The organism is Robiginitalea sediminis (assembly GCF_002198115.1).
Classification (GTDB): Bacteria; Bacteroidota; Bacteroidia; order Flavobacteriales; family Flavobacteriaceae; genus Robiginitalea; species Robiginitalea sediminis.
In genome coordinates, this window is sequence record NZ_NGNR01000004.1 from 122,556 (window position 1) to 180,226 (window position 57,671).

The 57,671-nt window shown below is 57.3% G+C and carries 49 protein-coding genes and 1 tRNA gene (1 of these 50 only partly in view); 34 read left to right on the top strand and 16 right to left on the bottom strand.

What is annotated here, in order from left to right:
• Positions 1-209 precede the first annotated feature (209 nt).
• A tRNA-Pro gene (locus CA832_RS13055) sits at positions 210-286 on the bottom strand.
• 261 nt (positions 287-547) lie between these two features.
• Here CA832_RS13055 and CA832_RS13060 point away from each other — a divergent pair.
• The 10 genes from CA832_RS13060 to CA832_RS13105 all read left to right on the top strand — a co-directional run bounded on the left by CA832_RS13060 (position 548) and on the right by CA832_RS13105 (position 8,914).
• A complete protein-coding gene (locus tag CA832_RS13060; protein ID WP_143542394.1) occupies positions 548-1,681 on the top strand; it encodes a multiheme c-type cytochrome in 1,134 nt (377 codons plus the stop codon).
• 99 nt (positions 1,682-1,780) lie between these two features.
• Positions 1,781-2,158, top strand: coding sequence for a hypothetical protein (locus tag CA832_RS13065; protein ID WP_143542395.1), 378 nt, complete (start codon positions 1,781-1,783; stop codon positions 2,156-2,158).
• A 17-nt stretch (positions 2,159-2,175) separates the two neighbouring features.
• Positions 2,176-3,030, top strand: coding sequence for a DUF5777 family beta-barrel protein (locus tag CA832_RS13070; RefSeq protein WP_233131812.1), 855 nt, complete (start codon positions 2,176-2,178; stop codon positions 3,028-3,030).
• 18 nt (positions 3,031-3,048) lie between these two features.
• The gene (locus CA832_RS13075) at positions 3,049-3,318 is read left to right on the top strand and encodes a hypothetical protein (RefSeq protein ID WP_088342089.1); all 270 of its coding nucleotides are present in this window, start codon (positions 3,049-3,051) and stop codon (positions 3,316-3,318) included.
• Between the two features lie 12 nt (positions 3,319-3,330).
• Positions 3,331-4,299 carry a 4Fe-4S dicluster domain-containing protein gene (locus CA832_RS13080; RefSeq protein ID WP_088342090.1) on the top strand — a complete coding sequence of 323 codons (969 nt, stop codon included), beginning with the start codon at positions 3,331-3,333 and terminating at the stop codon, positions 4,297-4,299.
• Entirely contained in the window at positions 4,296-5,612 is a 1,317-nt protein-coding gene (gene nrfD / locus CA832_RS13085; RefSeq protein WP_088342091.1) for an NrfD/PsrC family molybdoenzyme membrane anchor subunit, read from the top strand. Before CA832_RS13080 ends, nrfD begins: the two co-directional genes overlap by 4 nt.
• Positions 5,609-6,481: a hypothetical protein gene (locus CA832_RS13090; protein WP_088342092.1), complete on the top strand. Its 873-nt coding sequence runs from the start codon at positions 5,609-5,611 to the stop codon at positions 6,479-6,481. Before nrfD ends, CA832_RS13090 begins: the two co-directional genes overlap by 4 nt.
• Before the next feature lie 4 nt (positions 6,482-6,485).
• Positions 6,486-6,884, top strand: coding sequence for a c-type cytochrome (locus CA832_RS13095; protein WP_233131814.1), 399 nt, complete (start codon positions 6,486-6,488; stop codon positions 6,882-6,884).
• A 42-nt stretch (positions 6,885-6,926) separates the two neighbouring features.
• Positions 6,927-8,156 carry a glutamyl-tRNA reductase gene (locus CA832_RS13100; protein ID WP_088342093.1) on the top strand — a complete coding sequence of 410 codons (1,230 nt, stop codon included), beginning with the start codon at positions 6,927-6,929 and terminating at the stop codon, positions 8,154-8,156.
• Positions 8,157-8,170: 14 nt separating this feature from the next.
• Positions 8,171-8,914, top strand: a complete 744-nt coding sequence (locus CA832_RS13105) for a hypothetical protein (protein ID WP_143542396.1) — start codon at positions 8,171-8,173, stop codon at positions 8,912-8,914.
• A 67-nt stretch (positions 8,915-8,981) separates the two neighbouring features.
• Here the strand turns inward: CA832_RS13105 and CA832_RS13110 are convergent, their stop codons facing one another.
• Positions 8,982-17,471: a T9SS type B sorting domain-containing protein gene (locus tag CA832_RS13110; protein ID WP_233131816.1), complete on the bottom strand. Its 8,490-nt coding sequence runs from the start codon at positions 17,469-17,471 to the stop codon at positions 8,982-8,984.
• Between the two features lie 180 nt (positions 17,472-17,651).
• Between CA832_RS13110 and CA832_RS13115 the strand changes: the two genes are divergently transcribed.
• Positions 17,652-18,773 (top strand): PQQ-dependent sugar dehydrogenase, encoded by a 1,122-nt coding sequence (locus tag CA832_RS13115; RefSeq protein ID WP_088342096.1) that lies wholly within the window; start codon positions 17,652-17,654, stop codon positions 18,771-18,773.
• A gap of 8 nt (positions 18,774-18,781) precedes the next feature.
• Here CA832_RS13115 and CA832_RS13120 read toward each other — a convergent pair whose 3' ends face one another.
• Together CA832_RS13120 and CA832_RS13125 are read right to left on the bottom strand one after the other, a co-directional pair.
• Entirely contained in the window at positions 18,782-19,600 is an 819-nt protein-coding gene (locus CA832_RS13120) for an N-acetylmuramic acid 6-phosphate etherase (RefSeq protein WP_088342097.1), read from the bottom strand.
• 1 nt (position 19,601) lies between these two features.
• The gene (locus CA832_RS13125; protein ID WP_088342098.1) at positions 19,602-20,351 is read right to left on the bottom strand and encodes a DeoR/GlpR family DNA-binding transcription regulator; all 750 of its coding nucleotides are present in this window, start codon (positions 20,349-20,351) and stop codon (positions 19,602-19,604) included.
• Positions 20,352-20,511: 160 nt separating this feature from the next.
• Between CA832_RS13125 and nagB the strand changes: the two genes are divergently transcribed.
• From nagB to CA832_RS13145, 4 genes are all read left to right on the top strand, one after another.
• Positions 20,512-22,452 carry a glucosamine-6-phosphate deaminase gene (gene nagB, locus CA832_RS13130; RefSeq protein ID WP_088342099.1) on the top strand — a complete coding sequence of 647 codons (1,941 nt, stop codon included), beginning with the start codon at positions 20,512-20,514 and terminating at the stop codon, positions 22,450-22,452.
• Positions 22,453-22,530: 78 nt separating this feature from the next.
• The gene (locus CA832_RS13135) at positions 22,531-23,796 is read left to right on the top strand and encodes an MFS transporter (protein ID WP_088342100.1); all 1,266 of its coding nucleotides are present in this window, start codon (positions 22,531-22,533) and stop codon (positions 23,794-23,796) included.
• Entirely contained in the window at positions 23,768-25,375 is a 1,608-nt protein-coding gene (locus tag CA832_RS13140) for a glycoside hydrolase family 3 protein (protein ID WP_088342101.1), read from the top strand. Before CA832_RS13135 ends, CA832_RS13140 begins: the two co-directional genes overlap by 29 nt.
• Positions 25,372-26,445, top strand: a complete 1,074-nt coding sequence (locus CA832_RS13145) for an anhydro-N-acetylmuramic acid kinase (RefSeq protein WP_088342102.1) — start codon at positions 25,372-25,374, stop codon at positions 26,443-26,445. Before CA832_RS13140 ends, CA832_RS13145 begins: the two co-directional genes overlap by 4 nt.
• A 371-nt stretch (positions 26,446-26,816) precedes the next feature.
• Here CA832_RS13145 and CA832_RS13150 read toward each other — a convergent pair whose 3' ends face one another.
• Genes CA832_RS13150 through CA832_RS13160 form a run of 3 tightly spaced genes read right to left on the bottom strand, consistent with a single transcriptional unit; the run spans position 26,817 to position 30,298 of the window.
• Positions 26,817-28,358 (bottom strand): acyl-CoA carboxylase subunit beta, encoded by a 1,542-nt coding sequence (locus CA832_RS13150; protein WP_088342103.1) that lies wholly within the window; start codon positions 28,356-28,358, stop codon positions 26,817-26,819.
• A gap of 4 nt (positions 28,359-28,362) precedes the next feature.
• On the bottom strand, positions 28,363-29,805 hold the full coding sequence (locus tag CA832_RS13155; protein WP_088342104.1) for an acetyl-CoA carboxylase biotin carboxylase subunit: 1,443 nt from the start codon (positions 29,803-29,805) through the stop codon (positions 28,363-28,365).
• Positions 29,806-29,812: 7 nt separating this feature from the next.
• Positions 29,813-30,298 carry a biotin/lipoyl-containing protein gene (locus CA832_RS13160; RefSeq protein ID WP_088342105.1) on the bottom strand — a complete coding sequence of 162 codons (486 nt, stop codon included), beginning with the start codon at positions 30,296-30,298 and terminating at the stop codon, positions 29,813-29,815.
• 199 nt (positions 30,299-30,497) lie between these two features.
• Here CA832_RS13160 and udk point away from each other — a divergent pair, with 199 nt between their 5' ends.
• The 11 genes from udk to CA832_RS13215 all read left to right on the top strand — a co-directional run bounded on the left by udk (position 30,498) and on the right by CA832_RS13215 (position 40,760).
• Positions 30,498-31,106: a uridine kinase gene (gene udk, locus CA832_RS13165; RefSeq protein ID WP_088342106.1), complete on the top strand. Its 609-nt coding sequence runs from the start codon at positions 30,498-30,500 to the stop codon at positions 31,104-31,106.
• Between the two features lie 3 nt (positions 31,107-31,109).
• The gene (locus CA832_RS13170) at positions 31,110-31,445 is read left to right on the top strand and encodes an FtsB family cell division protein (RefSeq protein WP_088342107.1); all 336 of its coding nucleotides are present in this window, start codon (positions 31,110-31,112) and stop codon (positions 31,443-31,445) included.
• Positions 31,435-32,784 carry a methylmalonyl-CoA mutase family protein gene (locus CA832_RS13175; protein ID WP_158211936.1) on the top strand — a complete coding sequence of 450 codons (1,350 nt, stop codon included), beginning with the start codon at positions 31,435-31,437 and terminating at the stop codon, positions 32,782-32,784. Before CA832_RS13170 ends, CA832_RS13175 begins: the two co-directional genes overlap by 11 nt.
• Positions 32,771-34,924 (top strand): methylmalonyl-CoA mutase, encoded by a 2,154-nt coding sequence (gene scpA, locus CA832_RS13180; RefSeq protein ID WP_088342109.1) that lies wholly within the window; start codon positions 32,771-32,773, stop codon positions 34,922-34,924. The genes CA832_RS13175 and scpA overlap by 14 nt, the downstream gene beginning before the upstream one ends.
• 125 nt (positions 34,925-35,049) lie before the next feature.
• Entirely contained in the window at positions 35,050-35,823 is a 774-nt protein-coding gene (locus tag CA832_RS13185) for a ParA family protein (protein ID WP_088342110.1), read from the top strand.
• Positions 35,824-36,729, top strand: a complete 906-nt coding sequence (locus tag CA832_RS13190) for a ParB/RepB/Spo0J family partition protein (RefSeq protein ID WP_088342111.1) — start codon at positions 35,824-35,826, stop codon at positions 36,727-36,729. It begins immediately after the preceding gene.
• Positions 36,722-37,354 (top strand): DUF5683 domain-containing protein, encoded by a 633-nt coding sequence (locus CA832_RS13195; protein ID WP_088342112.1) that lies wholly within the window; start codon positions 36,722-36,724, stop codon positions 37,352-37,354. The genes CA832_RS13190 and CA832_RS13195 overlap by 8 nt, the downstream gene beginning before the upstream one ends.
• 3 nt (positions 37,355-37,357) lie before the next feature.
• Positions 37,358-38,059 carry a 4-hydroxy-tetrahydrodipicolinate reductase gene (dapB, locus tag CA832_RS13200; protein WP_088342113.1) on the top strand — a complete coding sequence of 234 codons (702 nt, stop codon included), beginning with the start codon at positions 37,358-37,360 and terminating at the stop codon, positions 38,057-38,059.
• Positions 38,060-38,110: 51 nt separating this feature from the next.
• Positions 38,111-39,820, top strand: a complete 1,710-nt coding sequence (gene lepB / locus CA832_RS13205) for a signal peptidase I (protein ID WP_088342114.1) — start codon at positions 38,111-38,113, stop codon at positions 39,818-39,820.
• Between the two features lie 3 nt (positions 39,821-39,823).
• A complete protein-coding gene (locus CA832_RS13210; RefSeq protein ID WP_233131818.1) occupies positions 39,824-40,456 on the top strand; it encodes a WbqC family protein in 633 nt (210 codons plus the stop codon).
• Positions 40,449-40,760, top strand: a complete 312-nt coding sequence (locus tag CA832_RS13215) for a DUF6122 family protein (protein ID WP_088342116.1) — start codon at positions 40,449-40,451, stop codon at positions 40,758-40,760. The genes CA832_RS13210 and CA832_RS13215 overlap by 8 nt, the downstream gene beginning before the upstream one ends.
• Here CA832_RS13215 and CA832_RS13220 read toward each other — a convergent pair.
• The 6 genes from CA832_RS13220 to CA832_RS13245 form a co-directional block, all read right to left on the bottom strand.
• Positions 40,757-41,629: a rhomboid family protein gene (locus CA832_RS13220; protein WP_088342117.1), complete on the bottom strand. Its 873-nt coding sequence runs from the start codon at positions 41,627-41,629 to the stop codon at positions 40,757-40,759. The two genes, CA832_RS13215 and CA832_RS13220, sit on opposite strands and share 4 nt — an antisense overlap.
• Positions 41,630-42,376: a rhomboid family intramembrane serine protease gene (locus CA832_RS13225; RefSeq protein ID WP_088342118.1), complete on the bottom strand. Its 747-nt coding sequence runs from the start codon at positions 42,374-42,376 to the stop codon at positions 41,630-41,632.
• Positions 42,369-44,225 carry a DNA mismatch repair endonuclease MutL gene (gene mutL / locus CA832_RS13230; RefSeq protein ID WP_088342119.1) on the bottom strand — a complete coding sequence of 619 codons (1,857 nt, stop codon included), beginning with the start codon at positions 44,223-44,225 and terminating at the stop codon, positions 42,369-42,371. The genes CA832_RS13225 and mutL overlap by 8 nt, the downstream gene beginning before the upstream one ends.
• Entirely contained in the window at positions 44,225-44,515 is a 291-nt protein-coding gene (locus tag CA832_RS13235) for a riboflavin synthase subunit beta (protein WP_088342120.1), read from the bottom strand. Before CA832_RS13235 ends, mutL begins: the two co-directional genes overlap by 1 nt.
• 87 nt (positions 44,516-44,602) lie before the next feature.
• Entirely contained in the window at positions 44,603-45,079 is a 477-nt protein-coding gene (gene ribH / locus CA832_RS13240) for a 6,7-dimethyl-8-ribityllumazine synthase (RefSeq protein ID WP_088342121.1), read from the bottom strand.
• On the bottom strand, positions 45,079-45,846 hold the full coding sequence (locus CA832_RS13245) for a tetratricopeptide repeat protein (protein WP_088342122.1): 768 nt from the start codon (positions 45,844-45,846) through the stop codon (positions 45,079-45,081). The genes ribH and CA832_RS13245 overlap by 1 nt, the downstream gene beginning before the upstream one ends.
• Before the next feature lie 106 nt (positions 45,847-45,952).
• On the opposite strand from CA832_RS13245, the gene recF reads away from it, so the two are divergent.
• Genes recF through CA832_RS13260 form a run of 3 tightly spaced genes read left to right on the top strand, consistent with a single transcriptional unit; the run spans position 45,953 to position 47,734 of the window.
• Positions 45,953-47,032: a DNA replication/repair protein RecF gene (gene recF / locus CA832_RS13250; protein WP_088342123.1), complete on the top strand. Its 1,080-nt coding sequence runs from the start codon at positions 45,953-45,955 to the stop codon at positions 47,030-47,032.
• Between the two features lie 13 nt (positions 47,033-47,045).
• Entirely contained in the window at positions 47,046-47,441 is a 396-nt protein-coding gene (locus CA832_RS13255; RefSeq protein ID WP_143542397.1) for a hypothetical protein, read from the top strand.
• Complete coding sequence (locus CA832_RS13260; protein ID WP_088342125.1) at positions 47,441-47,734, top strand: DUF721 domain-containing protein; 294 nt, start codon at positions 47,441-47,443, stop codon at positions 47,732-47,734. The genes CA832_RS13255 and CA832_RS13260 overlap by 1 nt, the downstream gene beginning before the upstream one ends.
• A gap of 52 nt (positions 47,735-47,786) precedes the next feature.
• Here the strand turns inward: CA832_RS13260 and CA832_RS13265 are convergent, their stop codons facing one another.
• Together CA832_RS13265 and CA832_RS13270 are read right to left on the bottom strand one after the other, a co-directional pair.
• Positions 47,787-48,209: a nucleoside-diphosphate kinase gene (locus CA832_RS13265; protein ID WP_088342126.1), complete on the bottom strand. Its 423-nt coding sequence runs from the start codon at positions 48,207-48,209 to the stop codon at positions 47,787-47,789.
• A 47-nt stretch (positions 48,210-48,256) separates the two neighbouring features.
• Positions 48,257-49,282, bottom strand: coding sequence for an alkaline phosphatase D family protein (locus CA832_RS13270; protein ID WP_088342127.1), 1,026 nt, complete (start codon positions 49,280-49,282; stop codon positions 48,257-48,259).
• Between the two features lie 73 nt (positions 49,283-49,355).
• Here CA832_RS13270 and CA832_RS13275 point away from each other — a divergent pair, with 73 nt between their 5' ends.
• From CA832_RS13275 to CA832_RS13285, 3 genes are read left to right on the top strand one after another with little or no spacing between them, the layout of a single operon-like run.
• Complete coding sequence (locus tag CA832_RS13275; RefSeq protein ID WP_088342128.1) at positions 49,356-50,375, top strand: DHH family phosphoesterase; 1,020 nt, start codon at positions 49,356-49,358, stop codon at positions 50,373-50,375.
• Positions 50,372-50,929, top strand: coding sequence for a gliding motility-associated peptidyl-prolyl isomerase GldI (gene gldI, locus CA832_RS13280; RefSeq protein WP_088342129.1), 558 nt, complete (start codon positions 50,372-50,374; stop codon positions 50,927-50,929). The genes CA832_RS13275 and gldI overlap by 4 nt, the downstream gene beginning before the upstream one ends.
• Positions 50,930-50,933: 4 nt before the next feature.
• Positions 50,934-52,049 carry a peptidylprolyl isomerase gene (locus CA832_RS13285; protein ID WP_088342130.1) on the top strand — a complete coding sequence of 372 codons (1,116 nt, stop codon included), beginning with the start codon at positions 50,934-50,936 and terminating at the stop codon, positions 52,047-52,049.
• A 53-nt stretch (positions 52,050-52,102) separates the two neighbouring features.
• On the opposite strand, the gene CA832_RS13290 is transcribed toward CA832_RS13285, so the two are convergent.
• Positions 52,103-53,560 (bottom strand): aminoacyl-histidine dipeptidase, encoded by a 1,458-nt coding sequence (locus tag CA832_RS13290; RefSeq protein ID WP_088342131.1) that lies wholly within the window; start codon positions 53,558-53,560, stop codon positions 52,103-52,105.
• Between the two features lie 72 nt (positions 53,561-53,632).
• Here CA832_RS13290 and CA832_RS13295 point away from each other — a divergent pair, with 72 nt between their 5' ends.
• Together CA832_RS13295 and CA832_RS13300 are read left to right on the top strand one after the other, a co-directional pair.
• Complete coding sequence (locus CA832_RS13295; protein WP_088342132.1) at positions 53,633-54,709, top strand: DUF3810 domain-containing protein; 1,077 nt, start codon at positions 53,633-53,635, stop codon at positions 54,707-54,709.
• A gap of 86 nt (positions 54,710-54,795) precedes the next feature.
• On the top strand, positions 54,796-57,671 hold the 5' portion of the coding sequence (locus tag CA832_RS13300) for an amidohydrolase family protein (RefSeq protein ID WP_088342133.1). Its footprint extends 70 nt past the window's final position; the window shows 2,876 of its 2,946 coding nt (coding positions 1-2,876); its start codon is at positions 54,796-54,798; its stop codon lies beyond the right edge, outside the window.

The window sequence follows — 57,671 nt, forward strand, 5'->3', positions numbered from 1 at the left end:
AAACAAATTTCCTGGAATTTGGACTTTAGCGGTTGGAATTTCCTGGATTACGCCTGCGGCGTGATCCAGAACGGGGGGTGGCCTCAAGCAAAGCCAGGCCGGCCCTAAAGGCCGGGGGTCTTTTTTCATTTCCGCTTCCACTTACAAAAACAAGTTTTTGACGTGCGCGGAAATGAAAAAAGCCAAGCGATAAATCGCTTGGCTTTGCTTGGTCGGGATGACTGGATTCGAACCAGCGACCACACGCACCCCATGCGTGTATTCTACCAGGCTGAACTACATCCCGATGGAAGCGTGCTTCCGGCCCCGAACGCGAGGGTAGAATTTCGTTCGGGCTGCAAATATATAACAATCCTGTTTTTTCATCTGCACCCCCCGGGAAATTATTTCCGGGTATTTCCCCAATGTTAAGGTTTGGCCTGGGGCTTGTCTTTTTCCTACGATTTTAATAGTTTTTTAAGGAACATGATTTTTATCATAAGAATCCTATGTAACATAGGATACTTTCGAACCATCAACCGTATGTCCATTATTAAAACAAACATTTATGAAAACGCACAGGTTTCTCGGGCTTCTGATGCTGATGGCATCTGCCTTTTTCCTATTTCAATGTACCAGTGACCCCATACCCGGCCCTCCTGGAGAAGACGGGATTGACGGCGTAGACGGGGTCGACGGCCAGGACGGTGTCGACGGCACCGCCTCCTGTGTATCCTGCCACTCGAATACCAATAGAGATGCGGTATTCGCGTCATTTGAATTCTCCGCCCACGGATCCGGATCTGTAGGATTCGCAGAAGGACGTGGTGGCAGCGACCCTACCAACCGTTGTGCCCAGTGCCACGGGGAAGAAGGTTTTATCGATTTCTGGGAAAATGGCGCAGCACTTGAAGAAGGATATTCCAATCCTACCACAATCTTCTGCAGCACCTGTCACACAGATCACGACACATTCGATTTCGAAAATGACGGACCGGATTATGCCCTGCGGAACGACGAGCCAACGCCCCTTGTTCTCGACCCGTCTTATACTATCGATTTTGACGGATCCAGCAACAACTGTATCAGCTGCCACCAGCCGCGGAGCAGTTATGTAATCCCGGCGGAAAACGGCTCAGGTAAATACGTGATTACCAGCTCCCGTTTCGGCCCGCACCACGGCCCGCAATCGACCATGCTGGAAGGTATTCTCGGTGCTAACATCGCAGGATCTACCGGATATCCCGGCGTGGCCTCTGCCACCCACCGTACCGGCTCTTCCTGTGTGGCCTGCCACATGACCGAATCTTCCAACCCGGAAATCGGCGGCCACTCCTGGGTACCCTCAGAAAGTGCCTGTGTACAGTGCCACACCAATGGCGCACCTTCTGAGCTAAATGGTTATACTGATGGTATGGCCACCCTGGCTGCACTGCTGGCACAGGTTGTGGGGGAAGAATATGCCGAGGATGCAGAAGGCAACCCGGTATTCGACGCCGACGGCAACCCGGTGGGAACCGGCGTACCGGTTAACGGTATAATCGTAGATGGCAGTGCCAATTCGGGAATCTTCACCGTAGAAGAAGCCCAGGCTGCCTGGAACTACAAAACCCTCGAAGAAGACCAGAGCCGGGGTATCCACAACCCGGGGTACTCCCGCGCGTTGCTGAACAACTCCATCGAAGCCCTGCAGAATAATTAATACCGGACAGACGGAACGGCACCCCGCACCCACCTGTGGTGCGGGGTTTGCCCAAACCAGAAGTACCGGATTCCCATGGCGCACCCTAAAAAGCACATTATGAGAACCAGCGTATCCAAATTACTGGCCGGATTACTGTTGCTCCTGCTCGGCTCCTGTTACTACGACGAGTTGATCGAGGAAGAAGTTCCGGACATTCCGGATACGGAGGAGATTTCCTTCGCAACCGACATCGAACCCCTGTTCACCGCCTGTACCGCCTGTCATGACGGTTCAGTAGCCAACCCCGACCTGCGGGCCGGGAATGCCTATGACGCCCTTGTTCCCGGATACGTGGTACCCGGGGATGCCGAAGGCAGTGAATTCTACCAGAAATTACCAGGTGTAGGCCACCCCTTCGACCCGGGTGTTGTGCTTACCTCCAGTGAAATTGCCCTGATTAAAGCCTGGATCGACAGGGGCGCAGAAGACAACTAACCTAAAGAACTTTCATTATGAGATCGCTTATTCCGTTATTCGTCTTTTTATGCCTCCCCTTACTGACGTGGGCACAGGAAGCCGATACCACCAAGGTGGTAGACAAGCCGCAGCGTCCGGCCTTTGAGAGTTCGTTTATCATAGACAACCCAACAGACCGGCTCTTCCCGAAAAACACCCTGGAGGTGGTGATGAACCACCGCTTCGGGCTCATTAACGGGGGGACCAACGACCTGGCCGGGATCTGGGCGCCTGCCAACATCCGGATCGGGATCAATTATTCCATCCACGACCGGCTCACCATTGGGTTCGGGACTACTAAATTCGACCGACTGCAGGACTTCAACTGGAAAGTAGGTATCCTGCAGCAGACCCGTTCGGACCGGATTCCGGTGAACGTTTCCTATTATGGAAACTTTGTCATCGATGCGCGCCGCAAGGAGAATTTTGCCCTGGACCAGCATCGGTACTCCTTCTTTAACCAACTTATCGTTTCGCGCCGGTTCAACTCCAAGTTGTCCCTTCAGGTAACCGGTAGTGTTTCCCACTACAACCTGGTGCCCGAGCGTATGCGCAACGATGTGATCGGAGTATCAGCCGGCGGTCGCTATAAGATCAGCCCGCAGACCGCCATTATGATGGAGTACAGCCACCCGTTTGTACACCACCTCAATGGAGAGGAGCTCGACATGGACCCGGAACCGGGGTTCAGCATAGGAGTGGAATTCGCCACTTCGGCCCACGCCTTCCAGATTTACGTGTCCAGCCTCAATGGCATCGTTCCGCAAAAGAACTACATGTTTAACCAAAATAACTTCTTCGACGGGGACTTCCTGATAGGATTTACCATTACCCGTATCTATAGTTTCTAACCGATTGTTTATCTGCCCATGAAACGCGACAAAAACAACAGTCCCAAAAAGCTGGGAAGACGGGCCTTTCTGCCGCTGCTGGGCGGAGGGTTGTTGCTTCCCATGCTCCCGGCCCAGGCCCAGACCGCCTACGGACCCGAGGACGACGAGGAGTACCAGACCCTGCTGCGCCCCGACGGCACCACCGTTAGGGTTAAGGCCAGTAATGTAAAACAGTCCCGTGTGGTTAACCCCAATGTGGACAACAAGACCTTGCTGACCTGGCTGGGTAAGGACCAACACAAGTAGAATCGTACCGACATGGACAAGAAAGAACCCGATAACAAGAGAAGAGAATTTCTGGGGGAAGGTTGGAAACTGGGCCTGGCTGCCGCCCTCGGCGGTGCTGCCCTTTCGAACCTGAAGTGTACCCCCGCCTCCGGTAAGACCGAAACCCTGATGACCACCGATGGTCAGATGGTAGAGGTCGATACCGGCCAGGTAGAGGAAATGCACCATATGGAGCCCGGCCACAATGTCCGCAAAGGCATCCCGGGGCGCAAATTCGTCATGGTCATTGACCTGGCCAAATGCGAGAACGCCCTGGCCTGCCAGCGCTCCTGCAACAAACACCACTTTGTAACCGGAGACAATGCCTGGCTGAAGATCTATAATATGCAGGACAGTCCGGATGCACCCCCCTACTGGATGCCCACCCTGTGTATGCACTGCGACAAACCTGCATGTGTTACGGTTTGCCCGGTAGATGCCACCTTTAAAAGGGAGGACGGGCTGGTGCTCATAGACAACGACCGCTGCATTGGCTGTCGTTTCTGTATGGCGGCCTGCCCCTACTCCACCCGCGTCTTCAACTGGAACGAGCCCAAACAGGAGTTCGAGATGGATATAGACATGGTCCACGCCATGCACAGCCCGGAACACGCCGGGATGCCCAGCGTGAAAGGCACGGTGGATAAGTGCGATTTCTGCCCGCACCAGGCTGTGAAAGGGGAACTCCCCCACTGTGTGACGGCCTGCCCCAACGGCGTCTTCTATTTTGGCGACAAAAACGAGGATACCGTAACCAACGGGGATGAAACCGTACGCCTGAGCGAACTGCTCGAGAAAAAGGCGGGCTACCGACTCTTCGAAGACCTGGGTACCGACCCGAGCGTGTATTACCTGCCGCCCAAGGACCGGATTGCTCCCTTCGAGGAAGGCCTGGAAAGCTACAACGAATTCCAGTCTGTGGAGAAACCCGAGGAACCAACCGCTGAAGATGCACAATGAAAACCCGCGAACAACTCATAGAAGACCTTGGCCCCCGGAAATTCAACCGGGGTGGTATGGTGTGGGTAGGCTTCCTGCTGGTACTGATCGTAGCCGGCCTGATCGCCTACATTGACCAACTCATTCAGGGCCAGGTCGTGACCAATATGAGAGACTACGTCCTTTGGGGCGTGTATATCTCCAACTTCGTGTTCTTTGTGGCCACGAGTTTTGTAAGTGCCATTGCGGTGGCGGCCCTTCGCCTGACCAACAGCCAGTGGCGCCGGCCCTTTGTGCGCCTGGCCGAAATCGTATCCCTGGCCTGTATCATCATGGCGGGGCTGACCATTATGATCGACATGGCGCGGCCGGACCGCATCCTGAACCTGTTTATCCACGCCAGGCTGCAATCGCCCATTACCTGGGATGTGATCATCATCCCCACCTTTATGGCGGTAAGTTTACTGCTGCTGTATTTCCCATTGTTGCCGGACCTGGCCATCCTCCGCGACCACTATGCCAAGGCCAAACCGCGCCTGCGCAAAATCTATGGGGCCCTGGCCCTGAAATGGCAATGGACCGAGAAACAGTTGCGCCTGCAGGGGCGTTCAGTCCACCTGCTGGCCCTGATGATTATCCCCCTGGGACTTATCCTGGAATCCATCGACGCCTACCTGTTCTCCACCACCTACCGCGTGGGTTGGGACAGCTCCAACTTTGCGCCCTACTTTATCTCCGGGGCCATGGTTGCGGGCCTGGGGGCGCTTATCAGCGTGGTCTATGTCGTAAGGCGCTACCGCAAACTCACCGAATACATCACCGAATACCACTTCGACAAGCTCGGCAAGCTCTTTAACCTGGCCCTGCTGGTCTATGTGTATTTCAATGTAAACGAATATGTCATTCCGCTGTTCACCTCCAAAAAAGGTGAAAGCGAGCACCTGGAAACCCTTTTGGAGGGTGAATTTGCCCCGGCGTTCTGGGCGGTTACCCTTGTGGGACTGCTGCTCCCGGCCATCCTGACTATCTTCAAACGCTACCGCAAGCCAAAGGCGCTTTTTACCATCGCGGTTATCGTGGTGATAGGATCCTGGTGGAAACGGTACCTGATCGTAACCCCCACCTTGCTGCACCCCTACCTGCCTATTCAGGGTGTTCCGGAATCTTGGCGCCATTATTTTCCCAGCATGCACGAGTGGCTCATTACCTCGGCCACCCTGGCCATGGCCCTGCTGATCATTACCCTGCTGGTGCGGTATTTGCCGGTGATTTCCATCGACAAACTCCTGGAAGACCAGAAGGCAGCTGTACAACCTAAAACCCAGGAGTCATGAAAAATGCATCTACATTACTCCGGAAAACAGGTAGTACCGGACTGCTGATCCTCATGATGCTGGGCGTCTGGTCCGCGTTTGGACAGTCGGAAAAAGTCCGCCTGCGCATGCGTACTACCTACACGAAAATCATAGATGGTCCGGTTTATCTGGACCTGCAGACCTCCGCCCGGATAGACCGCTCCAACGTAGACGTACCGGGCATAGGCCTGGAGGTATATTACGAGGTGGACGGGGAGGAATTCCCCCTGGAAACCGTAACCACCGATGCCAGCGGGAAGGCACGGGTAACCCTTGACAAGGGCCTCGCCCAGATCCAACCCGATTCCACAGGCCTTTACATCCTGGGCGCCTCTTTCGGCGGGAACGATCAGTTCCGGCGGGGCAGCAGCTCCGTGGAATTCCGGGATGCCGCCCTTTCAGCCAGCCTGCAACAACGCGACAGCCTCTATTTTGTGGAAGCCACCCTATCTGATAAAATGCTGGACAGCGTTGTGGATGGGGCCCTGGTTAAAGTACAGGTACGCCGGATGTTCCGGCCCCTGCGCATCAGTAAAGACCTGCTGATGACGGACGATGACGGTTCCATCAGCGTGGAGGTACCCCAGGACATCCCTGCCCCAGAAGGCATGCTGGACCTGGAAGTAGTACTGGACGACCACAGTACCTACGGCACGGTAATTGCTCATATACCAGCACCCATTGGGGTGCCTGTAGCCGAGGATACCCAGGCCGGAGCGCGGACCCTCTGGGCACCCAGCAGCCGGACCCCTTTATTTATAATCCTGTTTACCGGCCTGCTGGTATTCGGTTCCTGGGGCCTTATTTTGTACCTTATTCGAAACCTATATAAAATTGCTAAATCCTAACATGATGAAAACAATCCGATTCATTCTCCCAATGGCCGCCCTGGCCCTGCTCTTTATCGCTTTCAATACCCCTCCGCAGGATGTATGGGAAGTACCGGCAGAATATGAAAACATGAAAAACCCGACCAACCCGTCCGAGGACCTGGACATCGGCAAGGCGCTCTACGCCAAGCACTGCCAGTCCTGCCACGGGAAGGAAGGCTACGGAGACGGCCCCAAGGCAGACGGCCTTGAAGGCGACCTGGGCGACTTTTCCTCAGCGGAATTCCAGGCCCAGTCCGACGGGGCGCTTTTCTACAAGACCTCCATTGGCCGCGGCGACATGCCCGAGTACACCAAGAAAATGCCGGACGACGAAGATCGCTGGCTTATTGTGAACTATATGCGTACCCTGGGCGAATAAGCCCCGGGGAAACCCCTTAGGTACCCTTACAAGGCACACCACATGGAATATCACTTGCGCTATATCAGCATTTCGCATGGTACGGCACCGGTATCGGCACGCCAGGCTTTCCATTTCCCGGAAGAGGAACGCGATCGTTTTCTCGGGGAAATGACCCGTGCCTTCCCGGACATCAAAGGGTTGATGCTCCTAGTTACCTGCAACCGTACCGAATTGTATGCGGAAAGCTCCATAACGCCCGCCAAAGCCCTGCTCCGGTTCCTGCTTAAGGACCGGACAGGCCAGGCGGAAGAAGCGGTTTCAGATCTGTTCCAATGCGGGGACGAAACCCAGGAGAGCCTGCGCCACCTGTTGCGCGTTTCGGCAGGCCTGGAGTCCGCCGTTCTGGGCGATGCCGAAATCATCCACCAGATCAAAAAGGCCTATCACCGGTCTTTGGATTCCCACCTGCAGGGCTCCCTGCTGGAGCGGACCATGCAAACCGTATTCCGTTTCCACAAGCGGATCAGCAATGAGACAGCCTTCCGGGACGGGACCACCTCCACGGCCTACCAGGCCCTGAAACTGGTGCGCCAGACCTTTGAGGGCGCTGCCGGCGAGAAACGAATCCTGGTGGTAGGTGCCGGAGACATCGTCAAACAATTACTGAAATACAACGGAAAATTCGGCTACCGCAACCTGTACCTGACCAATCGGACGGCTTCCCGTGCAGAGGAGTTGGCAGAAGCCTACGGCCTGCATACCTGGTCCTGGGAACGCCTTCTGCAAGGCGACCTGGATAGCTTCGACGTTATTATCGGGGCAGCCAGTCACTGCCCGGCCCTGGTTAGCGGAGGGTGGAACACCCAGAAACGCGTTTTGCTGATAGACCTGGCAGTACCACACAACATCTGCCTGCCCGAAGAAAACCGGCCTGGAAAGGCAATCCTGTACGATCTGGACTCTATATCCCGGAGGTTGCAGGAAAACAAAGTCCAGCGCCACGCCGCTATAGAAGCGGTAGGCCATATCCTGGAGGAAGCCATGGAAGATTTTTCCGCCTGGCATGCCGATGCCCCCAGGAGGGCCCTGCTTTCCGACCGCAAACGAAAAATCTTAAACGGGGTTCGCTCCTATTACCAAAACCAGGGCATGGCCCCCGGGCCGGAGACCCTGACTGTTGCCACAGACCGCTTGCTGCGGAAATGGCGCCATAAACCGGAGCAGCTCCGCAGTGGATCGGGATTAGACACCCTGATCCGGGAACACGAGTCCCTACTGCAATGCTCCTAAACACCCGAATGAAAATGAAAAAACAACCAACCCTGCCCGCAATGGGCCTGCTTTTCCTTTTGCTTATAATCACCTCCTGTAAAGGAGATCCCTCCCAGCGAACCATAGAACTGGAGCCCCGCAAGGATATGCATTCCGTTCACAGCAACGTGCGCAACGACCTGCACCGGGTACAGGTAACAGAAATCCGCAAAGGCGATAAATATATGTATCTCAAGGTTCGCGAGGGGGACGAAACCTATTGGGTAGCCACCGCCCCCGGCGATATTGTGGAAGGGAACACCTATATGTACAATGAAGCCCTGAGACGAACCGATTTCAGGAGTGAGACCCTGCAGGAAGTGTTTGATACGCTCTACCTGGTCACCCGTCTGGTTCCCGAGTCTGAAGCCGGGGATATGAAACCTTCCACCCTTAAGGAACCGCGGGAAATGGAAGAGGCCGAAGTGGAAACAGACTCGGAATCCGCAACCGAAATAACCCTGTCTGAACTGCTGGACAACCCGGAGGCTTACCGGGATTCCTGGGTGCGGTTTACAGCAGCCTGTACCAAGGTCAACGAAGGTATTATGAACCGTAACTGGGTGCACCTGACCACCGACCAGGCCAACGGCCGTTCTGTAGTTGCCACCACTAAGGCAGACGCCTCCCCGGGTGAGACCCTCATCGTTACAGCAGTGGTCCGCCAGGACCGCGATTTCGGTTCCGGGTACCGGTACGATATCCTGCTGGAAGAAGCGGAATTCCAACGCCAGTAAGTAAGAAAGCCGGCCCCCCGAAAATTCGGGAAAGCCGGCTGACCGCTTGCTCCAACTTGTAAATGCGTTATCGGTACAGGGTAAAGTGCCCTACGTACTGTTGTTTTTCGTTGTCGTTGGCATTGACCACGTACCAGTAGTCCCCGGTGGGAACTTCCTTGCCTTCATAGGTTCCGTCCCAGTTCTTGACCTGGTCCAGGATGGCCACCACCCGCCCGTAACGGTCGTAAATCTTGATCTCGATATTCGGGAAGAACTCCCGGTTCATGGGAGACCATGTGTCGTTCATCCCATCCCCGTCCGGGGTAAAGTAGTTCGGGAATTCCACCATGCCCTCGAAGTCGAAGGGGAAGACCACCTCCACCTCGCACCCGCCCGCGTCGATTACGCGGATATTGACATTGGCGTCGAAGTTGATGTTGAATACATTCTCGGTTCCCGTGGATTCTCCCTGGAAGAAGAATTCATACCCGCCAAAACCGCCGCTTGCCGTGGCTGTAATCTCATTAGGACCGGTTTGCAAAGCCTCCAGGACCAGGGGCTGGTAGTCGTCTACGGTAAATTCCACAAAGGTGGTACACCCGTTCTCGTGGTAGATGTACACGGTATGGTCGCCCGCCGGCAGGTCTCCCCAGCTGCGGGTGTCGTCGGCCAGGGCCGTTACGGCGTCGGTAGGGTCCACCGGGTCGAGCGCGAAGAGCACATCCGGCAGCACACTGCTGTCCTGCAGGGTAACCGCCACAGTATTGAAGGGGAAGATCCCGTCACACCCGTACTGCACCACCGGTTCGGCCGTAAGGTCCACCCCGATTTCGATAGGAACCACAATATTGGCCGTACATCCGTTGGCATCCCGTACAAAGACCACATAGGACGTACCGCCGGAGAGGTTGTCGAAATACAAGGCATCGTTGCGCTGGTAGTCCACATCTGCCGAGGAATTCAGGCTGGCTTCGTAATAGCTGACCCCCATGGCATCCACAAAGGGAGTCCCCCCGGAAATGGTGATCTGGGCCGTACCATCGGCAAACCCGATACAGGTTTCATCGGTGGCCGAAAAACTCAGGTCTATGGGCTCCGGTTCGATTACCGAAACGGTAGTGAGCTCGGAACAGCCCTGCTCGTCCTGGATGAGGATGTCGTATTCGCGGCCCGGGAAGGGAGCACCTTCCAGGTCCGTAAAGGTATAAACCCCCGGGGTGGCCGGGTCTGAGAAGAACTCGTTGAAGTTCGGCTCAATGGCAAACTGGATCAGGCCTTCGCCCCCGCCTACCACTTCTATGGTAATGCTGCCGTCTGCCTCCCCGCTACAGGATACCGGGCTGGCCGTGGCATTGAACAGGATCGGGTCGGGGCGTACAATCGTAAACGGACCTTCCACGTCCCCGCAGGTAGTACCGGAGGTTACCGCAACATAGTATTCTGTACCGGCATCCAGGCCCTCGAAGGTGCCGTCTGCCTGGGGCCCACGGATTACCATAGCCGAGGGGTTCGGGTTAAACGGATCGGCACCCGGGTCGCCGCTGTAGAGGATAAAGCTGTTACCCCCTACCCCTCCGGAAGCGAAAGATTCAATCCGCCCGTCTATCTCATTGGCACAGGAAATATCGTCCGGCAGGTTAACCACCAGGTCCAGGTCCTGGGCGTCTATCAGGGTAAGCCCGTTGGAACGCACCACGTCGCAGGTATTGCCGGCGTTCACTTTGCGCACATCGAACTGGTAGAAGCCAGGGCCTCCGCCAATAAGGACCGAAGTCTGTCCGATTCCCATGGAAATAAAGGGGTCCGTAGCCGCAGCCGTAGCGGCGCGGTACTCGTACTCGAAGCCCGGTTCCGGGTTCTGGATACTCAGGCGCATCTCGCCCATACCACCGCAACCCGGGGCCCTGACCTGTACCAGGTTAGGGATAATGGGGGGTGGCGGGTCCACATAATAGGGCTGGGTGACGCCAACGCAGTCGTAGGTTGAGGAAACCTCAATGGCGTACCACCCGGCACTCAGGTAGCCTTCCCCGGACGTTCCGGCAAAGGTGGGGTTGGCCTGCAAACCGCTACGGGAGAGTTCGTCGGCAATATTATTGCTGCCCAGGTAGATGAGCTGGTACAGGTATCCGGATCCGGGTACCCCGCCGGAGGCACCGGGCAAGGCGGTAGTGGCATCGCCGGTGGCCGGGTCGAAAGCTTCCAGGATGGCGTTGTTGCCTCCCGGACAAACCAGGGCCTGGGGTTCACGGATTCCCACCAGGATGGGGTCTATGGGGCTTAGGGAAATATCCACGGATTCTGTACACCCTTCAATATCCCGTACCTCCACGCGATAATCGCCGCTGCTGAGGTTCTCAAAACGGTCCGAAGGGCCAAAGGCTACCTCTTCCAGGTAGGTACCGCTGCCATTGTCCCGCAGCAATCGGTACTCATAGGGGGAGGTATCCCAGCCGCCGGTGGCGGAGGCTACGATAACCCCCTGGTTGTCGTTACAGCTTACATTGCCCTCCTCTACGGCCAGGGGCGCCAGAGGTCCGTTGGGGGCCCGAACGGTTGCCACATTCGATTCTGCGGGGCAACCCGGGGTATCCTGGGAAACGATATCCACCACAAAATTACCGCCGGGCAGGCCGGTGATCCGGGCCGGGTCCCCGTTTACATCGGGGAAATTGGCCGTATCGAAGCTGCCGCTGGTAAGGGCCGGGAGGATGCGGTTTCCGCCGGAGTCTATCTGGTATACCTGGTAGTCGTACACCCCGGTATAGTCTGTAACTTCTATAAAGAGGGCCCCGTCATTGCCCGGGACTGCACAGCGTACCGGGTTGGCTTCGGTAATGGTGGCCGTCGGGTACTGGGGTTCGAAAACCTCGTGCAGGGGCAAGGGATAGCTGCACCCCGCAATATTGTCGGTAATTTCCAGAAGGTAGCCGCCCGAAACCGGGAGGTCCATCAGCACAAAGCTATTCCCTGGGGTATTGGTCACCGGGCCTACGGCCGCCGGGCCATTGGCCACCGAAAGGGTGAAATCCGTGGTCCCGACCACATCGACCCGGATGCGTTCATCCGTGGTACAGGTAAGGGCCGCCTGCAGGCTGAGGGTGGGTACCACGTCTGTGGGCGGGTTCAGCACCGGCAGGGTAAACTGGTCCTGGCATCCGTTGGCGTCTATGGCATAAACCGTAATCGTCTGGGGTGAACCGTTGTCTACCACCTCGAAGGTGTTGGAACTCTGGTAATCGCTGAACCCGGTAATGCTGTACTGGTACCCCGCGGTACCGGGATCTGTGACAGTTACCGTAACGATGGTGGAACTGTAGCGGTTGGCGCCGGGCTCACATGCAAAGTCCGGGGCAATTGCTGTAATGGCAAAGACGGGCGGTTCGCTGATCTCGATCCCGTCCTGACGGTCCTCGCAATTCCGGCTGGAAACCACCGTAACGTCGTAAAAGCCGGGGATCAACCCGGTAAAGGACCCGGAGGTATTGGTTTGCACCACATTGGAGGTGCCCGCTTCGTAAAGGGTGTAGGTAAGGGGGGCATCCGCATCGGTCCCCGCCTGCAACAGGACATCGATGGCGCCGTCGTTGGCCCCGTTACAGGAGATGTCCGTATCCAGGACTGTGCTGATCACCGGAGGGATGGCCGCTTCCAGGAAGATGTTATCCACCAGGAAGGTACAGTTCCCGCTCAGGTCGGCTACCAGGTTGTCCGTTACCAGGACTTCATAATCGCCCGGGGCGAATCCGGTGAAGACCCCGGTGAGGTTGTCCGTGATATACGTCCCGGAACCATCGCGAAGTTCGAAGGTGAAATCGCCGCTGCCCCCAAGGGTGTTGATGGTGATTTCCCCGTCTGCGTTGTTACAGGAAGGCTCCGTACTGAAGCCGCCGGTGGCAATCAGAAACTCGTAAACCGTCGCGGTACCCTGGCTGGTACACCCATCGGCATCAATCACGTCAACCACGTAATCCCCGGGGCTGCCTACCGTGTAGGTATGCTCCCAGAACCCACCATTGAGTACCGGAAACTGCTCCTCCCCATTAAGGGTATACCTGGGGGTATCCACAGTAGCAGGCATCCGCACCAGGATATCGAAGGAGGTAGCCATCACGTCGCACTGGTTCTCCACAATAAACGTGGGGGCCGGGAGGTCCGGGGCCAGGTTGATGATGGTGGCAATGGCAAAGGAGGTACAACCGCTGCTGTCCATGACATAGACGTCATAATTCCCGGCCGGGCCAATAAAGGTGGTCTCCGTGGTAAAATCGCCGGGCAGGGGGGTATCCCCGCTGTCCATATAAGCGAAGGTATAGGGGCCCCCATCCCCGCCGGAGCCGCGTACTGTAAACTGCCCGAAGGCGTTACAGTTGGCCGGTTCCTGGGTAATGATGTCGATAGCCGGCAGGTTCTGGTCTATCGTAATCGGCACCGCATCGGTACAACTATTGGTCAGGTCCGTTACAAGCACCTGGTAATTGCCCGGGAGGGTTTCGTAGGTATTCGAGTAGATGGGCGATACCCCCGTGGCCGTCTCCAGGGTGATCAGGGCCCCGGTATCGTCATTGAGCAGCTCAATGAGCAGGTCGGCACCCGGGGTAAACCCGTCCACATTATAGACGATCTGGCCAAAGCGGTTGGCGTCGCAGAACCCGGGAGTTGAAGTGGCGGTAACCTCCAGGGGGTTGGGCCCGTCTTCCGGCGGGATTTCGTCCAGGTAAATACACCCGGTACCCAAATCGGTCACCTCTACGGTGTAGGTTACCCCGAATTGCAGTCCGGTAAAGGTATGGCGCGTAGGCGTCAGGTTCGGCGGGACTGGCGGGTTCGGGTCTGTGGCCAGGCGGATCAGGAAGGGCCCTACCCCACCCACGATGGTCACCGTATTGGTGAACCCTCCCGGGGCACAGACAGGGGCCACCACGGGGTCCGGGACCACATCGAGGGTGGTCTGGTCTATGGTGACTACATCTTCGTCCCGGCACCCAAGGGCATCGAGGGTCACTACTGTATAAATCCCCGGCACTTCGGGCAGGAAGGTTTCAGACGTACTGGAAGTAGGTCCGATGCGTTGCAATTCCATCCCGAACTGGTCCAGCAGGATATAGGTATAATCCGGGGTTCCTCCGCTTACGCCAGTCACCTGGATACCGGCTTCGAGTACCCCAGCCAGGCAATTGGCCGTTACAGGCGGTACAGTGGCATCCGGCGGGGGTGTGGCATCGGTAGGGATAACCACATTGGCCGGGAGGGTCTCGCATCCGCGGGCATCGCGCACGATATAGGAATAGGACTGGCCTGCGTTCAGGTTGGAAAACACGGTCTGGGAGCCAAAGGGCCCGCCGTCGAAGCTCACCTGGTAGGGGGGCACCCCGCTGGTGGCATCGGGTACGATGGTCACCATCCCGTTATTGGTCTCCCCACAACTGGCCGGGGTCAGCACCACGCTGGCCGGGTCGATGTTTACCGGGGGATTGAGGGTAATGGGGTTGGAAAGTGCCACACACCCCTGGTTGTCCGTTACCCGGAACACATAATCGCCGGGCAGGTTGGTGTTGTATACAAAGGAATTGGCGGTAAGGGCCACAGGGGCGCCAAAGCTTACGCCATTGTCCGAACTGACCTCGTATTGTTTGGGGCCGGCCCCGGCGAGGTACCCGCCACTTACCTGCACCTGAATCCCACCGTCTGCACCTCCACAGGGGATTTCCGCATCGATACTCAGGTTTACGCGCAATTGCGGGTTGATGGTGGCGCTTATCTGGTCCGTACAGTTATTTCCGTCTACCACTTCTATGGTATATGTACCCGGGTTCAGGCCGGTAAAGATGGGGCTGGCCTGAAGCGGGCCGCCATTGATCCGGTACTGGTGGGTACCCAGGGCTGCAGTCCCGGCCGTAGAACTCACCTGGAGGGTAGCGCCAGTCCCCGGGACATAGCAGAAATCGGAAGCTCCTGCATCCAGGGACAGGGTGGGCGAATCGATGGGGGTCAGGCTGAAGGCAAAGGTGGCGCTGCACCCCTCGGCATCGGTCACGCTAAGGGTATAGTTCCCCGCCTGGGTCAGGTTCCCGAAAACCTGGCCGCTCTTGGGCCCTATGGTAGCCCCGCTGGGCAGTTCCAGGGTATAGCGGTAGGTGCCCCATCCGCCGGAAGGCGAGGCCACCACCCGCCCGGTATTCCCGTTCGGGCAGCTCATGGCCGTTACCGCACCATTGAGCGTAAGGGGGGTTGCCGGTTCCGAGATGGTGATGCTGGCCGTATCGGTACAGCCGGAATCGGCATCGGTAACCGTAATGATGTAGGTGCCGGCTCCGGAGGGCGGCAGGTCTACTTCGGCATCGTTCTGGGGCCCGACTTCCGGGCCGCCGTTAATGTTGTAAGTATAGTTGTTGGTAAAGCCATCTATGATAAAGGTACCCGTACCATCCGAAGCCCCCGTACAGACCCGGGTATCCCCCCCGGATTTCACCCGGGCGCGGATGCTGCTGATAACCGCAGGGGTAAAGCTCTCCTGGTAAGTACATCCGTTCACGTCGGTAACGCGGAAGGTGTAGGCAGTGTTTACGCTAAGCCCCGCGAAAGTGTCGCTGCCGCCGTTGTTCACCGAAATAGGACTGATGATTTCGTATTGGGCGATGGCGGCGCTTGCCGTTACGGTAAGCTGGACGTCCGAAGTCCCGGCCGCACAGCTGATGGCGCTTTGGGCAAAATCGATGTTGGAGGGCGGGTCCACATCTGCAATGGTAATGGGGGTCAGGTCCAGGCGGCATCCCCCGGAATCTCGGATGATGGGCGTATAGGTACCGGCGCCCAGGTTAGCATAATTCAGCTGGGCGGAGAAGTTCACCCCGTCTATACTGAATTCGTACCCGCTGCCGGATCCTCCGCCAAAGGGTCCCTGGAATTCGATGATCCCCCCGTCTACCCCACCGCTGCCGTCGCAGACGCGGTCCTGAATTTTCACGGCAGACCCGGTAATAGCGCCCACATTGGTCACCGTAATGGTATTGGGGAGGGTATAAATACAGCTGAAGGCCGCCTGCTGGTACTGCACCTGGATCTGGTTGTAGGTGCCGTCCGGCACGGTCAGTACCGGATTGGTAGACCATGGGTCGGCCGGATCGGCCCTGAAGAGCAGGTTATAGCCCTTGGCATCAAGTATGTTGATGGTAATCCGGGCCCCGCTGCTGCAGTCCCCGTCGGTGCCGGTAGCCGAAACATCCGGGGGGGTGAGTTCTTCCACATCGGCGGTGGCCGTGATGGTACACCCGTTGGCATCGGTGATAAAGAAGGTATAGGTACCCGCTGCCGAAACATTGTAGGTGGTTTGCCCGGTGTAAGTGCCGCCGGAATTCCCCCCGTCACTCACGGTAAAACTATAGGGGGCGGAACCTCCGGAGGTGTTGATAATGATATCGGCATCATTGGCCCCGCAGACCGGGTCGGCGCTGAGGCTCTCGTTTACCTCCGTGGAAGCCGAAAGGGCTACCAACCCGTCTCCGATGACAATGGGGTTGCCATTGATATCCAAGGGTTGCTGGGGTGCCGGGATCCCGTTTCCGGGGTCCCCGGTACACTGCTGGGTCTCCACCTGCACGCTGTAGGTCCCGAAGCCCACGGCCGAGAAGGTGTAGGGGTTGTTCGGGATAAAGGTGGTGAATTCCTGGGGCACGCCGTTCCCGTCCAACAAGGTGTACTTGTAGGGGCCCGGGACGTTGTTGACCGTTACCGTAATGCTTCCGGTATCCCCGAAACACTGGGCATCCACGAATTCCACGTCGATGTCGATATCCTGTTGCTCAATGGTTATGGGGGTATAAGGGTACTCGCAGGTATTGGGCGTATTCTGAAGGCGGGCCTTAACGATGTAGGTGCCCGGGTTCAGGTTGTCGAAAATGGGCGAGGCCTGCCAGGGACCGAACCCGCTGCCGGAATTGATGCTGAATTCGTAGGCGCTCGACAGGTTTGTGACCTGGATCCGGCCGGGGACACCACAGATAAAATCGCGTTTTACGAAGGTCTGGGTGATGGTACTCTTCTTGACCTTGAAGTAGTAATACCCGCCCCCGTCTACCCGAACGCGGAATTCCGCCCCGTTAGCGGCGGAAATGGTCGAGGCGTCTAGGGTAAGGGTTGAGGCGGAAGAAACGGTTTGCCAGTAAGGGTTACAGGCCCCACCGATAATGGGCGGGCAATCGTCGTTTACGTCGTAGGTACAGCTGCCTCCCGGGACGAGCTGTTGCCATTGGTAGCTCCCGTGGGTGCCGCTTACCGAAATAACCCGGTCGTCGCTGTCCCCGCAGAGGTTGAAGCGGGCAATGGTAAACCCGTTGTCGCTACAGGTCACCTCCTCGTCCGCATTCTGGATGATGGTGACAAAGAAAGGGGCTGAAGCCTCAAACCCGGCATCGGAATGCCCGGCAGGGTTCTGCGCAGCGGGTGCAGAGTAGGATCCTTCGGCAGTATCGGCCCTTTCGGGACTATCGGCGGCCGCAGTGAGCAGGCCGGTAATCAACCTTTCAAAAGAACCGTTAGCAATCGCCGAAGAGCTGATGATAGTGGCCACTAGCATCAACAGGGCATACCAACGATGCCTTGTCTTTTTCGGGAGCATAGGTTAAGCGGTCTTGGAGCTGGAATACCCGCGATTTGGGAGGGCGGATAATCCGTAGCGTAATTATTTTACTTATAAAATCTCGTTATCTTTAGGCATTGCGCCTGTTCATTCGTCTATGATTTCTAACGTTTCGTCATGAGGAATAGTATTGTTATTGCCTGCTTTTTCGTTGTAATGTCATCGGTCTCCTGTGCCCAGGACCCGGAAAACAGGGCAGAAACGCCCGAAAACACGAGGGTTTCGCCAGAATTGGTGGTAGACGGCCTGCAGATCCCATGGGGGATGGCCTTCCTGCCCGACGGCAGTATGCTCATCACCGAGAAATCCGGCAGCCTGATCCGCTTCCAAAACGGTACCAAAACAGAGGTTTCCGGCGTCCCTCCGGTCTACAACCGGGGCCAGGGCGGCCTGCTGGACATCGAACTCCACCCAAACTACGCGGAGAACGGGTGGATCTACCTGAGCTACGCCTCCGAGGAAGGAGAGGGGAAAGGTGGCAATACGGCCATCGCACGCGCAAAATTGCAGGGCAACAGCCTAACAGACCTACAAGTACTGTATAAGGCAGGCCCAAATACCACCAAGGGGCAGCACTTCGGGTCGCGGATAGAATTCGACACCAACGGCTACCTTTATTTTACTATCGGGGAACGTGGGGAGCGGGATATCAACCCCCAGGATATCACCCGGGATGGCGGGAAGGTCTACCGCCTGCACGACGATGGGCGGGTCCCGGCAGACAACCCCTTTGTGGGGCGGGAAGGGGCCGTGGAAGCTTTGTACACCTACGGCAACCGCAACCCCCAGGGAATGGCCCTGCACCCCCAGACCGGACAGCTCTGGATCCACGAGCACGGGCCCCGGGGCGGGGATGAAATCAACGTCGTCCAAAAAGGCGCCAATTACGGGTGGCCGGTCATCACCTATGGCATCAACTACAGCGGCACCCCCATTACCGACCAGACGGCACAGGACGGGATGCAACAGCCCATCCACTACTGGGTACCCTCAATTGCCCCCAGCGGGATGGCTTTTGTGACCTCCGGGAAATACCCGTTCTGGGAAGGGGATTTACTGGTGGGCTCCCTCTCGTTTCAATACCTGGAACTCCTGGAGCTGAACGGAACCCAGGTTACGCGGCGGGAAAAACTGCTGGAGGGGATCGGCCGGGTGCGCAATGTGCGCCAGGCCCCGGACGGCTATATCTACGTAGCCGTGGAGGGTAAGGGGATCTACCGACTGCTTCCGGAAGAATAAGGGCTATCCTACCCCTGGCTGAGGGCCTCTATGGCTTTCTGGACCGAACCATAGCGGGATAGTGCTTTCCCGGCTTCTTCATAGCTTAAGTTCAGGGCCTCTACCAGATACCGGGTTCCCCGGTCTATGAGTTTGTTGTTGCTCAGCTGCATATGTACCATCCGGTTGCCCTGTACCCGCCCGATGCGGATCATCAGGGCCGTGGATATCATGTTCAGCACCAGTTTCTGGGAGGTGCCGCTTTTCATACGCGTACTGCCCGTAACGAATTCAGGGCCCACTTCCACTTCTATGGGGATCTCGGCCGCCAGCGCAAGGGGCGACCCGGGGTTGTTGGTAATACCTGCTGTTAGCAGCCCCTCTTCCCGGGCTTTGCGGATCCCACCCAATACGTAGGGCGTGGTGCCAGAGGCGGCTATGCCCACCAGCGTATCCATGGGCCCGATACCATGGGCCTGCAAGTCCTTCCAGGCCTGGGCGGTATTGTCCTCCGCGTGTTCCACAGCTTTACGGATGGCCGCATCCCCGCCGGCAATCAGTCCTATGACCCTGTCGTGGGGCATGCCGTAAGTGGGCGGAATTTCCGAGGCATCCAGGATGCCCAGGCGTCCGCTGGTACCGGCCCCGATATAAAACAACCGCCCGCCACTCAGGAAGCGGGGCTCGATGGCCTCCACCAGCTGGGTAATGGCCGGGATACACCGGCCTACGGCCTCGGGCACCTTGCGGTCCTCTTCGTTCATCTTCCCGAGCAGGGCCTCCACGCCGAGGGTTTCAAGGTTGTCGTGAAGGGATGGGGTTTCGGTAATCTTTCGGTAATCGGACATATCAGAGGATTCGTATTTCGCGTTCCCGGAATGGATTGAGCCGGTTGTGCTCCGGGGGCAACTCCGTGATCAGGGTATTGATGGCACTGATATCGCAGGTGCGGTACCGGTGCTGGGAATTCAGTTTTTCGGAAATGGAAAGCAACACGACCTTCCTGGAGGAGGCAATAACGGATTTCTTGACCTGTACCACTTCCCAGTCGAACTCGGTCAGGCCGTGGATGACATCCACATAGCCCGTTCCGATAAATCCATAGTCGACCCGGATTTCCGAGAGGGCATGTACGGCACTGGCACCTGTAGCAATCTGTGCCTCCCGGGAGATCTGTCCGCCAATGAGAATGACCTCCACCCTGGGCTTGCTCAGGAGCTGTAAGGCCACGGGCAGACTCAGGGTGAAACAGGTAAGCCGGAGGTTGTCCGGCAGGGCTCGGGCCAGTTCCAGGCAGGTTGTCCCCCCGTCTATAAAAATTACACTTCCCTCCCGCAGCAAGCCAGCGGCCTTTTCGGCTATAGCCCGCTTTTCCTCCAGGGCATAGGTGTTGGGGCTGGCAGCAGCAGGACTAACAAACCCCAGGGAAACTGCTCCCCCGTGTACCTTCCGCAATTTCTCCTCGGCATCCAGCTCCTTCACGTCCCGGCGGACGGTATCTATGGAGACCTCCAGCTTTTCTGAAAGGTCTGTGAGCAGCACGCGGTTGTGGAGCTCCACTTCCCCGAGGATGATCCGGTGGCGTTCTTCCTTGAGCATGGGTTTTAGGGCTTTGAAAGGCAAAGATAGGAAAATCCGCGACTTGCCGTTTTATGATGCTGCAAAATCAAATAAATGTTAATTATTGCATTTTACTGCACATAAAACTGCATAAAACTGCAAACAATACGTATATTTGTCCCGTTAAAAGCAACATCCTATGAGCGAATTCGCAACCGCCCACCCCGCCGGCGCCATCCCGGCAGACGATGAATCCCGGAAATTCGAACGCATCACCACCCACATCCACGACAGTTCGGAAACGGCGTCCTTTTTCGTCGCCAATGAAATTGCGGAATTGATCCGCCAGCGCCAGAAACAGGGCAAAAAAGCTGTCCTGGGCCTGGCTACAGGTTCTACCCCAATCAAAGTCTACGACTACCTGGTGCGCTTCCACAAGGAGGAAGGCCTCAGCTTTAAAAACGTAGTCACCTTTAACCTGGACGAATACTACCCCATGCAGCCGGACTCCATCCACAGCTATGTCCGGTTTATGAATGAACACCTCTTTGACCATATCGATATCCGGCCCGAGAACGTCCATATCCCGGACGGGACGCTGGACCGGGAGGATGTCCGCGACTTCTGCAAGGCCTACGAGGCCAAAATCCTGGAAGAAGGCGGGCTGGACATCCAGGTCCTGGGGATTGGTCGCACCGGGCACATCGGGTTTAACGAACCGGGCTCTTCCCTGGTTTCGGCAACGCGGATGGTCCGCCTGGACCGCGTGACCCGGCTGGATGCCGCCAGCGATTTCTTCGGACTCGAAAACGTCCCCACCAAAGCCATCACCATGGGGGTTGGCACCATCATGGCCGCCAAGCGGATCCTCCTGATGGCCTGGGGGGAAGGTAAATCCGGCATTATCCGGCAAGCCGTGGAAGGGAAAATCCGGGAATCGGTGCCTGCCACCTTCCTGCAGCACCATGGCAATTGCGAAGTAATCCTGGACCAGGCTGCAGCCTCCTCCCTCACCCGGGTAGACACCCCCTGGCTGGTATCCGAGTGCCAGTGGGACGACGCCCTGATCAAACGGGCTACGATCTGGCTCTCCGAGAAGCTCAGCAAGGCCATCCTGAAACTCACCAACGAGGATTACAACGAACACGGGATGGGGAACCTCATCGCGGAAATCGGCTCAGCAGAAGACATCAACCTGCGTGTATTCAATGCCCTGCAGCGCACCATTACCGGGTGGCCAGGGGGCAAGCCCAATGCAGATGACAGCAACCGTCCGGAGCGTCGCGAACCCTACCCGAAAACCTCCATCATCTTCAGCCCCCACCCGGACGATGACGTCATCTCCATGGGTGGGACCCTGCTGCGGCTGGTAGACCAGGGCCATGATGTGCATATCGCCTACCAGACCTCCGGGAATATCGCCGTCTTCGACGACGAGGTTATACGCTTCCTGGACTTTGCCACGGACGTCCAGCGGGACAACAAGGCCCTGCAGCAACAGTGCCAGGAGGTGCGGCGCTTTCTGGCCGAAAAGAAACCCGGGGAGGTAGACAGCCCGGAAATCCAGACTTTCAAAGGCCTTATCCGCAAAGGGGAAGCATTGGCGGCCTGCCGCTACTGCGGGGTGAAGGAAGAAAACGCCCATTTCCAGAACCTGCCCTTCTACGAGACCGGTACAGTAAAGAAGAAACCACACTCCGAGGCAGACATCCAGATCACCTACGAATTGCTCCAGCGGCTCAAACCCCACCAGATCTTTGCCGCGGGCGACCTATCGGACCCTCACGGGACCCACCGGGTGTGCCTGCAGATCATCTTCCAGGCCCTGGATCGCCTGAAGGCCGAAGGGGCCGAGTGGCTCAAAGACTGCTACGTATGGCTCTACCGGGGTGCCTGGCAGGAATGGGATATTGCCGATATGGAAATGGCCGTGCCCATCGGCCCCAAAGACATGGAGCGGAAAAAGAATGCCATCTTCAAGCACCAGTCCCAGAAAGACAGTGCCATGTTCCCGGGCAACGACGAGCGGGAATTCTGGCAGCGGGCCGAACAGCGCAACCAGCAAACCGCCCGCAAGTACAACGAACTGGGTATGGCCGAATACGAAGCCATCGAAGGTTTCGTCCGGTACCATTTCTAATAGGGCACGCATCGATTTGAACAGGACGGGACACCACATCCCGTCCTATTTTTTTACATTTAGCGGAAATCCGCGCCCATGATCCCAAAAGACAAGAAGGCCTGGTACTGGGTCCCTACCCTGTATTTCACCCAGGGCCTGCCTTATGTTATGGTGGTTACCGTATCGGTAATCCTCTATAAAAAACTGGGGGTCAGCAACGCGGATATCGGGCTCTATACCAGCTGGCTTTACCTGCCCTGGGTCCTGAAACCATTGTGGAGCCCGCTGGTAGACCTGAAAAGCACCAAGCGCAGGTGGTTTTTGCGCATGCAATTGCTTATTGCCGTGGCCTTCCTGGGGGTGGGCCTGAGTTTGCCCACCAATGTCTTTTTTACCACCAGCCTGGCGTGTTTCTGGATGGCGGCCTTTGCCTCGGCCACCAATGACATCGCCTCGGACGGATACTACATGATTGCCCTGAGCCAGCGCAAGCAGTCCTTTTTCGTGGGGATGCGCTCCACCTTCTACCGCCTGGCCATGATTACCGGACAGGGGCTTATCGTTATTGCGGCGGGCCTGCTGGAGGAATATTTTGGCGACAATGCCCGTGCCTGGTCGGTTACCCTCTCGGCCACTGCGGGGCTCATGCTGTTGCTTACCGTGGGCAACTACTTTGCTACCCCCCCCTACGAGGAGGAAGGTAAAAGCGAAAAACCCGCAGGGTTCCTGGACGTGTTCCGCAGTTTTTTTGCAAAACCCAACATCGGGTGGGCCCTGGCCTTTATACTGACCTACCGCCTGGGGGAATCCCAACTGGTGAAGATGGCCGCCCCTTTCCTGCTCGATACCCGTCCGGACGGCGGGCTGGCGTACTCCACGGAGGCCGTGGGCACCATCTACGGGACTGTGGGGGTCATTTTCCTCTCGGCGGGGGGGATCCTTGGCGGGATCCTGATTTCCCGTCACGGCCTGGGCAAATGGATGCTGCCCATGATCCTGTCCCTGAACCTGCCCAATGCCCTGTATGCGCTCCTGGCCCTGACTCAGACCGACAGTTTATGGGCCGTCCTGGCAACGGTGGTAGCAGAGCAGTTTGGATATGGTTTCGGGTTTGCCGCCTTTTTGATGTACCTGATCTACATCGCGGACGGGCCGGCCAAAACAGCCCACTATGCCATCGCCACGGGGTTTATGGCCCTGGGCATGATGGTCCCCGGGATGATCAGCGGCTATATGCAGCAATGGCTTGGCTACGGGGGTTTCTTTGTCTGGGTGGTCCTCGCGGCCCTGCCCGTCCTGTTGTTGATGCGACGCATACACTACCCGGCCGATTATGGCAAAAAAGGAGCGGAACATGCTTAGCCTGCCACCCCTTTCCGAAGCCCTGGCATTTCCCCTGGAGGTACAGGCCGGGCAACTGCTTATGCCGGCCGCGTTTATTAACGACACCGAGGCAGAAATACAAGCGCTGGAAGACCTGATCCGCCACCACCACATTGGCGGGTTGTGCTTTTTCCACAGCCGGGCGAGTGCCGCCACCAATTTCGAGGGGAAAAAGGAAATCCCGCACAACCCGGACAGCCTGGGCACCCTCAAAGCCCTGGTAGGCAGGTACCAGGCCGCAGCCCGGTACCCCTTGCTTATGGCCATCGATGCCGAATGGGGCCTGGCCATGCGTATTGAAAATGGCGAAGCCTACCCCTATGCCCTTTGCCTGGGTGCCCTTCCGCCGGATTCGCCCCTACTCTACCAAACCGGCCTCCGCATGGCTACTGACCTGCGCGAAGCCGGCCTCCATTGGAACCTCGCCCCGGTGGCAGATGTGAACAACAACCCGGCAAACCCCGTAATCGGGTACCGGTCATTTGGATCGGAACCCAGCGAGGTGGCGCAAAAAGCCCTGGCGCTCAGTCGGGGCATGCAGGATGGCGGCCTGCTGACCTGTGCCAAACACTACCCGGGCCACGGGGATACCGCGAAGGATTCGCACCTGGAACTTCCCGTACTGGAAAAATCCATGGCGTCTATGGAGGCCTGCGAATGGATTCCGTTCCGAACCCTTATTGAAGGGGGAGTCGACGCGGTAATGACCGGGCACCTGGCGGTGCCCGCCCTGGACCCTGACGGGATGCCCTGCAGCCTCTCGGCTCCCATGATTCAACAAACCCTCCGCAAGGACCTGGGGTTCCGGGGACCCGTTATTACCGATGCCCTGAATATGCATGCCGTAAGCAAACTCGTGGGCGATCCTTCGGAAGTAGCCTTTAGGGCTTTGCAGGCCGGAAATGATTTGTTGTGTTTCGTGGAAAACCCGCGGGAAGCACATACAAAACTCCTGAAAAAAGCGCCTGCGGCCCGTATCCGGGAAGCTTTCACACAGGTTTGGGGCCTGAAACAAATAGCGTTTTCCGCAGACCGTCAACCCAAATTGCCCCGGCAATCTCCGGAAGCCCTCCGGGCCCTCTTGGCCAGCCAGACCCTGTGCAGCCTCAAGGAATCGCAACCTGCAGGTGAGATATTCAACGCCGGGGCGTTTACCCTGGTAACAGCTGGCGATGGCCTCCAGGATTTTGCACAAGCCCTTCCGGAGCCCCGGGATACCATCCACTGGGACCTGAGGGAATCCTCCGGGTTCCAACTCCCGGTCCAACAAAATGTATTGCTGGCCATCGCACCGCCCAGTCTCAAACCGGCAGGAGGTTTCGGGCTTTCGGAAGGGGCGTTGCAGGCCATTGCCCAGCTGGCTGGCGGAAACCGGCTATGGGTATGCCTTTTCGGCAACCCTTATGTGCTGGAAACGCTCCCCATAGGCAATGCCGAAGGAATCCTGCTGGCCTACCAAACCCTTCCGGCTTTCCTGAAACAGGCAGCTGCCTATTACCGGGGAGAAGCGAAAGCCCCCGGAGAAGTACCAGTAACCCTTAAAATCCCCACCTCTTGAGTTCCTATACCGTATTAGGCATGATGTCAGGCACCTCCCTGGACGGGCTGGACCTGGCCCTTGTGCGTCTGGAGGAAACGAACGGCCACTGGAGCCATCGCTTCTTAAAGACCGGATGCACGGACTACACCAGCGCTATGCGCCAGCGCCTGGAACAAGCCATCCGGATGCCTGCACCTGAACTTTTGGCCTTCCATGCCGAATACGGGAAATGGTTGGGGAAACAGGCCAAAGCGTTCCTGGCAGATTATGGGGAAACGGTAGATGCCATTGCCAGCCATGGGCATACCGTCCACCACCTCCCCCAAAAGGGTTTTACCTTCCAGATGGGGTGCCCGCAGCACCTGGCCCTGGAGGCGGGCATTCGCACCATAGGAGATTTCAGGTCCCTCGACATGGCCCTGGGCGGGCAGGGGGCCCCATTGGTCCCTATCGGGGACCGGCTGTTATTCGGGGCGTATGACTTCTGCCTGAATTTGGGCGGTATTTCGAATATCTCCTTCGAAAAGGACGGGAAGCGACTGGCCTTCGATATTGGGGTTGCCAATATGTTGCTCAACGCGCTCAGCAGGCTGGCATCGGCCGCCTTCGATGCAGGGGGAGAAATGGCCCGTAAAGGCGTCCTCATCCCGGAATTCCTAAACCGCCTCGACGCCCTTTCCTATTACGACCTGCCATTCCCCAAATCCACGGGGTACGAATGGTTTTCCTCCGAAGTATGGCCCATTGCCAAAGCGCGTAAGGAAGCTCCAAAGGATCTGCTGCATACCGCCGTAGTGCACATTGCCCGGCAAATCGCAAGACAGGTTAGCACCCTCTCCACGCGAAAGGAAAGCTCCCTGCTGGTTACAGGGGGTGGGGCGTACAATACCTTCCTGATGGAAGTGCTGCAGGAAAAGCTACCGGAAGGGGTGACTCTGGTAATCCCGGATAGCGAGCAAATTGCCTATAAAGAGGCGCTGGTTTTTGCCCTTCTGGGCGCCCTGAGGCTTCGGGGGGAGGTAAATGTCCTCAGTTCGGTCACCGGTGGGTCCAGGGATTCGTGTTCCGGGGTGTTGTTTGAGCCCTGAGGGTGGTGGGCGGTTTACCTTGCATTTGGTTGAGATCCGATAGGCTTTTGCAGGCTGTGCTATTTCCTTTCAGGTACCGGGCGGGGGGCTCCCCCCTATCCATGACTCCCATTCCGAAACGGACCTTTCATTGGTCCGCGCCACAAAATGAACTTACTGACTGCAGCTGTGCTAATTTGCATAAGATGTGAGTGAGCCATGCCAGGGCGACGAATTGACAACTAAAATAGAGGGACCAAACTCCTGTAGGGCTATAAGACTTGAGTCCTCCATCCCCTGCTTGTGGGTTGCAGTTCCTGAAGGTATTTTTACCTCAAGGGTGGGGGCACGTCCCCACCCTGGCTTTTATCCAGAACGACCAACCCAAACCCCTACAACGGAATATTCCCATGCTTCCGCTTGGGCAGCGGCACCTCCTTATGCTCCAGACTGGCAAACCCTCGGATGAGCTTTCTCCGGGTTTCCCTGGGTAAAATCACCTCATCTATAAAACCCCTCCGCGCAGCGCGGTACGGGTTGGCAAAGGTTGCAGCGTACTCCGCCTCTTTTTCGGCCAGTTTGGCCACAGGGTCATTAGCTTCCCCGATTTCCTTGCGGAAGATAATCTCACTGGCCCCTTTGGCCCCCATTACGGCGATTTCTGCACTGGGCCAGGCAAAGTTCAGGTCGGCACCGATATGCTTGGAGTTCATCACGTCGTATGCCCCCCCGTACGCCTTGCGGGTAATCAGGGTAATCCGCGGGACGGTAGCTTCGCTCAGGGCATAGAGCAATTTGGCCCCGTGCATGATGATCCCGTTCCACTCCTGGTCCGTGCCGGGTAAAAATCCCGGGACATCCACCAAAACCAGCAAGGGAATATTAAAGCAGTCGCAAAAACGGGTGAAGCGGGCCGCCTTCCGGGAGCTATCGCTGTCCAGGACCCCGGCCAGGGCCAGGGGCTGGTTGGCGATGATCCCAATGGATCGGCCTGCCAGGCGGGCAAAGCCGGTGATCATATTCTCGGCGTAATCCTTGTGGATTTCAAAAAATTCCTCCTGGTCTATGATCCCCTCAATAACCTGTTTCATATCATAGGGCTGGTTGGGGTTGTCCGGGACAATCCCCATCAGTTCATCCCGCCACTCATCTCCAAGCACATAGGGCCTGGAGGGCGCCTTCTCCCGGTTGTTTTGCGGGATGTAGGACAACAGGGTCCGCAGGTCTTTGATACAGGCGGCATCGTTGGGGGCTGTCCGGTGTGCCACCCCGGATTTACTGGCGTGGGTGGACGCGCCCCCCAGGTCTTCGGAACTGACCTCCTCATTGGTGACGGTCTTAACCACGTTGGGACCTGTCACAAACATATAGCTGGTTTGCTCCACCATCAGGATAAAATCGGTCATGGCCGGGGAATACACCGCACCACCTGCGCATGGGCCCATGATAGCCGAGAGCTGCGGGACCACACCGGAGGCCTGAACATTGCGGTAAAAGATATCGGCATACCCGCCCAGGGACCGCACCCCCTCCTGGATCCGGGCACCCCCGGAGTCATTCAGCCCGATTACGGGGGCCCCGGCCTTTACAGCCAGGTCCATGAGTTTGCAAATTTTTTCGGCGTGTGTCTCGGATAGGGAGCCCCCGAAAACGGTAAAATCCTGGGCAAATACATATACCAGGCGCCCTTCTATGGTCCCGTAGCCGGTCACCACCCCGTCCCCGTAATACAGCTGGTCCGCCATCCCAAAATCCGTGGTCCTGTGGGTCACCAGGATCCCCATCTCCTCGAAGGAACCGGGGTCCAGCAGATACGTCACCCGTTCGCGGGCCGTTAGTTTCTTTTGCTGGTGCTGTTTGTCGATGCGTTTCTGGCCGCCCCCCAGGCGGGCCTCTTCCAGTCTTTTATTCAGGTCGTCAATTTTCTTCTGCATGGGTTCAGGCGTTAGGTATTCTGAGGGTTTGCTGGGATTCCAGGTAGTGTTTCAGGGCTGCCCGGGCCGCGAGTTCGGCCTCCTGTTTTCGTTGTTCCTGTAGGATTTCCGGGCGGTAGTGCTCCTTGACGAAATGGGTGGTGAACGCCCCGCTTATAAATGCCGGGTGTGCACAGACAAAGTCACCGAAAGGCAGGGTGGTTTCCACTCCTTCCACCAGATAACCCGCAATAGCTTCCCGCATCTTCTTTATGGCCGCTTTGCGGTTATCCCCGTAGGCAATGAGCTTGGAAAGCATGGGGTCGTAGTAGATTGGGATTTGCATCCCTTCTTCATACCCATTATCGACCCGGATTCCCGGGCCTTCCGGCAGCTGGTAGCGGGTCAGCGTACCCACGCTGGGCAGGAAATCGTTAAGGGGGTCCTCCGCATACACCCGAAGTTCAATGGCATGTCCGGTTATTTTCAGGTCTTCCTGCTGCAGTGGCAGGGCTTCACCCCGGGCCACGGCAATTTGCAAAGCCACCAGGTCCTGACCGGTGATCCATTCCGTAACCGGGTGTTCCACCTGCAGGCGGGTGTTCATTTCCAGGAAATAGAAATTCCGGTCGGCATCCATCAGGAACTCTACAGTGCCGGCCCCCACGTACCCACAGGCACGGGCCACGTCAACGGCTGCCCTTCCCATCCGCTCCCGAAGGGCGGGGTCGAGGATGGCGGAGGGGGCCTCCTCCACCACTTTCTGGTGGCGTCGTTGCACACTGCATTCCCGCTCAAAGAAATGCAGGATATTTCCGTGGGTGTCGGCCATGACCTGGATTTCGATATGGCGCGGCCCGTTTACGTATTTCTCTATAAATACAGACCCGTCCCCAAAGGCGGACTGGGCTTCGCTCATAGCCCTTCGGATCTGGGATTCGAGTTCCTCCTCCCGCTCTACAATACGCATCCCCTTACCCCCGCCGCCGGCCGCGGCCTTAATCAGGATGGGATAGCCAATCTCACGGGCAACCGCTGCGGCTTCTTTGGGGTCAGACACCGGGTGGTCGGTCCCCGGGACCATGGGGATGTCATACCCCTTAACGGCATCCTTTGCCGCCAGTTTATCCCCCATGGTCTGGATGGCCTCCGGGCCAGGTCCAATAAAAATGAGCCCTGCCTGGGTAACCGCACGGGAAAACCCCGCATTCTCGCTCAAAAAGCCATACCCCGGGTGGATGGCATCGGCCCCGGTTTCCTGGGCAGCTTCAATAATGCGGTCCCCCTTCAGGTAGGATTTGGCAGACGGAGCCTCCCCGATACAAACCGCCTGGTCCGCATAACGGACATGGGGGGCATCCCGGTCGGCCTCCGAAAAAACCGCTACGGTTTCAATTCCCAATTTCCGGGCGGTGCGCATCACGCGGATGGCGATCTCCCCCCTGTTGGCTACAAGTATTTTTTGCATAATTATCCTATTCAAATTCCACCAGCAGGCTTTTCTTTTCCACTGCCTCCCCTTGTGAAACAGCTACCTTCTTAACCACGCCGTCCTGCGGGGCCTGGATGAGGTTCTCCATTTTCATGGCCTCCAGGACCAAAAGGGGGTCGCCTTTTTTGACGGTATCGCCGGGGGAAACCGTTACCGATAAGATTAAACCAGGCATGGGGGCTTCTATCCGGGAAACGCTCCGGGAAGATTTCAGGCGGAACCCCATTTTTTCGATCTGCTGGTCCAGCGCATCGGCCAGGCGGACCGCATAAGGTCTGCCGTTCACATATACGGTATAGGCCTTGGAGCCTTCAGCTTCGGGCAGGATGCGCAGGCGGTAAGCCTCGTGGCCATGCAACAGGTGGTAACCTCCGGCGGGCGTTGGCACCATGTCCAGGCCGGCGGCCTCACCAGGGGAGATTTCAAAGGTCCATGTATCGGAAACCTCAGCGGTAAAAGAGTCGGGCATAGTAAGCGAATCTTAGGTGAAGTAATGGATTAAAATTACGGGTTTCATACCCTATCGGGAGTGACAATCCTCATATTTTTCAGAATCTTAAAATCGGAACTTTGCAGAACCACCATGCTCCCCGGCAGGTGGAAACCGCAAGGGAACCGGGCCGGGGATTCTGGTGGTAAATTCCTAATTTAGCCAAAAAGCAGGCGGTATGTTGACCATAGGGATTGCGGGGGGTACCGGATGTGGGAAGACCACGGTGGTAAACCAGATTATCAGCCAGTTGCCGGAATCGGAAGTCGGGGTCATCTCCCAGGATTCCTATTACAAGGATCTCTCCCACCTGGATTTTGCGGAGCGCTGCAAGGTGAATTTCGACCATCCCAGGGCTATCGACTTCGAGCTTCTGGAAGCCCATCTGAGAGCCCTGAAAGCGGGAATGCCAGTAGAACAGCCCATCTATTCCTTTGTGGACCACAACCGTACCCGGCAAACCGTACTGACCCACCCGCAAAAGGTCATGATTGTGGAGGGGATCCTCATTATGACCCATCCTGAGATCCGGAAGCTCTTCGATATCAAGATATTCGTCCATGCCGATTCCGACGAACGGCTTATCCGGCGCCTGAGGCGCGACATTCAGGAGCGCGGGCGCGATTTACAGGAAGTCCTGGACCGTTACCAGAACACCCTCAAACCCATGCACGACCAGTTTATTGAACCCACAAAGGAATACGCGGATATCATTATCCCCAACAACAAATACAATACGGTGGCCATAGACATTGTACGGACCATCATAGCCGAGAAACTCGTTTGATCCATGTTCCTGAAAACCCTCAGAAATAAAAAATGGTTTCGGATAGTGAGCAATATCTATGTGCTGGTCCTCACCATTTTTGTGGTTTGGATGTTGTTTTTCGACACCAATTCCCTGATGATCCACCTGGAATTGCGGCGTGAGATTAACAAGCTCGAAAAACAGCAGGAATTCCTCAGGGAGCAGATCCAGCAAGACCGGGAACTGATCGAAACCCTTTCGGACCCCGAGGCCCTGGAGAAATTTGCCCGGGAAAAATACTTCCTGAAAAAGCCCGATGAGGAGATCTTCATCATCGAATACCAGGACAGCCTTAAGAAGAACCAAGATGACCGATAGCCCCTTATATCCCTTTCCGCCCGTAGGAGAAAAGCAATGGAAACAGCAAATCCAGGCAGACCTTAAGGGGGGAGACTACAACGAACTCCTGACCTGGACAAGCCCGGAAGGCATCCTGGTTAAACCCTTCTACACAGCCTCGGACCGAGGCACTTCTGCTGGCCCTGGCATCAGCCGTAAGGGCACATGGAAAATCGGGGTAGCCCTGGATTTCCGGGAAGGAGACAACATCCCGCAAAGGGCCGCCAGGGCCCTGAAAGGAGGGGCCGACACCCTCATCCTGGAGGGAATGGAAGCGGTCGCAGATCCGGGATGGGCAGCACAACTCCCAAAGGAGCACCCCATATGGATTGCCCTGGATGACATGTACCAAAACATCCCAAACCTACCGCAGACGGCCACCCTGCTTGCCGACCCCATTGGCAACCTGATGGCCACCGGAAACTGGGGGAAAGGGATGGAAGTCGACTTTGAAACCCTGGCAGGCCTGGCGGCTTCCGGGTGCCGCCTGGGCATTCGGGGAGCCCTCTACCAGCAGGCCGGGGCCCACGCCGTTCAGGAAGTGGCCTATATCCTTGCCCACCTGAGGGAATACGCCATTCGGGCCGAAAACTCCCCTGCTCTTAAACCCCTGCTGGAACAGCCTGTGCTGCGGGTGGCTATTGGAGGGGAGTACTTCATGGAAATCGCCAAACTCCGCGCCTTGCGAAAAGGGTGGGCCTTGTTGGCCCGGGAACACGGGTACTCCGGGGATTGCCAGATCATAGCAGCCCCTTCACTTCGCAACAAAACGGTTTACGATTACAACACCAACATGCTCCGCACCACGGCCGAGTCTATGGCCGCCATCCTGGGCGGAGCGGATGTGGTTTGCAACATACCCTACGACGCCCTTTTCCACCTCCCCAATGAATTCGGAGACCGCATAACGCGCAACCAATTGCTGTTGCTGCGGCACGAGAGTTATTTCACGGCGGTGGAGAACCCGGCAGACGGGGCCTACTATATCGAATCCCTCACCGACCAACTGGGGCGTAAAAGCCTGGAATTGCTCAAAACCCTCGAAAAAGGCGGCGGCCTGTTGCAGCAGCTACGCGGCCACCAGATCCAGAAAAAGATCCGGGAATCTCACAACAAGGAACAGGAGGCCTTCGACCAGGGCCGTCGGGTCCTTGTGGGCAGCAATGTCTTTCCCAACCCCGAAGACCGCATGGCCAAGGCCCTTGAAAAACCCGTGGGGATGCCCAAAAAGCGGGGGCGTACGGAGATCGAACCCCTTCCCCTGCGCCGGTTGGCCTCTAACTACGACCTAAACAGACTGAAAGATGAAGCGCGATAACCTCGACCACCTCAGCTGGGACCCGATTCCAGGTCCCAGTGAAGGGGAGACACCTGGCCCCGCAACCGAAACAGCAGAAGGCATTGCCCTGAAACCCCGCTATGGGGCTGCGGACGAAAAAGGCCTGGAACACCTGGAGTACGCTGCAGGCATCCCGCCATTTTTACGCGGGCCCTACAGCAGTATGTACGTCCGCCGGCCCTGGACGATCCGCCAGTATGCCGGTTTTTCCACGGCCGAGGAGAGCAATTCCTTCTACAAGCGCAACCTGGCGGCAGGGCAAAAAGGCCTTTCGGTGGCTTTCGACCTTCCCACCCACAGGGGGTACGACAGCGACCACGAAAGGGTTCGCGGCGATGTGGGGAAAGCCGGGGTGGCCATAGACAGCGTGGAAGACATGAAGCGGCTTTTCGACGGCATCCCCCTGGGCGATATGTCGGTATCCATGACCATGAACGGGGCTGTAATCCCCATCATGGCCTTTTACATCGTAGCCGCAGAGGAGCAGGGTGTGGCCCCGGAAAAACTCTCCGGTACTATCCAAAACGATATCCTCAAGGAGTTCATGGTGCGCAACACCTACATCTACCCTCCTGCCCCGTCCATGCAGATCGTGGCCGATATTTTCGAATACACCAGCCGGTACATGCCGCGGTTCAACAGCATCAGTATTTCCGGGTACCACATGCACGAAGCCGGAGCCCCGGCCCATATGGAACTGGCCTATACCCTGGCCGACGGCCTGGAATACATCCGCACGGGACTCAAGGCAGGCCTGAAAATCGACGATTTCGCCCCCCGGTTGTCCTTCTTCTGGGGGATCGGGATGAACCATTTTATGGAGATTGCCAAACTGCGTGCCGGCAGGCTGCTATGGGCCCGGTTGGTAAAACCCTTCGGGCCGCAAAACCCGAAATCCATGGCCCTGAGGACGCACAGCCAGACCAGCGGCTGGAGCCTTACCGAACAGGACCCCTTCAACAATGTGGCCCGTACCCTGATCGAGGCGTCGGCCGCCGCCTTTGGCGGGACCCAGAGCCTGCACACCAATGCGCTGGATGAGGCCATTGCGCTACCCACCGATTTTTCGGCCCGCATTGCCCGAAATACCCAGCTTATCCTGCAACGGGAAACGGGGATCACCCGGACGGTTGACCCCTGGGGCGGCTCTTATTACGTGGAACGGCTTACCGCGGAACTGTGCGAGAAAGCCTGGGAACTCATCGAAGAAATCGAATCCCATGGCGGTATGACCAAGGCCATTGAGGCCGGGATCCCGAAAATGCGCATCGAAGAGGCCGCTGCCCGGAAACAGGCCCGCATCGACTCCGGGCGGGAGGTCATCATCGGGCTCAACCGCTACCCGAGCCCGGACGACGAGCCCCTGCACATCCTCGAAGTGGACAATGCGGAGGTCCGCCGCCAGCAGGTAGAACGCCTGAAGGCCCTCCGGGAAGAACGGGATACCACTTCCGTGGCAACTGCCCTGGAGGCATTGGAAGCCGCCGCTCGGAAAAAGGTGGACGGTACTGCGGAAGCGGGCGGGAATTTATTAGCTTTAGCCGTAGATGCGGCCCGAAAACGCGCCAGCCTCGGCGAGATCAGCCTCGCCATGGAGCGCGCCTTTGGCAGACACCGGGCCGAAGTACAATCCATTACCGGCGTGTATTCAAGCGAAATCCAGCAAGACCCATCCTTTGAACAGGCGCGAAGCCTTTCGGACCGCTTTGCGGCCCAGGAAGGGCGCCGACCCCGTATCATGATTGCCAAAATGGGGCAGGACGGACACGACCGGGGGGCCAAAGTAGTGGCCACGGCCTATGCAGACCTCGGGTTCGACGTAGATATCGGGCCCCTGTTCCAGACCCCGGAGGAAGCGGCCAAGCAAGCCGTGGAAAACGATGTGCACATCCTGGGGGTCTCCTCCCTGGCTGCCGGCCATAAGACCCTGGTACCCGAAGTAATCGGGGCGTTAGCAAAAGCCGGACGGGAAGACATCCTCGTGGTGGTAGGCGGGGTTATCCCCAAACAGGATTACGACTTTTTGCGCCAGGCAGGGGTTGCCGGAATCTATGGCCCGGGGACCCGAATCAGCGAGGCGGCCACAGAGATCCTCCAGCACCTGCTGGAAGGAGCGTAAACCCCCTGCAAACACCTTGCAGGAAAGGGCTTCTGGGCGGAAAAGTTATTCACGCCCTGTTGACAAGTTCCGTTTCCCCGGAAGGCAAATAATCGTATTTTTAAACCCTTAACTCTTATGTGAAAATGGGCAAAACCATTGCTATTGCAAATCAGAAGGGTGGGGTTGGAAAAACCACTACCACGGTAAACCTGGCCGCCTCCCTGGGGGTACTGGAGAAAAAAGTCCTGCTCATCGATGCAGATCCGCAGGCCAATGCCACCTCCGGCCTGGGGGTCGATGTGGAAGAAGTTACCCTGGGCAGCTACCAGTTGCTGGAACACACCTGCCCGGCCCAACAGACCATAGTCCCCACCAATTCCCCCAATGTAGACCTCATCCCGGCCCATATAGACCTGGTTGCCATCGAAATTGAACTGGTGGACAAGGACAACCGGGAATCCATGCTCAAAGCGGCTATTGCGGACATCCGGGACCAATACGACTATATCCTGATCGACTGCGCCCCCTCCCTGGGCCTGCTGACCCTCAATGCCCTTACCGCTGCCGATTCGGTCATCATCCCCATCCAGTGCGAGTATTTCGCCCTGGAGGGACTGGGCAAACTGCTCAATACCATCAAGAGTGTACAACGCATCCACAATCCGGACCTGGACATCGAAGGGATGCTGCTTACCATGTACGACAGCCGCCTTCGCCTTTCCAACCAGGTGGTGGAAGAGGTGCGCAAGCATTTTGCAGACATGGTCTTCGAAACCATCATCCAGCGCAATGTCCGCCTGAGCGAAGCCCCCAGCTATGGGGAAAGTATCATCAAATACGACGCCAGCAGCAAGGGCGCGGCCAATTACCTGAATATGGCCAACGAGCTGTTGCAGAAGAACAAACAAACCGTCTAAATGGCAAAAGCGACTAAGAAACAGGCCCTGGGCCGCGGGCTTTCCGCCTTGCTGAAAGACCCGGAAAACGACATCCAGTCCGTCTCCGACAAAGGCGCCGACCAACTGGTGGGCAGCATTGTGGAGCTGGACATGGAGAGTATCGAGGTTAACCCCCACCAGCCCCGGACTAATTTCAATGACGAAGCCCTGGAGGAACTCGCCACTTCCATCCGGGAGCTGGGCCTGATCCAGCCCATCACCGTCCGCAAGCTGGCCTACAACCGGTACCAACTGGTCTCCGGGGAGCGCCGTTACCGCGCCTCCCAGCGCATAGGGCTCAAACAGATCCCGGCCTACATCCGTATTGCCAACGACCAGGAATCCCTGGAAATGGCCCTGGTGGAAAACATCCAGCGCCAGGACCTGGACCCGGTGGAAATCGCGCTTTCCTACCAGCGCCTCATCGACGAGGTGGGCCTAACCCAGGAGAAACTCAGCGAGCGCGTTGGTAAAAAACGAAGCACTATTACCAACTACCTGCGCCTGCTGCGCCTGGACCCCATTATCCAGACCGGGATGCGGGACGGGTTCATAAGTATGGGTCACGGACGTACCCTGGTCAACGTAGACAGCCGGGCAGACCAGTTGGAAATCTACGAGCGCATCCTGGGCGAAGGGTTATCCGTGCGCCAGACCGAAGCCCTGGTCCGCCGCCTGCAGGAAAAAGCAGTGGAAGGAAAGAAAGCGGCCCGGAAGACAGCTGCCCTCCCGGATTTTGCCGAGGATGGTTTGGAAATACTGAAGGCTTACTTAGACGCCCCCATCTCCATCCAGGCTTCCGGGAAGGAAAAGGGGAAAATCACGATCCCCTTTCACAGCAAGGAAGAGTTCCGACGGTTGAAAAAACGCATCACAGGTGCCTAAACCCCTACTCCTGGCCACCCTGGCCTTCATTCTACTGGGGCCCCTGTGTCAGGCCCAGCAGGAATCCGATGCGGATTCCCTGCAGCAGGACCTGGCCCGCAAAGGGGTACGGGTGGAACAGGTGGAGAAAAAGGCTATCAACCCCCTGGCACCCAGTAAGGCCGCCTTTTACTCGGCCGTCTTGCCCGGGCTTGGGCAGGCCTACAACAAAAGGTACTGGAAAGTGCCCATCGTATGGGGCGCCATAGGAGCCGGCACCTACATTTACCTCTACAACGATGACTTGTACGACCGGTTCCGTACCGCCTTTAAAAGGCGCCGGGCCGGCTTTACCGACGATGAATTCTACGACCTGACCCCTTCGGACGGGGTTGCCCCGGCCACGCCGGACTTCTCGGACGATGCCCTCCAGGACGCCCAGGAGCGCTACCAGCGCGACCGGGACCTGGCCCTGTTGGTCACCATCGCCCTATATGCCCTGAACATCATAGATGCCAACGTGGATGCCCACCTGCGGCAATATAACGTAGACGAAAACCTGAGCGTGGATTTCCAGCCCTACCTGGAAGTAACGCCCATTACCAACGACCCCCACTATGGCATGGGGGTCACCATACGCTTCTGAATTATGCGCATTACCTTGCTGGGCTACGGCAAAATGGGACAGATGATCGAGAAGATCGCCCTGGGGCGGGGGCATACCATAGCCGCACGCGTAGACGGGCCACAAACTCATATACCCTTCGACCAAACCGATGTCGCCATCGATTTCAGCAGCCCGGAAGCCGCTTTTGACAATATTACCCGCTGCCTGGAGGCCGGGGTCCCGGTGGTATCCGGCACCACAGGGTGGTTGGAGCGCTACCCGGAGGCCTGCCAGAAGGCGGAAGAAACCGGGGGCGCCTTTATCTACGCCTCTAACTTCAGCTTAGGGGTTAACCTCTTTTTTGAACTCAACGAACGTCTGGCCCGGCTGATGGAAAAGGCACCCGGCTACCAGGCCCATATAGATGAAACCCACCACACCCAGAAACTGGACGCCCCCAGTGGAACGGCCATAACCCTGGCCGAAGGGGTCATCCGAAACAGCCCCTACACCGGGTGGGCCCTGGAAAGGGCCACCACGGGGGAAATCCCCATCCGGTCCCACCGCATTGGCGACACCCCGGGCACGCATACGGTGACCTACGAATCCCGGGTAGACCGAATTGAAATCACCCATACCGCACACAACCGGGAGGGGTTTGCCACCGGGGCCGTGGTTGCCGCCGAATGGATTCTGGGAAAAAGCGGTATTTTCGAAATGAAAGATGTGTTAAACCTCCGTTAAGCCCTTGGCCGTTTAGGCCTCGAAGGGCGTTCTTTGAAAGTAAAAGCCTTTATGAACTATACCCAGTGGATCCTTTTTATACTCCTTGTCCAGGTGGTTCACTTTTTGGGGACCTGGAAACTCTACCAGAAAGCAGGCCGCAAGGCGTGGGAAGCCGCCATCCCCATCTATAACGGCATTGTCCTCATGCAAATCATCCGCCGGCCCCGCTGGTGGGTGCTGATGCTTTTTATTCCCATCATCAACCTGTTGATGTTCCCGGTAGTCTGGGTGGAAACGGCCCGCAGTTTTGGGAAGAACCGCCTGCAGGATACCTGGCTGGTCTTGCTCACACTGGGGTTTTACCTCTACTACCTCAACTATGCGGAAGATGTTACCTATAAGAAAGACCGCGACCTGCACCCGAAGTCTGCCTCGGGCGAATGGGTGAGTTCCATTGTGTTTGCCGTAGTGGCTGCCACATTGGTGCATACCTATTTTATGCAGCCCTACGTGATCCCGACCGGCTCCCTGGAACGGACCCTCCGGGTGGGGGACCTGCTGTTTGTGAGTAAATTCCATTTCGGGGCACGGGTCCCGATGACTACCCTGGCAGCACCCATGGTACACGATACCCTGCCCGGCCTGGGGGTGCGCTCCTACCTGAAGAAACCGCAGCTGCCTTATATGCGGTTGCCCGGGTTCGAATCTGTGGAAAAGAACGACCTGGTGGTCTTCAGCTGGCCGGCCGATACGGTCCGGCAGTTTTTCCGGGCAGAAGCCGGGGTGGAAAAGCCCATCGACAAGAAATCCAATTACGTAAAACGTTGTGTCGGGACCCCGGGGGATTCGCTCCAGGTCATCGACGGCTATGTCTACATCAACGGGAAACAGCTCCAGCTCTCCGACAGGGCCCGGCCCATGTACGACTACAACGTGTACAGCCAGAAAGGGGTTTCCTCCCGCTGGTTGCAGGAAGTGGGGGCCGATGAGTACCTCCGGACCTATGTCTCGGAGACCCTGGGCCCCAACCAACTGAGGGTACTCTCCCCCTATTATTACCAGTACAGCAACCAGAATGGCCAGACGGTCCTGCTCACCCCTTCCGAAGGCCTGCCCCTGGAGGCCGTCCGGGCTGCAGGGGTGCGGCAGATCCGGGAAATTTCAACAAGGGAACGCACCGTGGCCCTTACCGATGCCATGGCTGAAGCCCTGAGGGGGGTATCGGGCGTGGATTCCGTGGTTCGCCTTCTGGAACCGGCAGGGGTAGCCGGAGACAATATCTTCCCCCAGCACCCGGCCTACCCCTGGAACAATGACCAGTTCGGGCCTATCTACATCCCGGGCAAAGGTGATACGGTAGCCCTGACCCCGGAGACACTGCCATTCTACAAGAAAATCATCCGCGACTACGAGGGGAACGAGGTATCCGTTTCCGGAAGGCAGGTACTGCTCAACGGACAGCCGGTAGAGCAATACACCTTCTCCCAGGACTATTTCTGGATGATGGGGGACAACCGCGACCATTCGGAAGACAGCCGCGCATGGGGGTATGTCCCGGCCAACCACATTGTGGGCAAACCGGTTTTCATCTGGATGAGTTTCGACAACTTCAACGCCGGGATGGCCAATTGGAAGCCGCGCTGGGACCGGATTTTCACCACCGTGGGCGGGTCCGGGGAACCCCGCTCCTATTTCCGGCATTTCCTGGTGGCCCTGGCGGCCTATTTCATCATCGATTTCCTGGTGCGCCGCAGGCGCAAGAACAGGAAAAAAGCCTGATTCGTGAAACCCGTCCTGCTGCACCCAACCTACTTCCCGCAGCCTGGTGTTATGGCCTGCCTGCTTCAGAGGGAGGTAGTCTGGGAGGTATGGGATAATTTTCAGAAACAGACCTTCCGGAACCGCTGCTACATCTGCACGGACCGTGGGAGGTTAATGCTCAATATCCCCATCCGCCATGTAGGGGGCACCACCGGTCGCCAACGCTACCGGGAGGTGGAACCGGACAATTCCTACCCCTGGCAACGCCAGCACTGGCGTACCCTGGAAACGGCGTACAGGTCCGCCCCGTTTTTTGAGTATTACGAGGCCGAACTCCGGCCGCTTTTTGAAACCGCCCCCCAGTCTCTTTTGGAATGGAATCTGGAAAGCACCATACTGCTCTGCGACCTGTTGGGGATCCCTTTCCCCGAGCAGGTCTCCTGGGATTTTCAGGAATCGCCCACCGGAGTCACCGACGGACGCCACCTGGTCCTGGCCAAAGGTTCGCCCGACCCCAACCAGCCCCCATACCATCAGGTATTCGAAGACCGCCATGGTTTCATTCCCGGGGTTAGTACCCTGGATTTGCTGTTCAATGAAGGACCTGCGGCCCTGGATTACATCCAGAACCTGAAAATATCGGTGGGTGCTTAGGTTCTCCGTCCATTACGGAATCCACTTCCTGCTCCCGGTGGCTGTTGCCTTCCTGTTGTTCCGGAAACAGCCCTGGCGGGCAGTCGTGTGGATGTGGGCCGGGATGCTCATAGACCTGGACCACCTGCTGGCCGATCCGGTTTTTGACCCCAGCCGCTGCAGCCTGGGGTTTCACCCCCTGCACAGCTATTGGATGGTCCCCGCCTATGCTGCTTTGGCCCTATGGCCTAAAACCAGGGTGCTTGGCCTGGGGCTGCTGATACATATAATGGCAGATGGGGCCGATTGCCTGTTGCAGGGTTAGTCCTCCTTCCCGGCTTTAAACAGGAAATCCTTCTCGGCCTGGCTCAGGCTGTCGTACCCGCTTTTGCTGATCTTGTCCAGAATGGTATCGATCTTGCGCTGGTGGGCGGCCTTGTCGTAGTCCGGGCCTGAAGCAGCGGGCTCCTTTTTTTTGCGGTAGACCGTTTTCATAGGGGCTTTGCGGGGCTTCCGCTCGAAGAGGCCTCCAATGGCATCGAGCATTTTGGAAAATCCGGCCCCGAGGTCGCCCCCCTGCAGGGAACGCCGGGCATAGAGATACCCCAGCAAGGCCCCGCCCAGGTGTGCAATGCGCCCGCCTGCATTATCGCCGGCCGGGATCATGATCAAATCCAGCAGGACAAAAAAGGCCCCGATGTACCAGAGTTTGATGTTGAAGAAAAAGACCCGGACCTCCTGCATGGGCATGTAGGTGCAAATAAAGATCAGGACGGCCATCACCCCTGCAGAAGCCCCTACGAGCGGGGACTGGCTTTGGTGGAAGGCCGGGAAGATATTATAGGAAGCCAGGAAAAACGCCCCACCCAGGATGACCCCGAGGAAATACACATTGATAAACCTCCGGGGGCCGAACAGATTCAGGAAAATCCTAGCCGTGTAAAACAGCAGCAGCATATTGAAAAACAGGTGCCACAGCCCCCCGTGCAGGAAGGAATAGGTTACGATGGACCAGGGCTGGGTCAGAAAATCGAAAAAATCGCGCGGGAGCTCCAGCCAGCCTTCCACCTGCCAGGGGGGAAGGGCCAGCAGAAAGGCCACCAGGCGGAATACGATAAACACCGCCACATTGATAACAATGAGTTTTTCGGCTATACTAAGCCGCGAGAACTGGTATTTTAATCCGCCTTGCATCTATAAATCCCAACGGTTATTGTTAAACTGGTTCCGCTTCCAGTACCACATCATCAAAAAGCCAAAGAGAGCCCCGCCTACGTGGGCAAAGTGGGCGATTCCCGCCCCGAAAATACTGTAGCCGGTTACTCCGGAGAACAAGTCCAGGCCAATCAATACCGGGATAAAATATTTGGCCTTGATGGGTACAGGCAGAAAGATCAGGAATAGCTCGCTGTTGGGGAAGGACATCCCAAATGCAACCAGGATACCATAGATGGCACCGGATGCGCCTACGGCAGGGCTATAGAAGGTATCGGCCATCTTCTGGACCTTCCCGGGGTCGGCCAGTTCCAGCCATGCCCTTGGGGCTTCCCCGCTCATAAGCAATTGCAATACATCCGATTCCGCCAACCCGGCATTCACCAGAGCTTCCACCCCCTGGTGCACCGTGTAGAGGTTAACCCCTGTATGGATAAAGGCAGCCCCGAGGCCGGCAGAAAAATAAAAAAACAGGAACTTACGCGTTCCCCACATCCGCTCCAGGGGCGAACCGAACGCCCATAGCGCATACATGTTGAAGAAAATATGCATGAACCCCCCGTGCATAAACATATGCGTCCCGATCTGCCACCAGGCGAAGTGCGGGTTCTGCGGATACCACAGGGCAAACCAGTCGAAAAGGCGGTCCCCATAAAGTGAGGTGGCCACAAAAAAGAGGATATTGATGATCAGCAGGTGCTTGATACCGTCTGTGAGTCTACCCATTGGGATTGAGTTTTTGGTCCAGCTCCTCCAGGGTGAGGGTGGTGTGGATGGGTTTTTGGAATGGGCTCAGGCCGGGTTCCCTAGAGCCAAAGAGGTCGTTGACCAGGGCCAATTGGGCCGCAGGCTCCATGGGGGTTCCGGCTTTGATGGCCAGTTGGCGGCAAAGGGCCTTGGCCATGCGGTCGCCCTGGGAGAAACCCTGTTCCCCCTCATGCTGCTGCCAGCCCGCGATGAGTCCGTCCAGGACACCGGGGGCCTCCCCTTCGGGAACCAGGGCCGGTAGGCCAATGATTTCAAGGGATTCGTCCCCAAATTCCCCGAAGCGGAACCCCATGCCCTCCAGGGCATCGGTCAGGGCTTCCAGCACGTGCATTTCTGCAGGGGTAAACCGGAGTTTCAGCGGAAAGATCAGGGTTTGTACCACCGGTTCCTTCCGGGTAATATTTTCCAGGAATTGTTCGTAGAGCACCCGTTGGTGGGCGCGGGTCTGGTCGATGAGCAACAATCCGGACTTGATCCGGGTTACGATGTATTTGCGCCCCAGCTGAAAGACCCCTTTCAGGTCCTGACCCTGAAGGTGGCTTCCCTCCAGCAGGGTTTCCTCAGGGGCGCCGGAGGGAATTTCGATGCCTTCTGGCTGGGGTTCGCCTACGGGTTGGGCCCCAAGGCCTTCATACAGGGCTTCCCATCCCGCCGTTTCCCGGGAGGCCTTGCGGGCCAGGCCACCCCCGGAGACCGGATCCGTAAAAGGGTTGAAATTACGGTCTACGCTTACCTTGGGGGCCTGGGCCTGCCTGTCCTTAAAGGCGTAAGGGGTTTCCAGGTTGTTGTCGTGGTCAAAATCCAGTACCGGCCGCACATTGAACTGGCCCAGACTGTGTTTGATAGCCGACCGGAGGATGGCGTAGAGGCTTTGCTCATCCTCAAACTTCACCTCCGTTTTGGTCGGGTGGATATTCACATCCAGGGTATGGGGCGGTACTTGCAGGAAAAGAAAATACCCCGGGTACATCTCGGCTTTGAGCAGGCCTTCGAAGGCAGTCATAACCGCATGGTGCAGATACGGGCTTTTAATAAACCGGTCATTGACGAAGAAATACTGCTCCCCCCGGCTTTTCTTGGCAAACTCGGGTTTGCAGATAAAACCCGAAATAATGGCAATCTGGGTTTCTTCGGAGACCGGGACCAGGCGGTTGTCCATACGGCTGCCAAAAAGGTGACCGATGCGCTGGCGCAGTTTGGCCCCCGGCAGGTTGTGGATCTCGTTCTCGTTGTGCACGAGTTTAAAGGAAATCCCGGGGTGGGCCAGGGCAACCCGCTGGAATTCCTCCAGGACATGGCGGAATTCCACCTTGTCCGATTTCAAAAAGTTTCGTCGGGCAGGGATATTAAAAAAGAGGTTTTTGACACTTATGGAGGTGCCCACCGGGGCCACCGCCGCTTCCCGTGCCTGGATTTCGTCTCCCGCAATGCGCACGTGGCATGCCAGTTCATCCCCTTCCTGGCGGGTTATCAGCTCTACCTGGGCAATGGCCGAAATCGATGCCAGGGCCTCACCCCTAAACCCTTTGGTGGCAATCCGGAACAGGTCTTCCGCCCCGCTGATTTTAGAGGTGGCATGACGGCGGAAACAAAGCCCGGCATCCCCTTCGGACATGCCGCAGCCATCGTCCACCACCCGGATCAGGGCCTTGCCCCCATCCTTTACGATGAGCTCGATTTTACCCGCCCCCGCATCTATGGCATTCTCCAACAACTCCTTCACCACGGAAGCAGGGCGCTGCACCACTTCCCCGGCCGCAATCTGGTTGGCCACATGGTCGGGTAATACGTGAATCCGGTCTGCCATTATTTCGGGAAAAAAATGGAAAGGTCAAAGTCCAGCAGGTACAAGGCCAGCAACAAAAGGATGGCCAATACCAGGTAGAACCGCAATTTGTAATTCCTGTCTCCCTTTTGGCGGGAATCTGCCATGGCGCGTTTCCACCGGGATTTAACGCCCCCCTGGGGGCCGGCCGTAGACCGGAAGCGGTCCAGACGATGTTGGATTTTAAAGGGGTTCCCCTCTCCTTTATCGTCGTAATACCTGGGGGTATAACCGTATTTTTTATTCTTGCGAAGCCGTGAAAATCGTCCCATAGTATAGCTTCAAAAATACTGAAAATAGGGACTTCGCCGGAGGAGGCAGTGCCAAAAAATGTTAACAGTCCCCTGGGGAAAGCCGCCCTAGAGGGTAGCCATCTGAATGGCGGCCACCGCCGCTTCCACACCTTTGTTTCCGTGCTTGCCCCCGCTGCGGGCTCGGGCTTGTTCCCAGGTATCGTCCGTCAGGACGCAGAAGATTACCGGGACATCGGTTTGGAGGTTCAGGTCCATGATTCCCTGGGCCGTTCCCTGGCACACAAAATCGAAATGGGCCGTTTCTCCGCGGATTACGCTGCCAATGGCGATAACGGCATCCGGTTTCTCACGGGCAATCATCCGCTTACAGCCAAAGGGGAGTTCAAAACTACCGGGGACATCCCAGCGGAGGATTTGCTCTTCAGGCATCCCGCAACTGCGGAGGGTTTGGTAGGCGCCGTCTGCCAGGGCTCCGGTAATCTCCGCATTCCAGCTGGAAACCACCAGCCCTACCCGAAGGCCCGTGCAGTCCGGAAACCCTGCGGGTTCATAGTCGGAAAGATTCTTTCCGGCAGTGGCCATCAGTTTCCTTTTTTGGCCATACCGATGAAGGCTTCCACGCCAGTGGCCTGGGCGGCATCCGGGAAGTCTTCCTTGATGCGGGTGAAGTATTCCAGCGCCTTGTCGAACTGCTGGAGCTCAAGGGCTACAACCCCGGCTTTCTGCAGGTACAGGGGGGTAGTAAAGTCGTTCTCATCCTGGCGGATGGCTTTCTCGTAGTACTCCAGGGCATCGGCCGGCTGGCCCAGCTCCAGGAAGGCATCGCCTATTGCGCCCTGCCCGATGGGGCCCAACATGGCATCGTCGGACCGGAAGTCCTCCAGGTAAGAAACAGCCTGATCGTACTGGTTCAGGTGCAGGTAGGAAACCCCTGCAGCGTAGTTGGCCAGGTTGGCTGCCTTGGTGCCTGAGTATTCGTCGATGATATCCAGCAAGCCGTATTTTCCTTCGGCCCCATTCAGGGCCAGGGTGTATAGCGAATCGGCAAGGGCCTCGTTCTGCTGGGCTTCCTGGAAATACTGCATGGGGAAGAACAACTCGTTGCTGGCAGAAGCCTCCCGCGGCTCCTGTACAAAGCTCTGATAACCAAGGTATCCCAAAACACCCACGGCGATAATCCCGATGATGCCCAGAATATACGTCTGGTTGCGGGCTACCCATTGCTCGGTTTTGGAGGCCCCGGTATCCAGGCTGCTGAACACCTCTGCCGTGGTACTGTCGCTCCGTTGCTGCTCTACCGCTTCGGACTTGTTCGCCGGCTTGTGCCCCCGCTTTTTGTATGTCGCCATTTTTCGTATTATTGGTCGCGCAAAAATACAGGTTTTATCCAAAACCGAAAGTCAAATTATTCGTTATTTTACAATAATTTGAACCCCCCGCCACAGGCCTATCCCTATGCATCTAAAGCATTTGAGTTTACTGAATTACAAGAATTTTGAATCGGCCGAATTCGCCTTCGACGCCAAGATAAATTGCCTTGTGGGACCTAATGGTGTGGGTAAGACCAATGTTCTGGATGCCATCTACCACCTGGCTTTCGGAAAGAGCTATTTCAACCCAATTACCACCCAGAACCTCCGCCACGGGTCGGACTTTTTTGTCATAGACGGGAGTTTCCAGGGCAGCACAGGGGAACAGCATATTGTCTGCAGTTTCAAAAAAGGCGCCAAAAAGGTACTCAAGCGCAATGGTAAGGCCTACGACCGGATCTCCGAACACATCGGGGAGGTGCCTTTGGTTATTGTTTCACCGGCCGACCGGGACCTGATTGTGGAAGGGAGCGAGACCCGCCGGAAATTCATGGACGGGGTCATCTCCCAATCGGACCGCGACTACCTGCGCGACGTGCTGGACTACCACAAGGTCCTGGCACAGCGCAATGCCCTGTTGAAGTATTTCGCGGCAAACCACCGCTTCGATGCCGAAACCCTCGGGGTCTACGATACGCAGTTATCCGGGCTGGCCGGGCGCATCCACAACAAGCGCACGGCCTTTATGGAGGCCTTCCGCCCTATTTTTGCCCAGCAATACCGGGCCATTTCCGGGAGGGACGAACCGGTTACCCTCAGCTATGACAGCCACCTTACAGCCGGGCCCTTGCAGGGTCAGCTGCAGGCCAGCCTGGAAAAGGACCGCGTATTGCAGTATACCACCCGCGGGGTGCACAAAGACGACCTCAGCATGGAGATCGACGGGCACCCGATTAAAAAATTCGGCAGCCAGGGGCAGCAGAAATCCTTCCTGATCGCCTTGAAGTTTGCCCAGTTCCAGTTTATGAAGCAACAGGTGAACCGCATGCCCCTCCTCCTGTTGGACGACATCTTCGACAAGCTGGACGAACACCGCGTTTCACACATAGTTGGGCTGGTCAACCAGGAACAGTTCGGGCAGATTTTTATCAGCGACACCCACCCGGAGCGGACCGAAGCCATCGTTAAAGCCATACACCAGAGTTATGTTTCCATCCGCCTGTAAATACATACTGATTTTGGCCCTCATGCTGGCCGGGTGCAAGGACCTCCCCGGTCCGGACCAGGTGAAGCATTTGGACGGATACTGGGAAATCGCACAGGTGGAATTCCCCGACGGGGGTACCCGGGATTACCCGGTAAACACCACCGTAGACTACTACCACCTGGAAGGTCGGAAGGGCTATCGCAAAAAGCTCCAACCCAATGCAGACGGGACGTTTGCAACCTCCGATGACGCCCTCCCCCTGCAGGTTGTGGTGCAAGACGGGGCACTAATCCTGGTCTTTGAGAGCGATTCGGGGACCTGGGAGGAACACGTGGAGGCCTTAACCCCTGAGGAAATGACCCTGATGCACGGCAACGGGCTGCGCTATCGCTACCGGAAATACGAACCTATTAACCTGAACCCCTGATGCCAAGAAAGGACGAAGAACAAAAACTGGGGGATGCCCTTAAAGGCTTCATCAAAGCCCATGGGCTTCAGAAGGGGCTGGACCAGGTCAATATTTCAGAAGCCTGGGCCGAGATCATGGGCCCCGGGGTTGCAGGCTATACGCGGAAGGTACGCCTCAGCGGGGGCACCCTGCGGGTAGACCTCACCTCTTCCGTACTCCGGGAAGAGCTCAGCCTGGGCAACCGCAAAATCGTGGAGATGCTCAATGCGCGTATGGGCAGGGAGGTGGTAGACCAGCTAATCCTACAATAAAAAACCCCGGGCAAACACCCGGGGCTGGTTTTTTCAGTTTCTCTGGGATCGTTTAGGAAAAAATTTCCCGTCCGGAGAAATGGAAGGCGCATTCAATGGCCGCGTTGTCGTCGCTGTCCGAACCGTGGATGGCATTTTCCGCAATGTCCGTGGCGTACATTTTCCGGATGGTTCCTTCGGCTGCCTCTGCCGGATTGGTGGCCCCGATAAGGGCGCGGAAATCCTCAACGGCATTGTCTTTCTCCAGGATGGCTGCCACAATGGGCCCACGGGTCATGAAATCCACCAGCTCTCCGAAAAACGGGCGCTCCTTGTGGATGGCGTAAAATTCCTGGGCATCGCGCCGGCTTAGCTGGGTAAATTTCATGGCGATGATCTTAAACCCAGCGGCGGTAATCTTCTCCAGTATGGGTCCGATATACCCGTTGTCTACCGCATCGGGCTTGATCATGGTAAAGGTTTTGTTTCCCGTCATTTCAAAAAATTTTGTGCAAAAGTACGGTTTCTATTCCCATCCCACAACTAATACTGTTGTTGGAGGGAGGCCAGTACCTTGCTGCTGTCCCCCACGATTTCCATCTGCGCCATGCCCGTCTTCGGGCTCAGGCGAAGCAGGCCAAAACTCTGCCTGGCCACCACCTCCCCTACCCGGTAGGGGTTGGGCTCCCCACTGAAACCGCTGTAGACATGGGTAAGGCCACTGCTGGTGAAATCCACAATGGGGTACCGGAGGGTATCGGCCTCCAGGCGGGAAAACTCGGAAATATGCCGATCGCCGGACAGGAGGATGACCCCCCGGGCCCCGGACTGGGAAACCAGCCTCAGGAGCCTGTCCCGCTCATGGGGCATGTTGCCCCAGCCTTCGAATCCGTGTTGGTCCGACAGGACCTGGACGCTGCTGACCACCAGGTTGAAATCGGCCCTGGAAGACCTGAGCTGGGCCTCCAGCCAGCGCCATTGCGCCTCTCCCAGCATGGTCCCCTTCCCGGAAGTGTTGGGGACATACCTTTTGGTCCCGGTTGTGTCCGGCGTAAGCGCCGAACGGTGGTAGCGGGTATCGAGCAGGATAATCTTTACGGCAAACCCCTCATGACGAAAGGTCTCGCTGTGGTATACCCCCGGGCGCAACCGCCTGGGGTCGCTGGCTGCCACCCCGAGAAAATCGAGCAGGACCTGCTGGCTGGAATCGCGGGCCTGGAATTCGGCACCCCCGTCGTTCAGGCCGTAGTCATGATCGTCCCAGGTGCCCAGAATTGGGACCTGCGCACGTAGTGCAACATACCCGGGCACGGAGTCCTGCCGTCGAAAAGCCTGGCGCAGCAGAGGGATGCTGTCTGTATCGGCATAGACGATATCCCCACCCCATATCCAGACATGGGGGTTGGCGTCCAGGACATCATCCCAGAGGGTGTTGGGCAGCTCGCTGCGGTTACAGGAACCAAAGGCAATTACAAAATCTGGCGCCGGGGGTTGCTCCGGCTGGGTTTGGCGGGTTTGGCACCCGACCATCAATAGGACGGCTGTCCACAGGCAATACTGGCTTCTCATACGATTGGTCTCAGGCCCTAAAAGTACCGATTCCGGGGCAGCCGGTCAATAGAATAATCGTATCTTTGACCGCATGAATACTGCTGCGATCCAGGCCCTGCGCCCGTTGTTATCCACCTCCCGGAAGATTGTACTGGTCCCCCACAAAAACCCCGACGGCGACGCCATCGGGTCCTGCCTCGGATTGTACCACTACCTCCGGGCTCTGGGGCACCAGGCTACAGTAGTGGCGCCAAACGACTTCCCGCAATTCCTGAAATGGATGCCCGGGGCGGAAGCAGTCCTGGTATACGAGAAAGACCCCCGGGCCGGGAAAGCAGCCATCGCGGACGCCGAGTTGGTTTTTACGCTGGACTTCAACGCCCTGGACCGGTGCGGGGACCTGCAGGTTCCCCTGCAAAAGGCCTCAGCAACCTTTATCATGATTGACCACCACCAAAGCCCGGACAATTATGCCCAGGTGCAGTACTCGGACGTCCAAATGAGTTCTACCTGCGAAATGGTGTACAATACCATAGAAGCGCTTGGCGGCTTGGACCTGCTGGATGCCGGGGCCGCATCCTGCCTGTATGCCGGGATGCTTACCGATACCGGCTCCTTTAAGTTCCCCGGGACCACCCCCCGGACTATGCGGGTGGCTGCAGACCTCATGGAGCGCGGGGCCCCGCATTCGGAAATCCACCGGAACATTTACGATACCAACCGGCCGCAAAGGCTTCAGTTGCTGGGCAGGGCCCTTTCGAACCTGGTCATTTTACCGGAATACAGGACGGCCTATATCACCCTAAGCCAGGAAGAACTGGATGCCCATGGCTTCCAGAAAGGCGATACCGAGGGGTTTGTAAATTACGGACTCTCTGTAGACGGCGTGGTCCTGGCTGCTATTTTTATCGAGAACCGGGACGAGAAGATCGTCAAGATTTCCCTTCGTTCCCAAGGGGATTTTTCGGTGAATGACATGGCGCGCAAACACTTTAATGGCGGGGGTCACATCAATGCCGCCGGGGGCCGGAGCGAGGAATCCCTGAAGGATACCACCGAGCGTTTCGAGCGCATCCTGGCCACCTATAAAAACGAATTGCAGGCTTCATGAGAACATCCGTTTTAGTTCTTTTTTCGATTCTGGCCTTCGGTTGCCAGGAACCGCAGGCCCGCTGGCCTGTGGAATCTAAAGGGGGCACCTTCCTGAAGGTGTCGGCCGAACGCAACCGGCGACTCCTGGAGCAGGAAGAGGCCCTGATGGACCGCCTTACCGAAGAAGATTCCCTGCACCAGTGGATTACCAGTTCCAGCGGCAGCCGGTATTACTACCTTCAGCAACAGGAAGGCAATGGGGCTCCCGCCCAGCCGGACGATTTGGTCACCCTTTCCTATAACCTATTGACCTGGGCCGGGGATACCCTGTACACAGCCGATGAAATAGGCCTTATCCGATACAAGGTAGACAAACAGGAACTCTTCCCGGGCCTCCGCCACAGCGTGAAACTCCTCCGGGAAGGCGAAAGCGCGGTGTTCCTGTTTCCCTCATCCCTGGGTTACGGCTACCACGGGGATGATCAGCGCATTGGCCCCAATCTCCCCCTGAAGGCCACCCTGCACCTTCTGAAAATCGAAAAAGCAAAAGATACAATAGCATCCAATCCTTAAATTCATGAACAGAATCCTGATTATCCTAGTATTGGCCGCTACCCTGGGTACGGCCTGCAAATCCAAGCAATACGCAGACCTCGGCGACGGGTTGTACGCCTCCATGCGTACCACCGAAGGCGAAATCGTCCTGAAACTGGAAGCGGAAAAAACCCCGGTTACCGTGGCTAATTTTGTCTCCCTGGCCGAGGGTACCAACCCCTTTGTGAGCGAGGAATTTAAAAACAAGAAATATTACGACGGGCTTATTTTCCACCGGGTCATCAAAGACTTTATGATCCAGGGGGGCGACCCCACCGGCACAGGCCGGGGCAACCCCGGATACCGGTTTGCAGACGAGTTCCACGACTCCCTGGTACACGACCGCAAGGGCCTTTTGTCTATGGCCAATGGTGGGCCCGGCACCAACGGCAGCCAATTCTTCATCACCCACGCCCCTACCCCTTGGCTCGATGGCAAGCATACCATCTTCGGGGAGGTCGTCCGGGGGATGGAGGTGGTGGACTCCATCGCTACTGTGGAGGTCAACGCCCAACAGGGCAACCGCCCGGTTCAGGACGTGGTCATGGAGGAAGTCTCCATCATCCGCAACGGGAAACAGGCCCGGGAATTCGACGCCGTCCAGGTCATAACAGACTACTTCGAGGCTGAAAAAGCCCGCGAGGCGGCCCAGAAGGAGAAACTGGCAAATTTCCTGGAAGAAATAAGTGCCCAGAAAGAGCAGGCCCAAACCCTGCCTACAGGCCTGGCGTATCTGATTATTGAAGAAGGGACAGGCGACCAGCCGGTGGTTGGCAACAAGGTATGGGTCGATTATGCCGGGTGGCTCGAGGACGGGACCCTGATAGACACCAGTGAAGAATATATTGCCGAAACCTTTGGCAGGACGGAAGACCTGGCGCGCCTGCACGGGGGCAAGTTTGGCCCCGTAGCCATGGATTACAGCCCGGATTCCCCGCTTATCCCCGGCTTTAAGGAAGCCCTGCTCCAAATGAAGGTGGGCGACAAGTGGCGGGTCTTTATCCCGCCCCACCTCGGGTGGGGAGAACAGGGAGGCGGCCCGGTTCCGCCCAATGCATCCCTGGTCTTCGACCTGAAAATTACAGGGATCCAGCAGTAACGCCTCTTAAAGACCAAAAACCAAAGAGCCCCGGATTCTCCGGGGCTTTTTGATTATGCCCCGATGGTTGCGAGGACGTCTTTGAGGTAGCCCCAGAATTTCTGGGTAGAGGAAATGCTGGCGCGCTCATCCGGGGAATGGGCCCCCAGGATGGTGGGGCCAAAACTGATCATGTCCATATCCGGGTAGTGCCCTTTAATGATGCCACATTCCAGCCCGCCATGGCCGGCTACCACTTTGGGCTCATCCCCGAAAAGCGCCTGGTACCGGTCCTGGAGGACGCGAAGGATTTCCGAATTGGGGTCCGGCGCCCAGCCGGGATAGTCGCCCCCTGTTTCGGTATGGTACCCGGCCAGGTGGAACACCGCCTCCAGGCTCTGCACCAGATCGGCCTTCCGGCTTTCCCGGGAAGAGCGGGTCAGACACCCGATCTCGATGCTGCCTTCCCCGGCCTTTACCCGGGCCAGGTTGTTCGAGGTTTCCGTTTGATCGGGAAACTGATAGCTCATATAATACGGGCCGCTGAGCACCCCGCTGAGGCAGCGCAGCAGGTTTTGCCCATCGGGTTGGGGTATGACCACTGCCGGTGCCACGGTGGTTTCGATTTCCAGGTCCAGTCCGGGTTCCACGGGGGCAAAATCTTCCTGTATCCCTGCAAAAGCCAGGCGAATTGATGCTTCAAGGGTACCGGCCTGCTCAGACGGCACGGCCAGAAGGGCCCTGGCTTCACGCGGGATGGCATTGCGCAAATTGCCACCGTCGAAACGGGAGAGGAGGGCATCGGTCCCCGGCAGGACTTCGGCAAACAGGCGGGTCATGATTTTGTTGGCATTGCCCAGTCCTTTGTGGATGTCCATCCCGCTGTGTCCGCCCTGTAACCCGCTGACTTTGATTTCCAGACCCACATGACCGGGTGGGCAGGGCTGGGGGGTATATGTGGCTGTTGCCGTCAGGTCTACCCCCCCGGCACAGCCTACGTTGAGCTCGTCGTCTTCCTCCGTATCCAGGTTGAGCAGGATCCGGCCATTCAGCCAGTCTGGGGAAAGGTTTTTGGCCCCGGTCATCCCGGTTTCCTCGTCTATGGTAAAGAGGGCTTCCAGGGGCGGGTGGGAGATGGTGTCCGACTCCAGCACCGCCATAATGGCGGCTACCCCCAGGCCGTTATCGGCACCGAGGGTAGTTCCCCGGGCCTTGACCCAATCGCCTTGTACCACCATCCGGATCCCGTCCGAATCGAAATCGAAGTCCGTCCCTTCGTTTTTCTGGTGCACCATATCCAGGTGGGCCTGTAGCACCACAGTGGGCCTACCTTCCATCCCGGGGCTGGCCGGCTTGCGGATGCACACGTTCCCACAGGCATCCGTATCGGTTTGCAGGCCCAGGGAGCGGCCAAATTCCTCCATAAAGGCAATCACCCGCCCTTCCTTCTTGGAAGGTCGGGGCACGGCGTTGAGGGCTTCAAAATGTTTCCAGACAACCTGGGGCTCGAGGGCGGAAAGGGGGGTACTCATATCGCTTTGTTTTTTTCAAAATTAGGAAATACCCCCGAGCCCCTGCCGCCGAGAATGCCTATTTTTGAAGCCATGCGCAAGCGAATCCTCAACATCCTGGCCATAAGCCTGCCCCTTCAGGTAGCAGGGGTTGCCTGGGCCTCTGCCAACCCGACTTGGGTGGAACGCTATTACAGCCTGGGGCTCTACCCATACCTTTCCGGGTTCTTCCGGTGGCTCTACGGGTGGGTACCCTTTTCCGTGGGAGACCTCCTCTACCTTGGGGTTGGGGCCTGGGTCCTGGTCCGGGTCTGGCGCTACCGCAGCAGGTTGAAATCGGACTTCTGGCAATTGCTGCGCGATGCTATCGCCGCCTTTGCGGTGGTTCACTTTACCTTTTACCTCCTTTGGGGGATGAACTACTTCCGCCAACCCCTGCGGGAAACCATGGCCCTGGAGGAAGCCTATACCCAAAGCGAATTGAAGGCATTTACCCAGGCCCTGGCCAAGGCCACCAATGCCCTGCAGCGCGAACTTGCCGGGGACTCCCTCCAACCGGTAGCCGTCCCCTACTCCCGGGCGGAGATACAGGAAAAAACCATTGAGGGATATCGCGATCTGGAAGCCCGTTTCCCTGAGCTTGCCTACCGCAGGCCCAGCCTGAAGCCTTCCCTCATCAGCGGGGCCCTCTCCTATATGGGGTATGGGGGCTACCTCAACCCTTTTACGGGCGAGGCCCAGGTAAATGCCCGCCTGCCCCTGTTCCGGTACCCCGTGGTGTGCGGCCACGAGGTGGGCCACCAACTGGGCTACTCGGCCGAAAACGAGACCAATTTTATCGGCTACCTGGTCAGCGTATACCACCCGGACCCCTATTTCCGTTACTCCGCCACCGCCTTTGCCCTGAGTTATTGCCTCTCCGAGCTTCATGCCAATAGTCCGGAACGCGCCAAAGAGGTGCTGGACAGCCTGACCCCGGGGGTACGGGCCAACTACCAGGAAGTCCGGGATTTCTGGGAGTCCTATGCCAACCCCCTGGAGCCGGTTTTCAAGGCCGTCTTCAACACTTACCTGGAGGCCAACCGCCAGAAGGATGGCATCCGAAGCTACAACCGGGTAGTCTCCCTGATGCTGGCCTACCACCGGGAAGTACCCCTTGACGGGTTCTAAATGTTTTGTTAAAACCACTCCCTGCCCACAGGTTACGCTGCGGTATCCCTTATTTTTAGTCGGCTAATTCAAAAACGACCCAAAACATGAAATGGAAACTCGCCATCCCAGCCCTGTTATGGCTGGGTGCCATCGGCTATGGCCAGGACTATTACCCCAAAAACGACGGGGTGAAGGCCAGCGATGAAAATTACACGGCTCTTACCAATGCCCGGATCCACGTCAGTGCGGACCAGGTCATCGACAACGCCACCTTGCTGATCCGAAAGGGGAAGGTGGAACAGGTAGGGGCTTCGGTCCGCATCCCGGAAAACAGCGTGGTGCTGGACCTCGGGGGCAAACACATCTATCCTTCCTTTATCGACGTCTTTTCGGACTATGGGATTGAAAAACCCAAACGGGCGCCCGGAGGTGGCCGCACGGCCCAGTACGAGTCCACCCGGGAAGGGTTTTACTGGAACGACCACATCCGCCCGGAACAGCAGGCACTGGAAGCCTATTCCTTCGATGCCAAAGCAGCCGAATCGCTCCGAAAACTTGGTTTTGGCACCGTCAACAGCCATGTGGCTGACGGAATCGCACGGGGTACCGGCGTATTGCTTTCCCTGAACCCTGAAGGGGGGGAAGGCCAACGGGTGCTGGACGACGTTTCCGGCCAGTACTTTTCCTTCGAGAAAAGCGTAACCTCCCGCCAGTCCTACCCCACCTCATTGATGGGGGCTATGGCACTGCTGCGGCAGATGTATCACGATGCTTCCTGGTATGAAAAAGGAGGTGCCTCCAACACCGACCGGTCCCTGGAAGCCCTGCTGGCCCAACGGGGCCTGGTGCAGTTCTTTGCCGCAGCGGATAAGGAAAACATCCTGCGGGCCGACGGCATCGGGGATGCGTTCGGGGTACAATATGTGATCCATGCCGGAGGGCAGGAATATGAAAACATAGACGCCGTTAAGGCTACCGGCGCTGCCCTGGTCGTACCGCTGGATTTCCCGGAGGCATTCGACGTTTCGGACCCCTACCAGGCGGGATACATCTCCCTGGCCGATATGAAACACTGGAACCAGGCCCCTACCAACCCTAAGGTCCTCCACGAGAACGGGATCCGGTTTGCCTTTACCCTCAACGGGCTCAAGAAACAATCGGATTTTATGGAAATGGTGCGCAAGGCCATAACCTATGGTCTGCCGGAAAGCGCAGCCCTGAGGGCGCTGACCTCCGAGCCGGCGCGCCTGCTGGGCAAGGCCGACCAGATCGGGTCGCTGCAACCCGGGCGCCTGGCGAACTTCCTGATTACCTCCGGACCGGTCTTCGACAAGGAGACCACCCTGTATGAGAACTGGGTACGGGGCCAGCGGGATGTCCTGGCGGACATGGAGCAAAAGGATATCCGGGGTACTTACAGCCTGGTAACCGGAGGCAAGACCTTTACCCTCGAGGTAGGTGGCAAGGCCGGTTCCCCCAGCCTGAAAGTCAAACGGGACACCACAGACCTGAAAGGAAAAATCGGGTATACGGGAGACTGGGCGAATATTTCCTTCTCCGACGGGGAGGACCGCTACCGGATGGCTGCCCGCGTAAGGGAAAACACCGCAGACCTGCAGGCCAAAACAGTACTGCCCAATGGTCAGGAAACCCGGCTGACCCTTCGCAGGACAGCCGCCTATGAAGGCGACAAACCCAAGGAAGGGGAGGAAGATTCTGCCCCGGAAGTGTTGCCGCTGACCTACCCGAATGTGGGGTACGGATACAGCAGCCTGCCCACACGGCAGGACGTACTTTTCCAGAATGCCACGGTCTGGACCTCCGAGGATGCCGGTATCCTGGAGAATACCGATGTACTGGTACGGGATGGCAAAATCGCCCGGATCGGGAAGGGCCTCTCGCCCGGAAGGGCCAGGGTAATCGATGCCAGCGGGAAACACCTTACGGCCGGTATCATTGACGAACACAGCCATATTGCCGCCCTTTCCATCAATGAGGCCGGCCACAACTCCTCTGCAGAAGTCAAGATTTCGGATGTGGTGGACGCCGAGGACGCGGACATCTACCGCAACCTGGCCGGGGGTGTGACCTCCATCCAGATCCTCCACGGATCGGCCAACCCCATTGGGGGGCGTTCGGCCATCATCAAGCTGAAGTGGGGCAAGCCCGCCTCGGAACTCCTCTACGAGGATATGCCGAAGTACATCAAATTCGCCCTTGGGGAAAACGTCAAACAGAGCAACTGGCAGAGTTATTCGCGTTTCCCCCAGACCCGTATGGGCGTGGAGCAGGTCTTTATGAACTACTTCCAGCGCGCCAAGGAGTACCAGGCGAAGAAGGCATCCGGCAAACCCTTCCGCTACGACGAGGAGATGGAAGTCCTGGCGGAAATCCTCCGCGGGGAGCGCTTTATCAGCTGTCACTCCTATGTGCAGAGCGAAATCAATATGCTTATGAAGGTGGCCGAGAAAATGGGCTTCCGGGTCAATACCTTCACCCATATCCTGGAGGGGTATAAGGTGGCCGATAAAATGGCCGCGCACGGGGTGGGAGGTTCCACGTTTTCGGACTGGTGGGCCTACAAATTTGAAGTGCTGGATGCCATCCCCTACAATGCGGCCATCATGCACAACCAGGGCGTAACGGTAGCCATCAATTCCGACGATGCCGAAATGTCCCGCCGCCTGAACCAGGAGGCTGCAAAAACGGTCAAATACGGAGGTATGAGCGAGGAAGAAGCCTGGAAAATGGTGACCATCAACCCGGCGAAACTCCTGCACCTGGACGACAGGGTGGGCAGTATTGCAGAAGGTAAGGATGCCGACCTGGTACTCTGGTCGGGACACCCGCTTAGCGTGTACTCCAAGGCGGAGAAGACCTATATTGAAGGAGTCCCCTATTTCGACCTGGAACAGGATGCCCAAATCCGGTCCCGGATGGAACAGGAGCGCAAAACCCTTATCGGCATGATGCTGGATGA

What these genes read in the sequence shown, in the direction of transcription:
- CA832_RS13060 (WP_143542394.1), top strand. Translation starts at nt 548, where the DNA reads ATGAAAACGCACAGGTTTCTCGGGCTTCTGATGCTGATGGCATCTGCC.
- CA832_RS13065 (WP_143542395.1), top strand. Translation starts at nt 1,781, where the DNA reads ATGAGAACCAGCGTATCCAAATTACTGGCCGGATTACTGTTGCTCCTG.
- CA832_RS13070 (WP_233131812.1), top strand. Translation starts at nt 2,176, where the DNA reads ATGAGATCGCTTATTCCGTTATTCGTCTTTTTATGCCTCCCCTTACTG.
- CA832_RS13075 (WP_088342089.1), top strand. Translation starts at nt 3,049, where the DNA reads ATGAAACGCGACAAAAACAACAGTCCCAAAAAGCTGGGAAGACGGGCC.
- CA832_RS13080 (WP_088342090.1), top strand. Translation starts at nt 3,331, where the DNA reads ATGGACAAGAAAGAACCCGATAACAAGAGAAGAGAATTTCTGGGGGAA.
- nrfD (WP_088342091.1), top strand. Translation starts at nt 4,296, where the DNA reads ATGAAAACCCGCGAACAACTCATAGAAGACCTTGGCCCCCGGAAATTC.
- CA832_RS13090 (WP_088342092.1), top strand. Translation starts at nt 5,609, where the DNA reads ATGAAAAATGCATCTACATTACTCCGGAAAACAGGTAGTACCGGACTG.
- CA832_RS13095 (WP_233131814.1), top strand. Translation starts at nt 6,486, where the DNA reads ATGAAAACAATCCGATTCATTCTCCCAATGGCCGCCCTGGCCCTGCTC.
- CA832_RS13100 (WP_088342093.1), top strand. Translation starts at nt 6,927, where the DNA reads ATGGAATATCACTTGCGCTATATCAGCATTTCGCATGGTACGGCACCG.
- CA832_RS13105 (WP_143542396.1), top strand. Translation starts at nt 8,171, where the DNA reads ATGAAAAAACAACCAACCCTGCCCGCAATGGGCCTGCTTTTCCTTTTG.
- CA832_RS13110 (WP_233131816.1), bottom strand. Translation starts at nt 17,471, where the DNA reads ATGCTAGTGGCCACTATCATCAGCTCTTCGGCGATTGCTAACGGTTCT.
- CA832_RS13115 (WP_088342096.1), top strand. Translation starts at nt 17,652, where the DNA reads ATGAGGAATAGTATTGTTATTGCCTGCTTTTTCGTTGTAATGTCATCG.
- CA832_RS13120 (WP_088342097.1), bottom strand. Translation starts at nt 19,600, where the DNA reads ATGTCCGATTACCGAAAGATTACCGAAACCCCATCCCTTCACGACAAC.
- CA832_RS13125 (WP_088342098.1), bottom strand. Translation starts at nt 20,351, where the DNA reads ATGCTCAAGGAAGAACGCCACCGGATCATCCTCGGGGAAGTGGAGCTC.
- nagB (WP_088342099.1), top strand. Translation starts at nt 20,512, where the DNA reads ATGAGCGAATTCGCAACCGCCCACCCCGCCGGCGCCATCCCGGCAGAC.
- CA832_RS13135 (WP_088342100.1), top strand. Translation starts at nt 22,531, where the DNA reads ATGATCCCAAAAGACAAGAAGGCCTGGTACTGGGTCCCTACCCTGTAT.
- CA832_RS13140 (WP_088342101.1), top strand. Translation starts at nt 23,768, where the DNA reads ATGGCAAAAAAGGAGCGGAACATGCTTAGCCTGCCACCCCTTTCCGAA.
- CA832_RS13150 (WP_088342103.1), bottom strand. Translation starts at nt 28,358, where the DNA reads ATGCAGAAGAAAATTGACGACCTGAATAAAAGACTGGAAGAGGCCCGC.
- CA832_RS13155 (WP_088342104.1), bottom strand. Translation starts at nt 29,805, where the DNA reads ATGCAAAAAATACTTGTAGCCAACAGGGGGGAGATCGCCATCCGCGTG.
- CA832_RS13160 (WP_088342105.1), bottom strand. Translation starts at nt 30,298, where the DNA reads ATGCCCGACTCTTTTACCGCTGAGGTTTCCGATACATGGACCTTTGAA.
- udk (WP_088342106.1), top strand. Translation starts at nt 30,498, where the DNA reads ATGTTGACCATAGGGATTGCGGGGGGTACCGGATGTGGGAAGACCACG.
- CA832_RS13170 (WP_088342107.1), top strand. Translation starts at nt 31,110, where the DNA reads ATGTTCCTGAAAACCCTCAGAAATAAAAAATGGTTTCGGATAGTGAGC.
- CA832_RS13175 (WP_158211936.1), top strand. Translation starts at nt 31,435, where the DNA reads ATGACCGATAGCCCCTTATATCCCTTTCCGCCCGTAGGAGAAAAGCAA.
- scpA (WP_088342109.1), top strand. Translation starts at nt 32,771, where the DNA reads ATGAAGCGCGATAACCTCGACCACCTCAGCTGGGACCCGATTCCAGGT.
- CA832_RS13185 (WP_088342110.1), top strand. Translation starts at nt 35,050, where the DNA reads ATGGGCAAAACCATTGCTATTGCAAATCAGAAGGGTGGGGTTGGAAAA.
- CA832_RS13190 (WP_088342111.1), top strand. Translation starts at nt 35,824, where the DNA reads ATGGCAAAAGCGACTAAGAAACAGGCCCTGGGCCGCGGGCTTTCCGCC.
- dapB (WP_088342113.1), top strand. Translation starts at nt 37,358, where the DNA reads ATGCGCATTACCTTGCTGGGCTACGGCAAAATGGGACAGATGATCGAG.
- lepB (WP_088342114.1), top strand. Translation starts at nt 38,111, where the DNA reads ATGAACTATACCCAGTGGATCCTTTTTATACTCCTTGTCCAGGTGGTT.
- CA832_RS13220 (WP_088342117.1), bottom strand. Translation starts at nt 41,629, where the DNA reads ATGCAAGGCGGATTAAAATACCAGTTCTCGCGGCTTAGTATAGCCGAA.
- CA832_RS13225 (WP_088342118.1), bottom strand. Translation starts at nt 42,376, where the DNA reads ATGGGTAGACTCACAGACGGTATCAAGCACCTGCTGATCATCAATATC.
- mutL (WP_088342119.1), bottom strand. Translation starts at nt 44,225, where the DNA reads ATGGCAGACCGGATTCACGTATTACCCGACCATGTGGCCAACCAGATT.
- CA832_RS13235 (WP_088342120.1), bottom strand. Translation starts at nt 44,515, where the DNA reads ATGGGACGATTTTCACGGCTTCGCAAGAATAAAAAATACGGTTATACC.
- ribH (WP_088342121.1), bottom strand. Translation starts at nt 45,079, where the DNA reads ATGGCCACTGCCGGAAAGAATCTTTCCGACTATGAACCCGCAGGGTTT.
- CA832_RS13245 (WP_088342122.1), bottom strand. Translation starts at nt 45,846, where the DNA reads ATGGCGACATACAAAAAGCGGGGGCACAAGCCGGCGAACAAGTCCGAA.
- recF (WP_088342123.1), top strand. Translation starts at nt 45,953, where the DNA reads ATGCATCTAAAGCATTTGAGTTTACTGAATTACAAGAATTTTGAATCG.
- CA832_RS13260 (WP_088342125.1), top strand. Translation starts at nt 47,441, where the DNA reads ATGCCAAGAAAGGACGAAGAACAAAAACTGGGGGATGCCCTTAAAGGC.
- CA832_RS13265 (WP_088342126.1), bottom strand. Translation starts at nt 48,209, where the DNA reads ATGACGGGAAACAAAACCTTTACCATGATCAAGCCCGATGCGGTAGAC.
- CA832_RS13270 (WP_088342127.1), bottom strand. Translation starts at nt 49,282, where the DNA reads ATGAGAAGCCAGTATTGCCTGTGGACAGCCGTCCTATTGATGGTCGGG.
- CA832_RS13275 (WP_088342128.1), top strand. Translation starts at nt 49,356, where the DNA reads ATGAATACTGCTGCGATCCAGGCCCTGCGCCCGTTGTTATCCACCTCC.
- gldI (WP_088342129.1), top strand. Translation starts at nt 50,372, where the DNA reads ATGAGAACATCCGTTTTAGTTCTTTTTTCGATTCTGGCCTTCGGTTGC.
- CA832_RS13285 (WP_088342130.1), top strand. Translation starts at nt 50,934, where the DNA reads ATGAACAGAATCCTGATTATCCTAGTATTGGCCGCTACCCTGGGTACG.
- CA832_RS13290 (WP_088342131.1), bottom strand. Translation starts at nt 53,560, where the DNA reads ATGAGTACCCCCCTTTCCGCCCTCGAGCCCCAGGTTGTCTGGAAACAT.
- CA832_RS13295 (WP_088342132.1), top strand. Translation starts at nt 53,633, where the DNA reads ATGCGCAAGCGAATCCTCAACATCCTGGCCATAAGCCTGCCCCTTCAG.